General features: G+C 60.4%; 60 protein-coding genes (1 of these 60 cut by a window edge). 32 read left to right on the top strand and 28 right to left on the bottom strand.

What is annotated here, in order from left to right; translation table 11 throughout:
- The first annotated feature begins 194 nt into the window (after window positions 1-194).
- Window positions 195-545: a hypothetical protein gene (locus tag ACVIGB_RS00005; protein WP_456717702.1), complete on the top strand. Its 351-nt coding sequence runs from the start codon at window positions 195-197 to the stop codon at window positions 543-545.
- 5 nt (window positions 546-550) lie between these two features.
- Here the strand turns inward: ACVIGB_RS00005 and ACVIGB_RS00010 are convergent, their stop codons facing one another.
- The gene (locus ACVIGB_RS00010) at window positions 551-1,048 is read right to left on the bottom strand and encodes a hypothetical protein (protein WP_456717701.1); all 498 of its coding nucleotides are present in this window, start codon (window positions 1,046-1,048) and stop codon (window positions 551-553) included.
- Between the two features lie 42 nt (window positions 1,049-1,090).
- Window positions 1,091-1,918: a hypothetical protein gene (locus ACVIGB_RS00015; RefSeq protein ID WP_456717700.1), complete on the bottom strand. Its 828-nt coding sequence runs from the start codon at window positions 1,916-1,918 to the stop codon at window positions 1,091-1,093.
- A 159-nt stretch (window positions 1,919-2,077) separates the two neighbouring features.
- On the opposite strand from ACVIGB_RS00015, the gene ACVIGB_RS00020 reads away from it, so the two are divergent.
- Window positions 2,078-3,157: a hypothetical protein gene (locus ACVIGB_RS00020; RefSeq protein WP_456749058.1), complete on the top strand. Its 1,080-nt coding sequence runs from the start codon at window positions 2,078-2,080 to the stop codon at window positions 3,155-3,157.
- A gap of 103 nt (window positions 3,158-3,260) precedes the next feature.
- Window positions 3,261-3,857, top strand: coding sequence for a hypothetical protein (locus tag ACVIGB_RS00025; protein WP_456717698.1), 597 nt, complete (start codon window positions 3,261-3,263; stop codon window positions 3,855-3,857).
- 29 nt (window positions 3,858-3,886) lie between these two features.
- On the opposite strand, the gene ACVIGB_RS00030 is transcribed toward ACVIGB_RS00025, so the two are convergent.
- The 7 genes from ACVIGB_RS00030 to ACVIGB_RS00060 all read right to left on the bottom strand — a co-directional run bounded on the left by ACVIGB_RS00030 (window position 3,887) and on the right by ACVIGB_RS00060 (window position 9,219).
- Complete coding sequence (locus ACVIGB_RS00030) at window positions 3,887-4,393, bottom strand: hypothetical protein (RefSeq protein ID WP_456717697.1); 507 nt, start codon at window positions 4,391-4,393, stop codon at window positions 3,887-3,889.
- 57 nt (window positions 4,394-4,450) lie between these two features.
- Entirely contained in the window at window positions 4,451-5,008 is a 558-nt protein-coding gene (locus tag ACVIGB_RS00035) for a tyrosine phosphatase family protein (protein ID WP_456717696.1), read from the bottom strand.
- Window positions 5,005-5,847: a metallophosphoesterase gene (locus tag ACVIGB_RS00040; protein WP_456717695.1), complete on the bottom strand. Its 843-nt coding sequence runs from the start codon at window positions 5,845-5,847 to the stop codon at window positions 5,005-5,007. Before ACVIGB_RS00040 ends, ACVIGB_RS00035 begins: the two co-directional genes overlap by 4 nt.
- Window positions 5,848-6,119: 272 nt before the next feature.
- Window positions 6,120-7,481, bottom strand: coding sequence for a hypothetical protein (locus ACVIGB_RS00045; protein ID WP_456717694.1), 1,362 nt, complete (start codon window positions 7,479-7,481; stop codon window positions 6,120-6,122).
- Window positions 7,474-7,872, bottom strand: coding sequence for a hypothetical protein (locus ACVIGB_RS00050; RefSeq protein WP_456717693.1), 399 nt, complete (start codon window positions 7,870-7,872; stop codon window positions 7,474-7,476). Before ACVIGB_RS00050 ends, ACVIGB_RS00045 begins: the two co-directional genes overlap by 8 nt.
- 115 nt (window positions 7,873-7,987) lie before the next feature.
- Complete coding sequence (locus ACVIGB_RS00055) at window positions 7,988-8,518, bottom strand: hypothetical protein (RefSeq protein ID WP_456717692.1); 531 nt, start codon at window positions 8,516-8,518, stop codon at window positions 7,988-7,990.
- A 209-nt stretch (window positions 8,519-8,727) separates the two neighbouring features.
- A complete protein-coding gene (locus tag ACVIGB_RS00060; protein WP_456717691.1) occupies window positions 8,728-9,219 on the bottom strand; it encodes a DUF488 domain-containing protein in 492 nt (163 codons plus the stop codon).
- A gap of 294 nt (window positions 9,220-9,513) precedes the next feature.
- Here ACVIGB_RS00060 and ACVIGB_RS00065 point away from each other — a divergent pair, with 294 nt between their 5' ends.
- Window positions 9,514-9,957, top strand: a complete 444-nt coding sequence (locus ACVIGB_RS00065; protein WP_456717690.1) for a hypothetical protein — start codon at window positions 9,514-9,516, stop codon at window positions 9,955-9,957.
- Window positions 9,954-10,223 (top strand): hypothetical protein, encoded by a 270-nt coding sequence (locus ACVIGB_RS00070; protein ID WP_456717689.1) that lies wholly within the window; start codon window positions 9,954-9,956, stop codon window positions 10,221-10,223. Before ACVIGB_RS00065 ends, ACVIGB_RS00070 begins: the two co-directional genes overlap by 4 nt.
- Window positions 10,224-10,235: 12 nt before the next feature.
- Here ACVIGB_RS00070 and ACVIGB_RS00075 read toward each other — a convergent pair whose 3' ends face one another.
- Window positions 10,236-10,622, bottom strand: coding sequence for a hypothetical protein (locus ACVIGB_RS00075; RefSeq protein WP_456749059.1), 387 nt, complete (start codon window positions 10,620-10,622; stop codon window positions 10,236-10,238).
- A 77-nt stretch (window positions 10,623-10,699) separates the two neighbouring features.
- On the opposite strand from ACVIGB_RS00075, the gene ACVIGB_RS00080 reads away from it, so the two are divergent.
- From ACVIGB_RS00080 to ACVIGB_RS00110, 7 genes are all read left to right on the top strand, one after another.
- Window positions 10,700-11,323: a hypothetical protein gene (locus ACVIGB_RS00080; protein ID WP_456717687.1), complete on the top strand. Its 624-nt coding sequence runs from the start codon at window positions 10,700-10,702 to the stop codon at window positions 11,321-11,323.
- A gap of 221 nt (window positions 11,324-11,544) precedes the next feature.
- The gene (locus ACVIGB_RS00085) at window positions 11,545-11,988 is read left to right on the top strand and encodes a nucleotidyltransferase domain-containing protein (RefSeq protein WP_456717686.1); all 444 of its coding nucleotides are present in this window, start codon (window positions 11,545-11,547) and stop codon (window positions 11,986-11,988) included.
- Between the two features lie 285 nt (window positions 11,989-12,273).
- Complete coding sequence (locus ACVIGB_RS00090) at window positions 12,274-12,519, top strand: hypothetical protein (RefSeq protein WP_456717685.1); 246 nt, start codon at window positions 12,274-12,276, stop codon at window positions 12,517-12,519.
- On the top strand, window positions 12,516-13,073 hold the full coding sequence (locus ACVIGB_RS00095) for a hypothetical protein (protein WP_456717684.1): 558 nt from the start codon (window positions 12,516-12,518) through the stop codon (window positions 13,071-13,073). Before ACVIGB_RS00090 ends, ACVIGB_RS00095 begins: the two co-directional genes overlap by 4 nt.
- Before the next feature lie 143 nt (window positions 13,074-13,216).
- Window positions 13,217-13,588, top strand: a complete 372-nt coding sequence (locus ACVIGB_RS00100) for a hypothetical protein (RefSeq protein WP_456717683.1) — start codon at window positions 13,217-13,219, stop codon at window positions 13,586-13,588.
- 43 nt (window positions 13,589-13,631) lie between these two features.
- Window positions 13,632-14,300: a hypothetical protein gene (locus tag ACVIGB_RS00105; protein WP_456717682.1), complete on the top strand. Its 669-nt coding sequence runs from the start codon at window positions 13,632-13,634 to the stop codon at window positions 14,298-14,300.
- The gene (locus ACVIGB_RS00110) at window positions 14,297-14,911 is read left to right on the top strand and encodes an exonuclease domain-containing protein (RefSeq protein WP_456717681.1); all 615 of its coding nucleotides are present in this window, start codon (window positions 14,297-14,299) and stop codon (window positions 14,909-14,911) included. Before ACVIGB_RS00105 ends, ACVIGB_RS00110 begins: the two co-directional genes overlap by 4 nt.
- A gap of 19 nt (window positions 14,912-14,930) precedes the next feature.
- Here the strand turns inward: ACVIGB_RS00110 and ACVIGB_RS00115 are convergent, their stop codons facing one another.
- From ACVIGB_RS00115 to ACVIGB_RS00125, 3 genes are all read right to left on the bottom strand, one after another.
- Window positions 14,931-15,266: a hypothetical protein gene (locus ACVIGB_RS00115; protein WP_456717680.1), complete on the bottom strand. Its 336-nt coding sequence runs from the start codon at window positions 15,264-15,266 to the stop codon at window positions 14,931-14,933.
- A 10-nt stretch (window positions 15,267-15,276) separates the two neighbouring features.
- Window positions 15,277-15,717 (bottom strand): hypothetical protein, encoded by a 441-nt coding sequence (locus ACVIGB_RS00120; protein WP_456717679.1) that lies wholly within the window; start codon window positions 15,715-15,717, stop codon window positions 15,277-15,279.
- Window positions 15,718-15,861: 144 nt separating this feature from the next.
- Entirely contained in the window at window positions 15,862-16,191 is a 330-nt protein-coding gene (locus ACVIGB_RS00125; RefSeq protein ID WP_456717678.1) for a hypothetical protein, read from the bottom strand.
- A gap of 186 nt (window positions 16,192-16,377) precedes the next feature.
- Between ACVIGB_RS00125 and ACVIGB_RS00130 the strand changes: the two genes are divergently transcribed.
- Entirely contained in the window at window positions 16,378-16,959 is a 582-nt protein-coding gene (locus tag ACVIGB_RS00130) for a Spy/CpxP family protein refolding chaperone (RefSeq protein ID WP_456717677.1), read from the top strand.
- Window position 16,960: 1 nt separating this feature from the next.
- Here ACVIGB_RS00130 and ACVIGB_RS00135 read toward each other — a convergent pair whose 3' ends face one another.
- Both ACVIGB_RS00135 and ACVIGB_RS00140 read right to left on the bottom strand, forming a co-directional pair.
- Entirely contained in the window at window positions 16,961-17,809 is an 849-nt protein-coding gene (locus tag ACVIGB_RS00135; protein WP_456717676.1) for a metallophosphoesterase, read from the bottom strand.
- 3 nt (window positions 17,810-17,812) lie between these two features.
- Window positions 17,813-18,067 (bottom strand): helix-turn-helix domain-containing protein, encoded by a 255-nt coding sequence (locus ACVIGB_RS00140; protein WP_456717675.1) that lies wholly within the window; start codon window positions 18,065-18,067, stop codon window positions 17,813-17,815.
- Window positions 18,068-18,606: 539 nt separating this feature from the next.
- Here ACVIGB_RS00140 and ACVIGB_RS00145 point away from each other — a divergent pair.
- Both ACVIGB_RS00145 and ACVIGB_RS00150 read left to right on the top strand, forming a co-directional pair.
- The gene (locus ACVIGB_RS00145) at window positions 18,607-18,837 is read left to right on the top strand and encodes a hypothetical protein (protein ID WP_456717674.1); all 231 of its coding nucleotides are present in this window, start codon (window positions 18,607-18,609) and stop codon (window positions 18,835-18,837) included.
- A gap of 199 nt (window positions 18,838-19,036) precedes the next feature.
- Window positions 19,037-20,089 (top strand): hypothetical protein, encoded by a 1,053-nt coding sequence (locus ACVIGB_RS00150; RefSeq protein WP_456717673.1) that lies wholly within the window; start codon window positions 19,037-19,039, stop codon window positions 20,087-20,089.
- Window positions 20,090-20,122: 33 nt separating this feature from the next.
- On the opposite strand, the gene ACVIGB_RS00155 is transcribed toward ACVIGB_RS00150, so the two are convergent.
- Window positions 20,123-20,899, bottom strand: a complete 777-nt coding sequence (locus ACVIGB_RS00155; protein ID WP_456717672.1) for a TPM domain-containing protein — start codon at window positions 20,897-20,899, stop codon at window positions 20,123-20,125.
- 121 nt (window positions 20,900-21,020) lie between these two features.
- On the opposite strand from ACVIGB_RS00155, the gene ACVIGB_RS00160 reads away from it, so the two are divergent.
- From ACVIGB_RS00160 to ACVIGB_RS00180, 5 genes are all read left to right on the top strand, one after another.
- A complete protein-coding gene (locus ACVIGB_RS00160; RefSeq protein ID WP_456717671.1) occupies window positions 21,021-21,542 on the top strand; it encodes a hypothetical protein in 522 nt (173 codons plus the stop codon).
- A gap of 2 nt (window positions 21,543-21,544) precedes the next feature.
- Window positions 21,545-21,817: a hypothetical protein gene (locus ACVIGB_RS00165; protein ID WP_456717670.1), complete on the top strand. Its 273-nt coding sequence runs from the start codon at window positions 21,545-21,547 to the stop codon at window positions 21,815-21,817.
- 231 nt (window positions 21,818-22,048) lie between these two features.
- A complete protein-coding gene (locus ACVIGB_RS00170) occupies window positions 22,049-22,537 on the top strand; it encodes a hypothetical protein (RefSeq protein ID WP_456749060.1) in 489 nt (162 codons plus the stop codon).
- A gap of 67 nt (window positions 22,538-22,604) precedes the next feature.
- Complete coding sequence (locus ACVIGB_RS00175) at window positions 22,605-23,621, top strand: Fic family protein (protein ID WP_456749061.1); 1,017 nt, start codon at window positions 22,605-22,607, stop codon at window positions 23,619-23,621.
- A gap of 231 nt (window positions 23,622-23,852) precedes the next feature.
- Entirely contained in the window at window positions 23,853-26,864 is a 3,012-nt protein-coding gene (locus ACVIGB_RS00180) for a hypothetical protein (RefSeq protein WP_456717668.1), read from the top strand.
- Window positions 26,865-27,072: 208 nt separating this feature from the next.
- Here the strand turns inward: ACVIGB_RS00180 and ACVIGB_RS00185 are convergent, their stop codons facing one another.
- From ACVIGB_RS00185 to thyA, 3 genes are all read right to left on the bottom strand, one after another.
- Window positions 27,073-28,575, bottom strand: coding sequence for a hypothetical protein (locus ACVIGB_RS00185; protein WP_456717667.1), 1,503 nt, complete (start codon window positions 28,573-28,575; stop codon window positions 27,073-27,075).
- A 417-nt stretch (window positions 28,576-28,992) separates the two neighbouring features.
- The gene (locus tag ACVIGB_RS00190; RefSeq protein ID WP_456717666.1) at window positions 28,993-30,528 is read right to left on the bottom strand and encodes a ribonuclease J; all 1,536 of its coding nucleotides are present in this window, start codon (window positions 30,526-30,528) and stop codon (window positions 28,993-28,995) included.
- 103 nt (window positions 30,529-30,631) lie between these two features.
- Window positions 30,632-31,504 carry a thymidylate synthase gene (gene thyA, locus ACVIGB_RS00195; protein WP_456717665.1) on the bottom strand — a complete coding sequence of 291 codons (873 nt, stop codon included), beginning with the start codon at window positions 31,502-31,504 and terminating at the stop codon, window positions 30,632-30,634.
- Window positions 31,505-31,769: 265 nt separating this feature from the next.
- Here thyA and ACVIGB_RS00200 point away from each other — a divergent pair, with 265 nt between their 5' ends.
- Window positions 31,770-32,783 carry a helix-turn-helix domain-containing protein gene (locus tag ACVIGB_RS00200; RefSeq protein ID WP_456717664.1) on the top strand — a complete coding sequence of 338 codons (1,014 nt, stop codon included), beginning with the start codon at window positions 31,770-31,772 and terminating at the stop codon, window positions 32,781-32,783.
- Window positions 32,784-32,789: 6 nt separating this feature from the next.
- Here ACVIGB_RS00200 and ACVIGB_RS00205 read toward each other — a convergent pair whose 3' ends face one another.
- Window positions 32,790-34,925, bottom strand: coding sequence for a PcfJ domain-containing protein (locus tag ACVIGB_RS00205; RefSeq protein ID WP_456749062.1), 2,136 nt, complete (start codon window positions 34,923-34,925; stop codon window positions 32,790-32,792).
- A 271-nt stretch (window positions 34,926-35,196) separates the two neighbouring features.
- Between ACVIGB_RS00205 and ACVIGB_RS00210 the strand changes: the two genes are divergently transcribed.
- A complete protein-coding gene (locus ACVIGB_RS00210; protein ID WP_456718249.1) occupies window positions 35,197-35,586 on the top strand; it encodes an NUDIX hydrolase in 390 nt (129 codons plus the stop codon).
- A gap of 249 nt (window positions 35,587-35,835) precedes the next feature.
- Window positions 35,836-36,042, top strand: a complete 207-nt coding sequence (locus tag ACVIGB_RS00215) for a cold-shock protein (protein WP_456717662.1) — start codon at window positions 35,836-35,838, stop codon at window positions 36,040-36,042.
- Window positions 36,043-36,103: 61 nt separating this feature from the next.
- Here ACVIGB_RS00215 and ACVIGB_RS00220 read toward each other — a convergent pair whose 3' ends face one another.
- From ACVIGB_RS00220 to ACVIGB_RS00245, 6 genes are all read right to left on the bottom strand, one after another.
- Complete coding sequence (locus ACVIGB_RS00220; protein ID WP_456717661.1) at window positions 36,104-36,763, bottom strand: hypothetical protein; 660 nt, start codon at window positions 36,761-36,763, stop codon at window positions 36,104-36,106.
- A gap of 6 nt (window positions 36,764-36,769) precedes the next feature.
- Window positions 36,770-39,781 (bottom strand): ATP-binding protein, encoded by a 3,012-nt coding sequence (locus tag ACVIGB_RS00225; protein ID WP_456717660.1) that lies wholly within the window; start codon window positions 39,779-39,781, stop codon window positions 36,770-36,772.
- Window positions 39,782-39,872: 91 nt separating this feature from the next.
- Window positions 39,873-42,383 carry an SF1B family DNA helicase RecD2 gene (gene recD2, locus ACVIGB_RS00230; protein WP_456717659.1) on the bottom strand — a complete coding sequence of 837 codons (2,511 nt, stop codon included), beginning with the start codon at window positions 42,381-42,383 and terminating at the stop codon, window positions 39,873-39,875.
- Between the two features lie 134 nt (window positions 42,384-42,517).
- Window positions 42,518-43,345 carry a prepilin peptidase gene (locus tag ACVIGB_RS00235; protein ID WP_456717658.1) on the bottom strand — a complete coding sequence of 276 codons (828 nt, stop codon included), beginning with the start codon at window positions 43,343-43,345 and terminating at the stop codon, window positions 42,518-42,520.
- The gene (locus ACVIGB_RS00240) at window positions 43,342-44,244 is read right to left on the bottom strand and encodes a hypothetical protein (protein ID WP_456717657.1); all 903 of its coding nucleotides are present in this window, start codon (window positions 44,242-44,244) and stop codon (window positions 43,342-43,344) included. The genes ACVIGB_RS00235 and ACVIGB_RS00240 overlap by 4 nt, the downstream gene beginning before the upstream one ends.
- Entirely contained in the window at window positions 44,244-45,278 is a 1,035-nt protein-coding gene (locus tag ACVIGB_RS00245; RefSeq protein WP_456717656.1) for a hypothetical protein, read from the bottom strand. The genes ACVIGB_RS00240 and ACVIGB_RS00245 overlap by 1 nt, the downstream gene beginning before the upstream one ends.
- Before the next feature lie 124 nt (window positions 45,279-45,402).
- On the opposite strand from ACVIGB_RS00245, the gene ACVIGB_RS00250 reads away from it, so the two are divergent.
- Window positions 45,403-45,933: a hypothetical protein gene (locus tag ACVIGB_RS00250; protein WP_456717655.1), complete on the top strand. Its 531-nt coding sequence runs from the start codon at window positions 45,403-45,405 to the stop codon at window positions 45,931-45,933.
- 65 nt (window positions 45,934-45,998) lie between these two features.
- On the opposite strand, the gene ACVIGB_RS00255 is transcribed toward ACVIGB_RS00250, so the two are convergent.
- Together ACVIGB_RS00255 and ACVIGB_RS00260 are read right to left on the bottom strand one after the other, a co-directional pair.
- Window positions 45,999-46,298, bottom strand: a complete 300-nt coding sequence (locus tag ACVIGB_RS00255) for a DUF2312 domain-containing protein (protein WP_456718248.1) — start codon at window positions 46,296-46,298, stop codon at window positions 45,999-46,001.
- 127 nt (window positions 46,299-46,425) lie between these two features.
- Entirely contained in the window at window positions 46,426-46,650 is a 225-nt protein-coding gene (locus tag ACVIGB_RS00260; protein WP_456717654.1) for a hypothetical protein, read from the bottom strand.
- Between the two features lie 115 nt (window positions 46,651-46,765).
- Between ACVIGB_RS00260 and ACVIGB_RS00265 the strand changes: the two genes are divergently transcribed.
- The 8 genes from ACVIGB_RS00265 to ACVIGB_RS00300 form a co-directional block, all read left to right on the top strand.
- Window positions 46,766-47,248, top strand: a complete 483-nt coding sequence (locus ACVIGB_RS00265; protein ID WP_456717653.1) for a hypothetical protein — start codon at window positions 46,766-46,768, stop codon at window positions 47,246-47,248.
- On the top strand, window positions 47,245-47,871 hold the full coding sequence (locus ACVIGB_RS00270) for a hypothetical protein (protein WP_456717652.1): 627 nt from the start codon (window positions 47,245-47,247) through the stop codon (window positions 47,869-47,871). The genes ACVIGB_RS00265 and ACVIGB_RS00270 overlap by 4 nt, the downstream gene beginning before the upstream one ends.
- 104 nt (window positions 47,872-47,975) lie before the next feature.
- Window positions 47,976-48,767 carry a hypothetical protein gene (locus tag ACVIGB_RS00275; protein WP_456717651.1) on the top strand — a complete coding sequence of 264 codons (792 nt, stop codon included), beginning with the start codon at window positions 47,976-47,978 and terminating at the stop codon, window positions 48,765-48,767.
- Window positions 48,764-49,798: a hypothetical protein gene (locus tag ACVIGB_RS00280; protein WP_456717650.1), complete on the top strand. Its 1,035-nt coding sequence runs from the start codon at window positions 48,764-48,766 to the stop codon at window positions 49,796-49,798. Before ACVIGB_RS00275 ends, ACVIGB_RS00280 begins: the two co-directional genes overlap by 4 nt.
- Window positions 49,798-50,982 carry a hypothetical protein gene (locus tag ACVIGB_RS00285; protein WP_456717649.1) on the top strand — a complete coding sequence of 395 codons (1,185 nt, stop codon included), beginning with the start codon at window positions 49,798-49,800 and terminating at the stop codon, window positions 50,980-50,982. Before ACVIGB_RS00280 ends, ACVIGB_RS00285 begins: the two co-directional genes overlap by 1 nt.
- Window positions 50,983-51,007: 25 nt before the next feature.
- Window positions 51,008-52,534: a hypothetical protein gene (locus ACVIGB_RS00290; RefSeq protein ID WP_456717648.1), complete on the top strand. Its 1,527-nt coding sequence runs from the start codon at window positions 51,008-51,010 to the stop codon at window positions 52,532-52,534.
- An 8-nt stretch (window positions 52,535-52,542) separates the two neighbouring features.
- Window positions 52,543-54,192: a DNA topoisomerase gene (locus tag ACVIGB_RS00295; protein WP_456717647.1), complete on the top strand. Its 1,650-nt coding sequence runs from the start codon at window positions 52,543-52,545 to the stop codon at window positions 54,190-54,192.
- Between the two features lie 13 nt (window positions 54,193-54,205).
- A protein-coding gene (locus tag ACVIGB_RS00300; protein WP_456717646.1) for a hypothetical protein crosses the window boundary here: on the top strand, window positions 54,206-55,141 show its 5' portion. 528 nt of this gene lie beyond the right edge of the window; the window shows 936 of its 1,464 coding nt (coding positions 1-936); it begins with the start codon at window positions 54,206-54,208; the stop codon falls past the right edge of the window.

The raw sequence follows: 55,141 nt of genomic DNA on the forward strand, positions 1-55,141 counted from the left end.
GCTGTGTCAGACCACCATCCGGGAGGTGCTGCTCGGAGGCAATGGCTCATGCGTGGTGGCCTAACGGGAGTTCAGCGATTTCCACAATCCTGATGTAAGGGCACGTGGCGCCTGGAACTGAAAGAGGGCAACATCTTCGATGCACACTCGTCTGCATGAGGCGGTGGAGCAGTCAGTTTCTTGGAGTTCGGCAGATGCATTTTCCGGCTTTGCTACCCAGCGATGGCGTGATTGCCGCCCTTCTCGGCATTGCCCCGTACTGGGACCAGATCGTCCCTTACCTGGACTTGCTCGGCTATATTGCCTGGTACGGTGTCGGGGCGACGTGCATGCTGCTCGCAATGGTGGTCCGACGCGGCCCGTTCATCACACCGTTGATTGCGGCCTTTGCGACTGGGGTTCTTGTGAAGCTTTCGGACGTCTATGCTTGGGGTCGGATTTCCTACTTTGAGCAGATTCTGGCCTTTATCGTCATCGTAGCGGCTGTCGGCTCCTTGCGGGCTGTTATGCATCGGCGCCGCCACGGCATCGTCTTCTCGAAGTAACGAGGCTACTGGTGCTGCCCGGCCGCCCCGGCGTTTTGCAGCTGTTGCTGAAGGATCTGTTCCTGTGGCTCGCGAGCTGTGGCATCCGGCGCTACGGTGGCCGCTGAAATGCAGTTCTTCACCCAAGCGGCTGAGCGAATCTTTCCGGTCGCGTCGGGGGCTTCGCAGAACGCGTTTGTGTCGAATTCGATTGGCTGGTCCGCATCAGCTGGCACATCGGCAGCGCCGGTGCCATACCCGCCAGGCGTCTGCCCTGGCGCGCCGTACTGATTGTAGCTGGGGGCTTGCCCGGGCCGGTAGTTGCTCTGGGGGTTCGCGACCGGATGCTGCGAAATGCCAGGAACCGCGGCCGCGGGCTGCGTTTCGGGGAAATAGTAGATGGCCGGCACGTCGCTGTCCTTGGAAGTCTGCTGTGCGGATGCCCCAAGCGGATACAAGCAAAGGATGGCCGCCGCCGCGATGCGGGTCGAGCCGACAAGCCTCTTGGCAGACGAATCCTTCACAGCAGCTCCATAGGTTCTGACGAGCTTTTCTGGGCGACTATCTCATCTCGGAAGCCGTTTTGCGAGGCCGCAGGTGAGGCCCCCGTCGTCCAGTACCGTGTTTTCTGAGGTGGCGGGGCAAGCAGAGTCCTGTCCGCGATCAAGTTTTGCCGGTTCGCTAAGCCAGGCGTCGATCGCAATGGATGCTCCCGTCACTGCCTCTCGGCGCCTGGGATCGAACCCGACTTCCTGAAAAGTTCTTGCGGAAGCATCCCTGTCGAGCTTCGAAAAGCGATTGATGAAGGCGCCGAACGCATCACCGTGTTCGAAGTAACGCCAGGAGCACTTGCCGTCGGCATCAACGCAGCGCGCGGCCGGCTGGTATTGATCTCGCCAGTCGACCCCTTCGATCCTTGCAAAACCTTGTTGCGTAGGGGGCCTGCCACGTTCCGCCCTGCCGCTTGTCCAGAACACGAGGGCACGTTGATTGTGCGCGTTCGAATAACCGAACGAAACGGTGTAGCGGAACCCTGCCTGTTTCAGTTGATCCAGGAATACACCGGGAACGACTGGTGCATCCAGGATGCGGCAGACCCGATATTCGTGGATCTCCGGAAGATCGGATTTGGCGGTTTCGGCGCGCGTCAGCACGTAGGGTGTCAGGCAATCGATCCGGTACTGGGAGGGCTTGAAAAAGGGGCTGATGAACCATGGATGCGTGCCTGGCGCCACAAGCTGCAGGACTCGTCCATCGTCAGACGCCTTGCCGTCGAAGCTCCCCGAAAAATCGACCGGGCCAGGTTCCAATGAAATGAGGCCGCCTGCGGTCGCCGTGAACGGAAGTGCGAGCGCAAGAGCCAAGGAAGCAATAATTGTCTTCAATTTCGTCATGGGACAAATGCCTCGCACAGGATTGCGGTGGTCACTCGGCGATCGTTCGCCTTTCCACAGTTCCGTAAAGGGCTAGTCGCCGGAGGCCGCCGTTTCCGACTTTCGGCCGTGGCGCATAGAGTGCGAACGAATCCTTCAAGCTGCGTTGGAGAAGCATTAATGGGCGTCGGGGTCTATCAGTCGGATTTTAATGGTACGGGACATACGTTCTTGGTGTCGGGACCGCTTCCGACGGAAGCGGAATACGACGAACACGTGAAGGAGGTCGGCCCTGAGGACGAGGAAGTTGCCGGCGCCGACTTTCCGACTTGGGCACAGGATCAATACGATCAAGCAAACGAAGAGCTGGTCGTCGCTGTTGAACAGGCTTGCAGGGAGCTTGGCTTTGGCATCGAGCCCCGGAAGGGCTTTCGAGCCTCTCGGGCCGCCTTCGACAGCGAGTTCGTTGCGATCGCCCACGGTGGGGTCGTGAGTGTCGGCTGGCGTTCCTGGGAAACCGACTTTGTCGTGGCCGTCGGTCCGTCGCGGTCAGCCGAGGAGAGACTGGGCTATGAGATCGATCATGCGTTGCGTGAACTTGGCCGTGATCCGGAGTCCTATCGCCAGGACTACGATGCGCACAGCTCGGCGATCGAGGAGTTTATCCGGCTTTCTTTGATGAGCAACGCGGGCCTGGAGTGCCGGTTCAAGACCTCTGGATACACCAGCGCGCTTTACGTGATGCCTGAGGGTGTAGCCAATCGGCTTGCCGTCCTGAAGGAGCAGATCCGTGCCGGTGCGGACAAGCTCTTGGCCGATCCATCGGATGCTCTCGGCCAGATCGACGCCAAAGAACGGGCCAAGATCATCTCAACGGCCGTCGATGAACGGATGATTGTGGTGTTTCCGGTCGCAGAGGTTAAGGGTGACGAACGCCGGCTGCATCTGTATGCGGTCTCGGACGACTTCGAGGATGGATTTGGGGTCGTGGCGTCGATGGCTGTTCCGAACGAGCTTCACACTCACGTCCGGCTGCTTGACGACGGTGTGACTTCGATCCCGCGGTCGTCGCTGACGGAAGGCTGGTTCAACGCCTATCAGCAGTCGATCCGGCGAGCGGATCTGGTCGCCTCGGCCGATGAGATATCCAGGGCTCTCGGTGAGGAGGTGGCGATCCGGTTCTATGATCCGATCGACAACTCTGTTGAGACGATCGTGGTGGCGACGGCGCCGGAAAGCGCAACCCCGCCCGCGGCGTAGGCTTTTCAGCCGGCAGGCCTTTGATCGGACCGCTCGTCGGCGACGCTGGGTGCGACATTTTGTCCAACTTCACCCCACATTGTGGGGTTGCCGGCGAACCCCTTTGTACTATATCGGCCTTTACCCGCACACCCCACATTGCGGGATGAAGGAGCCTGTCATGACGTTTGATAATTTCGCCGCAAGCCAGGTCGGCCGAGCCCTGGTCGCCATCATCGAGTCCCCGCTGCTGATTGCGGAATACCGGACTTTGAGCGACGAGGGTCGCCCTGCCCTGGAGGCCGCAGCCCAGAAGGTTGCGGCGCTGATCGAAGCGCTTCCGACGAAGGAAGAACAGGACTACGCGCGTCGTTTTTGCGGTTATTGGGTTGGACAGGTGATGCGCGGGCTGGGTTATCGCATCGTCCGGGAACGCCGGCGTATTCGCAATTCGGTGATAGGCGAGGGAGCGGTCTGGGGGGTCGATCCCGCGGCCATTCGCGTGCTGGAAGAGCTGCCGGCTGATTGCGTGAATCGGATCGAACTGCGCGTCTTCTCCGGTCCGAACGGCGAGTCCCTGGCGGATTGGGATTCCGTGCAGTCGGTCGGGAAAGCGGTGCCGTTTGCCGCAGCGCTTGCGAGCGCCAAGGAATATGCGGCCAAATGCGGGTTCGATACCGTCGTGATCTCCGGACGTCAGGCAAACAGCCTGCAACTTTAGATCACCAGCGCGATAGACATGCGCGCGCCTCACTCGACGCCGGCCGTGTCCTCAAAGGTCTCGGTCGGTGCCTTGTTGCAAGGGAGGGCCGCGATCGCCTTGCCGATGCCCGTCAGATCGAAGTCGTAAAATAGCTCCGGGCCACCGCGAGGGCTAAGTTGGATCCGAAAGCGTTTGCGCCCCCAGAGGTCGTAGGATGGAGCCGTGATGATCGGGATTCGATGGGGATCGCCGTAGGTCCCCAACGAAAGCAGCGTTCGCACCTTGTTTTCGTCGATACGCAGTCTCGCCGGGATCGTCCTTGGGCTGAATGTCGAGCTGAGTTGGACGGAAAACAATCGCGTCCCGTCCAGGCCATCGCAGGTCAGCAACAAACTTGCGGTAACGCCGTTGTCCGCGGCTTTCGCATTCAGCGTTGCCCGCTTGATCGCTTTGTCGGAAATCCGGTCGGATTGCGTGTCAATCTTCCAATCGGCCTGCGCCGCCGAGCAACTGGCGAAACTCGCAAGCAAGCTCCAAGTGATCAATGTTTTCATGATGTCTTCAACTGTCAAAGACGACGGCAATTCGAATCCGGTTGCCAGTCATCACCGTCACGGATGGGCGATAGGCGAAGTGGCATAGTAGCTTTTCCGTAGAAAGCGCAAGCGCAGCAGCTTGCTGTCTGCGTTCTCGTGATTCATCCAGGCACCCTGAAGCGCGCCGTTGCGTCCGAGCTCTCGATCGACGTGCTCGAGCACCAACAGGTTTGGCGCGGCGATTGGGCGGATCCTGAGAATGGTCGCGATCGCGTCCGCCTCCCGTCCAGGCCCGAATCGCTCCGCAATTGCCCCCAATGCGATCGCCGTCGACCGGCATTGGCCGGAGTGGCAATGGACCAGCAGCCTTTGATCGTGGTGCTCGCGCGCAAACGCGAGGGCTTGGCGGACCTGTTCGGTATTCGGGCCGACGTAGCCTTCGGCAGCCTCATCGATATCGTCGAATACGAGGCGCAAATGAGCGGGCCGCGCTCGCTGAAGCTGGTCCGGGAAGCGGAACGAGCGCCCCTCTTCTGCTCCGACGTCCTCGATCGAGATGATCGCATCGAAATTGGTCCAGGATGCCCTGGCTTCGGCAAGACCGAGTACTGTCGGCAAATTGGTCACGCTCATGGCACCAGTTTTGGAGAAGGGATCTCAACGACCATTAAGGGATCAAACAAGGGATTCTCCGCCGGGCCGATCGGGAGATGCGCTTGATCTTTAGGCATCGGCTGGGGGCCGTAGCCCTTTGGATTACAAATCACGCGCGTCGCGCCGATCTCATAATCGAAACCCGAATGTGTGTGCCCGTGAATCCAAAGTTCCGGCTGGAGCTTCAGGATCGCTGGCGTGAGGTCGCTTGCGAAGGCCGGTGTGACCTGGTCGCGCAGAAACCGCGGAGGGACCGACCCCCAGCCGATGCAATGATGCGTGACGACGACTGTCGGTCCCTCGTGGGGTTCACGCAATTTGGCTTCTAACCAGGCGCGTTCGCACTCGTGCCGTAGCAAGGCATCCCGAGGCAGGAATTTCGTGGTCTGGCCATCCCATTTCTTTTTGATCAGACGGTGATCGTTCATCATGAACTCGGCCGCCTGCATAGCTCGTTCTTGGTTTCCCATGATCGAATAATCGGTCCAGAGGGTACAGCCAAGGAAACGGACGCCATCGATGATCGGAACAGCAGACGCGTTCAGGAAATGGATGCGCGTCGCCGCGGCGACTTCCACGGCCGCGGTCTCTTCTTCCTGGATGTTGTGACCGTAGTATTCGTGATTTCCGGCAACAAAGATGATCTCGGCGTATTCAAATCCTTCCTGCTGCCGGATCCAGCGCATACCCTCGGACGGTGAGCCGTTGATGTCGCCGGCGAAGACGGCAACGTCGAAGTCCGGCAATTCGTCCAGTCGCGGCATTTTCCAGGCCGGCCGGTGGTCCATATGAAGGTCGCTAATCACAAGGATACGCATCTCGGGTCCCCAATTGCTCGAAGGCCTTGCCTCCGGAGGCGAGCCAAGCTCGCGGGATCCTTTTAGCGATTGAATGTGGAAAAAGCTCGGAGACAGGCTGCAATTCCACGCTTTGGTTAAAACAGCGTGGGCGGATTTTGCCTCGATTACGAATCCTTGGCTTGCGACGGCGCCTATAATGCTGCTTCACGGTGATCAACATTGTCCGTCTCGGATGCGAGGTGCTCGGTCTCCAGTCGGCCGGGATCTCCGCCTTTCAGGGCGGAGAGGCATCACAGCGGTATGGTTTGAAGCGTAGCCGGCAGGGCGAGCGGCGACTTATCTGTCGGCTCGGTGAACTGGAGCCACTCGCAGGCAAGCAGCCCGGCCATCGGCTTCCAGATGGTCCGGTCGATTTCGGCCGCCAGCTTCCGCCTGACCTCGGGGAGGAATTCCTCCGGAGATCGCCGATCCGGAACAGAGTTCTTCTGCGCCATCGCGGGCATGATTTGGCGAGGGCGCTCGATGCTCTCGCGTATCTGCCGGAATTCGCGGTTCTCAGCAGCTGCCTGGGTCGAGCGGATGATGTTGGCCCGGCGGACGATCTCGTCCTCGTTTCCCGATGTGACATTCAGGATCAGTGCCGCCATCTGGTCGAGGGCCGGCGTCTGATCGATGTAGACACAGAGGGCGGCGAGCTCCACGGCGTCCTTGTCGGTGACGAATACCTCCACTGCGCCGTGCGCGGTGGAGCGGAGGTTCGCAACTCGTAAGCGGAAGTCGAACTTCTTGCCGTCGACCACGATAGTGTCACCGTCGATGCAAGCGCGGGCAGTTTGTCGGCCCGCGATCGATGATAGCAGAGCGTATGAGCGATTGATCGCCTTTCGCAGTCGCTTCTCTTTGCGCTTTTGCTCGATCGTCCGGATCGGTGCGCCGCCGGCAGCCAGCCTCTTCGCTTGAGGCACGCTGTATTCGGTGTATTGGCGCAGCATGGCGTTGATCCGCCGGCTCCGGTCCCGAATTCGCGGTCCGTTCTGGGCGTATAGGTTATCCAGGCGATCACGGCCAGCGAGGTAGACGCTTATGCCGGCAATCTCAATATCCTCTGCCGCGCGACGCACGATTGGCGCTGCACAATCGGTGAACCTACCAAGGCAAGGATGGAGGCTGACGTCCATCCTCGCGACAACAGCAGATAAGTTGCCGTCAGGCAGCGCGCCTACGCCCTGTTGGTAAATGGCATCGTAAGCAAAGTCGCTGACGACATCGTCAAAGAGCCATCGCAGACCCTTCATGCCTCCCCAGTTCAGCGCAATGCGGTCCTCGATTGAGGCCGTCTGCCGCCATTCCTGGTGTCGCTTTTTGACGATGTCAGGGAAGGCCCGGCCATTGCGACGCGTGAGAGGCAGGAACCAGGAGAAGGTGTTTTGGTCGAACAAATCGATGAAAGCGCGATCGTCTCCGCCCAGGGCTCCGGCTTCGACTTCCGAGTCTAAACTATAGTCGAGATCTGGTGGTAGGCGGTCTATCAGTTCAAGCGTCGAGCCTGCGCCGCCCGGTAGCGCTGTTGGGGGTCGCAGCTCGGCAATGGTTTCCAAGAGCGCGAGGTGCCCGTCGGGCGAGTTCAGGTCGATGTCCGGCTCGTCAGCCACCACTCATGTTCCTGACGCCGATCGCATTCGACACGGCGATGTCTGCAGGGTCCTTCGATTGCACGGCATCGTCGGTCCAGCCTTCCGCCCGCTCAGGGGTCGAGACGAGTTGCACCCCGCCTTCGGTGATCAGCTTGATGAAATCGTCGTCGTCCATGCTCAGCGAACGGGATTCCATGGCCTGTTCGAGGGTGCGTACCTTGATCTTGCGATCGGGCAGGAAGCCGGCAAGGCGCGGCTTGAGGATCCAGAAGGCCCAACCCTCCTGGAGCTTACGCTCGATGATTTGCCGCATCACAGCGTCAGTTTTGGGCGACCAGGTGAGAGTCGAATCGCCCGACATGTTGAGGATTGTGAGCGAACGCGAGTGCGGGGGATCGAGATCGATCAATTGGGCGGCCGAAGCCTGCATTGTGCCTCCAACGAGTTGTGTTTCGGGGCAGACCATCGCCCCCGGTCGGGGATTGATCAAGGGGGCGGAGGGTTGCTGGTTAATGGTGGGCCGCTCAAGTGAGCTTTGTGGATGCCCTTTCGGCCGACGCTGCATTCATTTGTGCAGCGTCGGTGACCGCGCGATCCATGTCCTCCAGGAGCAACGGCTTGGCGTCCATCGCGTAAACGTAGCGGCCATCCTCTCGCAGATCGAAGCCGACGAACGCCATCTTCTGGCTTTGCAAAAAGGCGGACAGCTTTTTCCGCCACTCATCTCGGTCCTTCGGGTCATTGAGAAGGCACCAGAGGGCGGCGCAGGCGACGCCGGCGGCAGCGGGCGTGAAATCCTTGAGTTCCTGCTCGCGGACCGTCGTGGCGATGGACTGTTGCATCTTGGTGTGGGCGACGCGTGCATAGCGGTCAGCGCGAACAATCTTCAGGTTGCCTTCAATGACCTGCAGCGTCTCGACGAGCTTCTCGGCATGGAGCGTGCAACTCACCGCCGGCTTGCCAGGCGCCTTCACTGCAACTGTAATCAGAGCTCCGGGGATAGTAACGGTCGAAAGCGGGGTTTCAATGCGGAACTGGGGTACTGATGGGGTCACGGTGGATGCCTCTTGGTCCGGTTTGCGGAGACCAAAGACGATCGATAGGGCGGCTGCGTCAATGCTGCGTCCCGGTTTTGCCCGGAATTCGTCACGGAGCGAAAGCGGGCGCTTTGGGCTGAGACACTACCGGAAAATGCGTTCACGTCAGTCGTTCTCGATATGTAGCGGGTGACTTTGCAGTCGAGAAACCATGCGTGATTCCTTGCTCAAAGCAGTATGCCTTGTCGCTCCCGCGGCGTCTCGGGAACGGTGCGCACCGGAAGCAAGTGGGCGATCTCAATGCCGCGTGCGGCGAGGCGGCCGGCGACGAGGTCTCGATGGCAATTGGCATGGTCGCGCTCGAAGCACATCAAACACAGCCGGCGTGATTTTGAGCGATCGGCCAGCAAGTCGAGAGCCAGCTGTCCCGTGGTGCCCGATAGAACACCCTCATAGAGAGCATGGAACAGCTGTCGGTTACCTGACTTGGCGGCGACCCGGCCCGGCTTTGGATTTCCCAGGTCCTTGAGGTGCCAATACGCGATCGAGGCCTGCTCCATCGCGTTTCGCAGGGGCGCGGTCGAGAAGCCCGGCTTGTGTGAGAAGCCCACGTCCCGGATATCCACCAGAGTGTCGATCTCAGCTCGCCGGAGAGCGTTCAGGAACTCTTCGGGGTTCGTTTTTTCGTAGCCTATTGTGGCGATTGAATTCGTCGTCATGGCTCAATCTCAGGCGTGCGTTGTGGCGTCTGATCAGCTCCGCGTCCATATGGTCGACCGTATCGAAGGGCCGGCTCGCGAGCTCGATGATATTTTTGTGGCCGTAGTGTTGATCGCTCGTGAATAGTGGTTCTGGCTTCATGGATCCAAGTTTAACCGCTTCCACTGCGAATTTCTGCTCCTTTCGAAATGTCATCGTTAACGGACGTGTGGACGCCGGGGCCGAGAGGGTTCCCCAATTCCCCAGATTCGGTACCCTGCGCAGCAAGGATTAGATGAAAGTTCAGGTGGCCGATGAAACAGTCGTACCAGGATATTTTGAGCCGGATTGCGGAGGCCCCGACGTGGTTCGATGAGCACGGTGTCCCACGGTATGAGGCGTTTGCGCCCGAGATGCTGCCCGACATTTATGCTCGGGAAGCCGTGTTGTTTAAGGTGAATTGCCAAGTCTGCGCCCAATCGTTCATTGTCGCGAAAGGCGGCCGGTTGCCAGATGACCCCGCGAAATCGCTCCGAGTGGCGGTGGACCAGTGCAAATTGCATTACGGCGACCCGCCGGCGACCGGCTGCTGCCCGAGCGGGACGACCATGAATTCGGTGCCGGTGAAGGTGATCCAGCTCTGGCGTCGGCCGTCCGGACTCGGGTGGGAGCGCGATGTTTCCCGCGATGGAGCGTCGATCGTGCCTGACTGGGCTCGGGATAGAGCGGACGATCTCGATCGTGGAGCGACAAAATGAGCCATTCAGATGACACGGGCGCCATCGCATTGGCCATCGAGCAGGGGTTTGCGCCGGACCGCTTTCGTCGGGGACGGCTCACCATCGAGGCCAGAGGCGCGGGGCTCTGGGCCGTGCTCGAGGACGGCAGTTTTTGCCTAAATCGAGCGGGCGAATTCGAGTATGAGCCACCACCGAGCTCGCGTGACGCAGCCTTCCTCGCGCGTTGCCGTTTCACTTTGCTGGAGGGAATAGCGGCCGCAACTGCCGCGGCGGGTATTAGCTAAAGCTAGCGCTCGTTATGGGCCGAAGCCGCGGCGGTCGTTGGTCACGTCCTGTTCGTTTGTGTCCCATCTGTACTGTTCGGGGATATCGCTATGGACGATCGTGTCCGGTTCGGGCCGCGTCAATAGCGCATCGATCATGGTCATGTATTTGGCTCCGGCCGGCGCAGCGCAGAGCTCGATCTGCCCGTCAGCGTCGCGGACGGTGGCGTATTCCGCGTCGACGAGTTCGGCTGCGGACAGGATGTCGGCGGCTGTTATCCGCTGGCCGGAGCCGGTTTCCAAATTCGCTACCGCTTTCCTCAGCATCAGGAAGGCGTCATTGGTCAGTTGGATGGGCTTAGGCATGAGAATGCGGTCCCCTGTTGAACTTGCCTCGCCAATCCTTGGATAGTAGCCCATCTGGCGGATTGCCACTAATCCTTGACAGATCCGTAGTCCGCGTCCATGTTTTGTTCTATTCACGGATACGGGTGCCCATGTCGACGAACGATGTCGTGCTATTCGGGGTTCTTGCTGCGGACGCGGAGATCCGAAGTAGCGGGCCTGCCGGCACGCGGTGGGCGCTGCTAAAGGTTGAGACCTACCAGTTCGTCCGCGATCCGCAGACCAAGAAGCCAACAGTTCAGGCGATTTTGCACGAGGTGCATTGCTTCGATGAGCTTTCGGTGGATCCGCTCGCGAGTCTGGGGAAAAAGGGCTTCTGGATACGCATCCGTGGCAATCTCTCGTACGGCGAGAACCGGCAGGCCATCGTGCGAGTGCCGGTCAGAGGCGGCCAGGCGACCGTCTCGGCCTATTTTGGCAACAAGATCCGGCCGGACGTGCCTTTCCATATGCTGGTTGCAGAAATGGAGAGTGAACTTGGCGACCGCAGTGGGGTCGATGCGTTGCACGGCCAAGCTGCGCTTCGCACTCCACCGGATGCGTCGGTTTCCAGCCCGGTCACGCCCGCGAAAGCGTCTTCGGCGGTTCGCCCGACAAGTCGACCGATTGCGCCGCAATCGCCTCCCTCAGTGCCACGAAAGCCGTCTCTCTCCGGCATTTTGGGACGTACTGTCGCGCGGCCGCCTGCGCCCAGGGCGGTCGAGGTTCCGTTCTAAGGGTATCCCTAGGTTCCGCACCGCAGGGTATAATCTTCGGCTCGCCGGCGCCATATGACGCGAAACCGAGTCTACGCCTGTAATGAACGCGATGAGTTCGTGAATTACCTCGGTCTCGGGCGATCGGCGGCCAATCGAAGTCGCCTTCTGCTCGCAGGTGAGCGGATTTCTCGCTGGAATCGGACCCTATTCGAGTTTCTGACGGGGTCCGGGAGCGCTATATGTTGGTCATGGCCGGCGCAAAGCACCATTCCGTAGATCGGACCGAGGCCCTGACGCCTGTTGCTCGGCGGGCCCTGGATCTGTTTGGAAGTGCCACCCGCGCCGCCTACGGCGACGGGCTGGTGCAGCTTGTGCTGTTCGGCAGTCACTCACGGGCAGAGGGCCGATCAGACAGTGACATCGATGTCGCCGTCGTCTTGCGCGACCTTCCCGACCGCCGGGCGGACCGGGATCGGTTGGCCGACCTCGCGTATGACGTGATCGTCGAGACCAGCTTGGATATCCAAACGGTTCCCGTCTCTCTGGATGAATGGGAGCACCCGGAACACCACACCAACCCGGCACTGATCCGCGCCATCAAGCGCGACGGCGTCGTCGTCGAGGCCGGCAATGCCGCCAGGGCCCTGGTGGAGGGCGACGCGCCCGCGGATGCGGTCAGCTGAGCATATTACTCGGCCTTCGCCGATCGCTTCCAGGGGAGCGGATGCCGCCGCCAACACGCATGGACCGACGGTGAGCGCGTTCGAGGACCTGAAGATCAGGGAAAAGGCGAGCGTGTCTGGCGTCGTCGAGTAGCTGCTCCAGAGATGGCTTGATTGGATTAACTCCTGAAGGAGCAGTAACCATCGGCCTCGGCCCTCTGATACCGCCCTTTCTTGTTGCCGGTCAGGTGTTTACATTTCTCAACAATCAAGGTCGGGACGGAAGGACCTACGATGCCTTATCCCATGGGTGTGCACGAAGCGCTTGAAGCTTGGCAGCAAGGAGAGATTACCTACCGGCGCGCCCTCAGGCTTGTCGGAGTGGATACAATTGCGGACCTTTATGCTGCGGCACGCAGCAGCGGGGTTGATATCCGCATTGAGCCTACCGCGCAGGAAATCCATCTCTCCGACCGAGCGATCCATCTGATTGACCGAGAGATCGAACGTGCCGTCTCGGAAGCGGCGGATGCACCGCGAATTGGCGCATGAACACTTTCAAACGAATCCCTGTCGACCTGGTCGTCGTCGATTCCGGCCCTTTGATCAGTCTTGCCCTCGCGGGCGAGATTGATCTGCTGAAGAGTTTTCGCCGACCCATCCGAATCCTGGATGTTGTCAAAGAGGAGTGCTCCCGTTTCCGCGACAAGCCGGGAGCGAACGAGCTCGCGTCATGGTTCGCCGCCAATGAGAATTCGCAGTATCGGACGGTGCAGACCCCCGGCCACCTACAGCGTTATCGTGACGCTGAGGCCATGGAAGATACCGGGTCTACGGATCGTCCGTCGGAAGGCATCGGCGATGAGGCTATCACCTGGTACATCACGAAGGTTGCTAAAATCGAGAAAGGTAACGGCGTGGTCCTCGTTTTGCTTGAGGCCGCCGCTTTCGGCGATGGGGTGTTGCTCCCGCAGGCTCCGGAAGTCACGGCACTGTCGACGCGCGCGTTTCTACGAACGCTGCAGAACTACGGCTTGATCGCGTCTGCCGACGAGATCATCAAGCGCGTCAGCGACAATTCAGCCGGTACGGCTCGCGTGCGCTGATCCCTCCAAGGAGCCGGATGCCGCCACGCACCCTCGATTTCGTACTGCAGAGCGTCCATCGTTTCGGCTTTTTTGGTGGGATCGCTCCAAGCTTGCGGCCGTTGTCTCTTGGGTGGAATCCCGACAAAAAAAGGAGACAAACGATGAATCGCAAGGTGACACTCGCCCTGGCGTTGGCGGCCGCGCTCGGGGCGACGGCGCTTCCGGCCGAAGCCCGACCGTTCGGTTACTTTCACGGAGGTGGCGGGGTTTGGGCCGGAGGCTATCACGGCTACCGGCCTTACGGTTGGAGCGCCAGTACGGTGGGCTTCGGATATGAGGGCGGTCCAATCTACGGCAATTACGTCTACCCGCTCGGATACGGTTCTTATTATTCGCCGGCTCAGAGTTTCTACAGCAGCGACGTCTATGATCGATATTACGACACGGATCTCTACGTGCCGAGTTGCTTCCGTCGTCAGGTGCTCTCCTGGCCTGATGGATTCGCCGAAACAATTATAAATACTTGCTACTAGCGGTATAGCGTTTTGCTGGCGTGCGGGTAAACATCTCCAGACGATGACCCGCACGCCGCTTTCCGAAGAACTATCGTTGTCGCTCGAACAAGTTCTCGAGCATCGGCTTTCGCTTGCAGCCAAATACCTTAAATGGAGCCCTTCTCGGATATCGGCCTTCAGAGCAGGCTACGCTGCTAGCTGTGCCGGCCGCGTTGATAGCAAGCGACGCGATCGCCATGACAACGATAGCCATGGCTTCCTCGAGACGGCTCTGGAACCGGCTCTACTGGACTCGCTTGGCTATCGTGATGGTGTGCGGACAGCGGAGTCGCGCTCAGTCAGCGTGGAAGATTATCGAGGTGACCAAGGCGTGCTTCGGCAGATCGCCGGCTATTGGGCTGCCAATGGCAACAACGACTTCGACCTGAATACGGCGACCTGGAGCGATTCGACGGAGGATCTCGCTGCTTTCCTGAAAATCAAGGACAGGCAGCAATGGATCGACTGGTTTGTCGCCGAGCATGAAAACGCCATCGAATGTGGTCGAGCTGGCTACGGCGATCTCTTGCTTCAAGATATCCAAGAGCACGTGGTTTACGTGGAATATGTGGACGACAGTCTGGATGTTTGGGACGGCTGGCATCGTATCGGAGCCAGCATGTTGAAGGGTGCGGGGCACATCCCGGCGATCCGCGGCGTGCCTGAGGCTGTACCGGTCTATTTGCCATGAACTTGCGGTTGAGAACCGATGTCGCCCTTGTCCTTGACGTGGAGGAGACATGCTGGGATGGGCCGCCTCCGCCGGGCATGTCGCCGGAGATCATCGAGATTGGCGTGGCGGAGCTCGATGTGCGTGAGCTTGTTATCCTGCGGGAAGCAAGCTTCCTGGTTCGGCCGATGCGATCGGAGGTCTCGGCTTACTGCACGGCCCTGACAGGTCACACGGCGGAGAGCCTTCGCCTTGTGGGGCGACCGATCGCAGAAGTCCTCAGGACGTTCTCCAAGAACTTCGGGCCCTCAAAGAAGGTCCTGATGTCGTGGGGTGACGATTGGAAGGAGCTTGCCCGTGACGCTGAGCTCGCCGGCGTCGCCAATCCTTTTCCACGCGAGGCATTCCAGAATATCGGCCAGATGTTGACCCTGATGTCCGGTTCGCGGACGCGACTGGGACTGGCGGCCGCGCTCGAGGCCGCAGGCCTTTCTTTCGACGGCGTCCGTCATCGCGGTGTCGATGACGCGCGAAATACAGCGAAGCTCTACGCGCATTACGCTCGCGGCTTCCGAGAGCTGTTTCCGGTGCCGGAGATAGAAAGGGACTTGTCCATTCCAGGCGGGCTCTAACGGGTACAAAGGCAGCGCACTATGAAGGATCGAGCACCTGCGCGTCGTGGTGCGGTCCAGTGGCAGGTGTGTCCCAGGAGTCGATGAAGCTGAAGCGCAGGTCCGGATGCTTATGCAAGATCAGCGCTGCGGCAATGCGGCCTTTCTCCGTAATGCGGTAGCGGCCGACACCAGTTCGCTCCATGGCTCCTTGGTCCGCGAGCCGTTTGGCCATTCTGCGTCCAATCTCCGCGTAGCCGTGCGGTCGCGCATGTTCGGCGAGCCCGGCGCCCAGAACCTTGAGCGAGATCTCCCCGTTTGGAGAGGTCAAGGTCGCGAGTAGCGCAAGCATCTCGTCGAAGGGCATAGCGGCCATTGGTTCATCTCTAGCGGTCTTGCGCCCTGTACGTATACATCAGGCCATCGCTGACATAGAGCTCGCCGGAGGCGAGCTTGGCGCGCAGCTTCTCAAGCTTTGCCTCCGCCGCGGCGTCAAGGGCCTCGGGGGAAATGTCCGCGATGTGGCGGATGTATTGCACGAGCGCGGCCATGTCGCCGAGTTCTCCGGTCAGGGAGTCCTGGTCTGCTCGCGCGCCATCGATCGCAGACGGGTAGGAGGCGCGCTTTCGACATTCGTTGTGGATGGCGTCCATGACGTGGGTGAGGACGCCTGAGGCGGATAGTCCGCAATCCAGAGCCGTTTCCACAGCCTCCTCAAGAAGGCGGCCGCCGGTCCTCGCAAGCAGGTGATCGGAAATTACGGTCGACGGGCCCGAGTCAGCCGCCCTCAGCACGTCGTGGAGATCCTTGCCAATGTCTGGTCGCACGCCTGTCGCCCCGGTTCGATGTCTCTCTTCAACGTTAGCACCAGGTGGGGTTCGCCGGCCACTCGAGTGGCTGAGCCATGGTTAATCCGATGCCGGCTATCAAATCCTTGCCAGGGTCGACATCTGCCGTTCATCAGGACAGTTTCAGGGAGAAGGAGAAGTGTCGTTCTCCTGTGAAAAGGCGTTTCTGACGTCCTTCGCGATTTCGGCAGGAGCATCGAGCAAAACCCGATATACTGCACATGCATGGGAGGGGTTGGCCGCATCGGTTTCCATGTAAGAAGCCGATACGGGCGTGACGCGCCGAGCGGTCGTCGCGTCCAATTCATGGAACAAATGCTCTCGGGCCGCATTGAGAGCGCCGTCTTCGTCTGTCGACGCTCTTCGAAATGCTGCGTCTGGGCCGGAACTGTCCAGGTAATCGGCTACGGCCAGCGAAATCTCGACCTCAATCCGTTTACGCTCTTCGCTCATCGACCTCTCCATGCGCGTCGGCAGCTTGCCCGCCGCGGCGGCAACAGGCAACTCGGTTCGGCCGGTTGTCGTGACGCTGGTGGAGAGCGGGGGATGTCGCGAGTGGGCGCTTGCGCTGGTAGTCGAATCCTTGCGACATTCCGCCGCCCTGCTGATTGGGGCAAGTCCAGATCGGAGTTCCCTTTTATGAAGCTCATCGCATTCTTGCTCGCCGGAGCGGCGGCGCTCGCCTCGGCCCCGGCACTCGCGCAGACATCGTCGACGAAGTCGGCTCCGCCCATCTCCACGGAACACAGCATGCAGCCCAATCCGGCCATACGGGCGCAATCGGCGATGCAACTCCCCGATCCGATGAAGATCGCCGATGAGCGCTTGGCCGATGCAAAGGCCCAGCTCAAGCTGACTGCAGATCAGGAGAAGTCCTGGCCGGCGATCGATGCGGCAGTCCGGTCGCTTTACCAGATCCAGGCAAATCAGATGAATGCGATGCTGGAGCGAGCGCACTCGGGCCGCGGACCCATCGATCCCTTCGAGGCGATCGGTTTGCGTGCCGACAGCATGGCGGCGACCGCCGTGGCAATGAAGGCCGTTGTGGCTGCATCCAAGCCGCTCGCTGACACCATGAGCAACGAACAGCGCATCCGGCTTGCCGACCTCGGCAACTTGCGGATGGCCCGCCCGCGGCCGCCGGGTCCGGCGGTTGCCCCGGCGACAGCTGGTCAGGCGCCACAGCCGCCTGCGCCGGTCGCGGTGCCTCCGAAGCCGTGATTTAGGTGCCCGGGCCAGTGGGGGTGGGCACCGGAATAGGGCGGTCGAGATCAATCACGAATCCCTCCCGGTATTGCGGATTGGGTTCGTGGTTGTACCCCGTGGGATTGCAGACAACCCGGGTCGAGCCGATCCTGTAGTCGAAGCTATCGTGCACATGGCCATGGAGCCAAAGCGTCGGCTGGTAGGTGTTCACCAAGCTCGTGAGATCGCTGGAGAAGGCGGGCGATAGCGGGTCACTCTTGAACCGTGTGGGTACACTCAGCGGGCTGATGCCGTGGTGGGTGACCACAACCGTCGGGCCATCAAAGCTTTCCTGGAGTTTCTTCTCCAGGTAGCGGCGCTCTCGCTCATGGCGTCGCATGGCGTGCTCCGGAGTGAAACGGCGCGCGCGACGGAAGCGTGTTCCAGACGGCAGTTTTCCGTTCCTGTTCTCGTAGGTCCGGATCTTGCGGGAATCATTTAAACCTACTTCTGCCTCGGCCATCGCCTGGGGCAACGTCCCCAATCCGAACAGCCTAAAGTCTGTCCAGAGGGTGGCCCCGACGAACCGGACGCCGTCTATGACAACTGTCCCCGGGTTCAATACGTGGATGTTCGTGCCAAAGGCCTGGAATCGCATCTTTGTATCGGCGTCCTCCATCGCGACGCCTCGATAGTAATCATGGTTGCCAGGGACGTAGATGCGTGGCCGGGACGGGTCGCCATAGAAATCCTGGCGAAGGGTGGCGACAACGTCTCTGAAGTAATTCAGATCGCCAGGGCACACCAGCACGTCATAGTCATCCGGTGGCTTGGGCACCGTGTTTGACTGCTCAAAATGACGGTCGCTTTCGACCCAGATGCGCATTGCTCACCTTCCGCTGCTTTCTTCTGTCCTTCTATGCCGCCAGGCGTCGGGGACGCTATCAAAATACGAGGGCGTGAGCGTAGCCGAGCCGAACACGAGACAGATCGAGGTTAGCGTGCGCGGGGATGGGGTGCCGCGGCCGGTCTCTATCCTTGCTAACTGTCCCGGTGACACAGAGCGATCCGCAGTTCGGGCGCAGAGTTCACGGAACCTTAATAAGCCTGCGGCATCGCGGAGTTGTCGAGCAATCCTCGCCATGGCGTCTGACGTCTCAGAAGGCCGACGAGGTTGCCTAAACGAATAAGCCCCGGGTGATCTCCGGGGCCTATCGGTAGGTGTTCTAGAACGCCTGCTGAACCTCCCCGGGGCACTAATCCCGGGTATCAGGGCGGCATCGTCCCTACCGAATCCTTGGACTTCGTTCCTAATGCGGGTCTGGCTCTTGTGCTTTTCGATGTTGGTGTGTTCATTGTGTTGCGTTTTTCTGTTTGTCGCCAGTAGCGAAGGCCGGCGTTTATAGCGAGAGTGGTAGTCATGACTGACCGGGAGCGAGTGCAGCTGTACGAAGTGTGGAAGCTGACGAAAGGCGAGTCTTGGGAGCCGCCGAATCCGAGAACCCCGGTTATCGATCGGTTAGTCGGCGCCGGATATTTGAGGCGGACAGACGGTCGCATCGGGTTCGAGCGAATACGTGACGGGATGTTGGCATGGACGGATGCGGGTCGCCAGGCGATGCTCGCGATCGAGTCGCGGCTGAATGAAGCGTCCGAGACTCAGCCCGCGCCGAGGATCGGCGTATGAGCGACTATCCAGCCAAGGCCATCAACCCGGCGACCCGGCAAGTCGAGGGCTGCCTGTTCCTCGATGACCACTTCTCAAAGAACGAGTATGGCGTCCGTTTCGCTGACGGGACCGTCTATCGCCCGTGGGAGGTCCATGGCGTCGACACGAAGCTTACCGAAGAGGAGGCGATCGATCTGATGCGACGATTAGGCATTCCTGGCGACTATCCGGCCCTTGGGATCTGATTTCGGCGTCCCCACGGTCAGGCGGATTGATTCATTGCCGTTAAGGTTGCCACCCGCTCCGTCTTGCCGAGTTCCAGTTCCAAGTGTTATCGAATCCTTGCAAGTTGGCGAAGAGCTCCAGGAGAAAGTTGCTCTCCTCTGGAGGTATCAGGCTGACCAAATTCGATTTGGATGAGCACTTGGTTCGGGGAATGATCTGATGTGGGGGTGGCTGTCTCGGTTTGGTCGCCGTTTGGCGGCCGGCTGGCCTTTTTGTGGTGCTATCGGGTTCTCAGTGTTCGGGACCAGCGAAGCGAACGCCCATGTGAAGTGGTTTTGTGCGTATGACGTTGCGGGCCAGCCGCGTGGGCTGGAGAACGTGCTTTGCCAGGATTTCGAGCTCCTGCTCGGCGTTGCTATCTGCTGGTTCTTTGCCGGCTGTGTGATCGAGCGAACGGCCGTGGGTGAGGCGATGATCCGCTCCGTCGATCGGATCACGACCTGGCTCAGGCTGAATACCGAGCAGATGATCCGCGCGGTTTGCGGGTTCTTTTTCGTGTCGATTTGGGCCGTCGGAGGTATTTTGTTGACGCCCGAACTGAAGACGACCTCGCCTCTGGTGGGTGCTCTTCAGCTTGGTATTGCCGCTGGGATGTTGTCTCGGCGGACGATGCCAGTATCGGCGGCCGGTATCGTTATCCTGTTTGTCCTGGGCGTGCGCGAGTACGGGGCCTTTCACCTGGCTGATTACCCGATTTTTCTCGGCGTTGCGGCCTACCTTGCTCTGGCCGGCCTTCAGAAGGATCTCTTTGGGGTTCGCCCGGTCGATGTCGTTCGGTTCGCCGCTGCCGTGACCCTGATGTGGGCTTCGGTCGAAAAGTGGGCCTATCCAGAGTGGAGCTTTCCGCTCGCGGTTACGCATCCAGGCCTGACGCTCGGGTTCGATCGGGAATTCTATATGCGGGCGGCTGGCATGGTGGAGTTCGGCCTTGCCTTCGCCTTGGCCTGGACGCCGCTCGTCCGGCGGTTTGCCGCGATTGTGTTGACCGGGATGTTCGTCGCCGCCTGCTTTGAGTTTGGAAAGGTCGACACGATCGGACATTCGGCGATCATTGCCGTCCTGCTTGCGACCGCAGCGGATAATCGGACTCTCGGTGCTCACGATCGCCGGGTCCCCTTGCTGGCGCCGGTGAGTCTCTGTGGAGCGCTGGCGGTGACGATCTTCGCCTATTACGGCTGGCATGCCGCGAGCTTTGGGACCTCGGTCCTCTGAGATCGAGGCCGTCTTGCGTTGCTTCGCGAAACGCTATGCGGCAGCCTCTGGCAAAAGCTGGCCAGCTACGCCGAGATCCAGGCGGCGAGGAAGTGGGCGTGACTGAAGGTCTGGCGCGCGCATCCTTGACCGGATGATGTGAAGACATTCGGAGGCGGCGAGCGTCAATCCATCGTCGAAGTCGCCTTCCCGGAAGGTCCGACACATTTCCCGGGCGAGAGCGGCGAACCGTTCTGTGTCATGACCGCCGGCGAGTGTGCGGTCGGCAACGATTTCCACGGAGCAAGAGGCGACCGTCACCAGGATGAGGATGCCGGTTCGGTCCTCCGTGTTCCAAATCCCGCGTTCGGTGAAGCAGCGAATTGCACGAGCGCGGGCGGTGGTCCCGGTAAGCGCGTCGCCGAGACTGGCCGCTCGCTGGATCACGATCTCGAGTCGACCACCTTCAGCATCGACCTTGTCGACAAATTGGATGCCTCTTGTCAGGGCTGATGCGCCGATCCTTCTTGCCAGGATGTGGCCGCCGAAAAGGCTGCGCAATAAGCCATCGAGCTTGGTCGCCTCTGGCGCCGGCTCACCGCCGGATGCGCCTCCAAGCAGATAGCAGTCGAGCTCGTTCTGACCGCGAGAGTATCGCATGAGAGCAAGGGCTGACAACGCGAGAAGCCCCGCGATAACGGCGAGGCTCATCGAGGTCGTGAAGGCGGCAAGCGCGCCATGGGAGGTAGTGACGTCCATCTCGATCTCCAGCATGCGATGGCTGGAAGATACGGATGGCCCTGCAGGTTGATAGAGCTGACCGGGCGCCATCAACGATAATCTCCGTCATAGAAAAATGCGGCGTCGAAACCGGTGGGCATGGGTGGTGCATGCTGTTGACTTGCAGATTGATCGCGTAAGGATTCGTTTACCGTCACGCAAGGAGGCTTTGATGAGCCGCTCTACCGAAGAACGCTGGTATCTGTCGTTCGGCGCCAACCCCGGGAATATGCCTGGGAAGAAGGATTTCGCGCGGGTCGAGACCCAATCTGGCGCGCTGATCTTGCGGATGGAGCCGCCCAAGGCGCTCGTTGCAAGGCGAGCGATTGAGGAGCGGAAACTGGCCGAAGAATTCGTCGGCAATGCCCGGCTCGCAGCGTCTGGAAAGGATAGTTTCAACGCGCTCAAGAAGCTGTTGGACGCTGCCTTGGCAGCCGGGATCAATCCGAATGCTCCGGCAGTCAGAGAAGCGCTTGATGTAATCGCCAAGGCAGATCCGCCACGGTTTCAAGTGCGTCACGAGAGCTCGGATCGGGTGCTGTATGAAGGCACGAACGAAGAGTGCCACTACTTCCTGAGGATCTCTCAGGGTGTGACGGCGGAGTTCGCGACTGTCTTCGGTGGCTTCCGGATTCAGCGCGAAGCTTCGGTGCTCGAGCAAGACCTGGAGCCCGGGCGCGCGCCCGGGATGTGAACATGCAGGTTCTTCGCCCGTATTCCGAGAATGACCTGTTTGCGATCTGGCGGTTTTCCGTGCTGAACCGCGGGGAATTCGACGTCTGCCTACACAAGGAAAGCGGCCGCTGGACGGTTGCCGGCAAAGGTTGCACGGCACTCATGCCCACGGCATTCGAGAGCGATGAGGAACGTCAGCAGCGCATCGTGGACTTCGTCCGCGAAAGCGGTCTCGAGTTTACCGATGGCGGCCTGGCGGTCGAACCGGAACCGGCCATGGACATGGGAATGTGACTTTTTTCCCGACGTTTCGGCATTCGTATAACCAATTGTATATAAACGATAATTCATAGTGTCGCCAACGTTATGGCGTGCGTAATTTGAAACCCGATCGCCTATTTGTGTGTTATTTGATACTTCGGTGTGTATTTTGAAACCTGATGGTGCCTTGCTGATGGCGTGCGTAATTTAGATCGGAAATGGCACTTCGTGTGCGATCTGAAACGCCCGTGAGGAATTCGAAACATGGATGATCGCCAGGTCCAGAACCACATCCTGCCGGGCAAGTGGAGGCCGACTGGGTATGCCGCACTTGTGGAACGCCACAATCTTCAAGCCCCGCTCCGGCGGGTATCGGCGGTTTCAACGGGCGCCATCAAGGGCAATTGGCGTGAAGAAGGGCTAATCACGGGATACGGCGAGCGTTACTGGCCCGGGGACTCCGATGCCGCCCATCTTGAATTCGCAATGGCGCGGGAAAAACTCGACCTCCTTCTCATGAAGAAGGCCTTTGATGTGGTTGATCCAAAGGAGCTTGCGCAGCAGATTGAAAAGAAGCCTCAGTCCGTGGCATGTCGTCGGCTTTGGTTTCTCTACGAGTGGATGACGGGACGCGAGTTGCCGTTGAAGAATGATCTCGTGACGACTGGTTACGCCGACATGCTCGATCCCGAGCAGTATTATACGATTGACGGCGAGGGAGCGGCTGTCGCGGCGGCATCGTATTCGGAATAATCTGCCCGGTACGAGGGAGTTTTGCGCAATCGCGCGCCGAGGTGATTTGCCTGATGCAGCTTCGAAGATGGCTGCGAGGGCACATAGCGTCGTCGATGCAGCGGATCGCAGCACGGTCGCCAGGGCTGCGGCCTATCTCCTGTTGGCTGACAGCCGGTCGACGTTCGAGATCGAAGGGGAACATCCGGCTCGCGATCGTCTTGAGCGGTGGGGCCGTACGCTGGGTCTTGCAGGAAAGCGCGAACTGAGCGTGGAATTCCTGACCGAACTGCAGCGCCAGGTAATCGGCAATGATCGCTTCGTTGAGACCGGATTGCGCAAGAGCGGCGTCTTTATCGGGACTCGTGATAATTATGGCGATCCGAGACCTGAGTTCATCGGCGCCCGGCCGGAAGACGTTCCGTCGCTGGTTAACGGTATGGTCGAATACGATAAGCTCCTGAGGAAGGACGCAGGCTTCAATCCAATGGCGCACGCCGCCGGCCTTTCCTTCGGGTTTGTGTATGCTCACCCGTTTGAGGACGGCAACGGACGCCTGCATCGCTTCTTGATGAGCCACGTGCTTGGAGAGCGCAGGTTCTCGCCTGATGGGGTCGTTCTTCCGGTTTCGACGGTAATCCTGGATCGGATCGAGGATTATGTAAGCCTGCTGCAGAACCGCTCCGGCCCCTTGATGCCTTTCATTCCCTGGAAGAAGGCCGCGCAAGGCAATGTCGAGGTGACTGCTGACACGGCGGATCTCTATCGCTACATTGACGTGACTGATGAAACGCAGTTCTTCAGTGAAGTGGTCGATTCAACCGTCACACACAAACTGCCCAAGGAGCTGCGCTATCTTGAAGCTCACGATCGCGCCGAGCGCCGGATCGCTGGTCTTGTTGAGATGCCATCCAACATGGTCTCCGACATCATCGTTCAGATCGTGCAAAATAGCGGCAATCTCTCGAAGAAGCGGCGCAAGCGGGAATATGCCAAGCTGACCGACGAAGAGACCTCCTTGATCGAAAACCTGGTCCGAGAGGAGTTTGGGATCGAGCCGCCGGCGCCGGCGGTAGAAGCATCTCCGGCCGGACCACATCCCTAAGGATCGAAGTTTTCCCGGAACTCGCGCCGGTTGAGAAAATAGCGCTTGGAGCTCCGCGGAGCGGTAGAAAATGGGCCGGGAGGATTAAATCCCGCGGAAATGGCAGCTAGAACCTGTTGTGCCGGGTGGCGTAGGTCACCCGGTTCCAGGTGTTGGCTGCCCGCTTCCTTGGATTTCGAAAGAGAACTTCCCGTCCGGAGAGTTGAGCAGTGATGGTCGAACGGAGCGCAGGTGAATAATCAGATTTCCAACAGCCCAATCCGTCGGCCTGAGGATCTGCCCGCACTGATCAGATTGCTCCAGGGGCTTGGCATGTGTCGCGGGGTTGTTCCCGGTGACGCTCGCCCGGAAATCTTCGAGGAGGTGGAGAAGGCGGTCCGCGACGTCCTGGCGAGTACGATCTTGCGGTCGGACATCTGTGATCGGCTCGGTTGCTCCGACGAGATCCTTGCAGCCTTCATTGCCACAAAACAGGTCATTCCGGTGCTGGCCGACGACGAGCTCGGACTGGGAGAGCGTTTCGGTGCGGGGACGGCCAAACGCGTCTTGGACCGGTTTGGCTCGAAGCTCGATCCCGACTGGCAGGGGCCGCACCAGCCAATGACGATCGCAACCGCCGCCCATCTTCTAGGCTTCGCTGAAAGCGACGTCGCGGTTCATGTGCTGCAGCACCCATACCTGGTGACCCGGCTTGCGGACCCTCCCCAGTATTCCACCCTTTGGGTCAACCTTGATCGGCTGGCGGGTTCACTCGGTCGTTGGGAACGCTCAATCTTGCGGGTGGGTCCGGACCTGAGGAAAGAACTTCGGGAGAAAAAGCGGAAGGAAGAAAGAGAGAAAGCACCGAAGGCGGTCCGCGAACCCAAGGTCCAACCGGGGCCGGCGACACGCCAACTTGCGTCGAACGCCGCAGTTCAGCCGCACGAACTCCTGCCGCTGCTCCACGAAATCGGACTCTGTCGCGACATAGCCCTCGATCCCGACGGATTGCTGGATTGGCGCAATGAGACAACCAAGGCGACGATCGAGAAGGCAGCCAAGCAGGTACTCTCTGGGAAAATTCCAGAGATCGCGACGCGCGATGGGGCGTGCAAACAACTCGGCTGTAGCAACGATGTCTTGAACAAGTTCATCGAGGAGGGACACCTTTTCCCATTCAGCATCAGCAATGCCTTGGTGCTTGGTGATCTGTTCAGGATCTCCGACGTCCAGAGGGTGCTGGAAAGGTTTGCCACAGCGATCCCGCGCCAGGGTTCAAAACGCGAGGTAGTCACTTTTGCAACGGCTGCAACGCGCCTCGGGTATTCCGAGGCGGATATTGCAGCTCAAGTTCTGAATGATCTCTCGTTAATTACGCGCCTTCCCAAACGGCTCGCATGCGATGGGATTTGGGTGGATCTAGAAGAGCTCGACGGCTCAATGAGCCGGTCTGGCCGCCCGCTGACCGAAGCAGGGCAACTGATTGCGCAAGAGAGGCGGCAAAAAGCTGAGGAGGAGAGACGCGTACAACATGAGCGTGCGTTGTTAGATCAGCAGGAAAAGCAGATCCAACAAGAGCGGCGCGAGCAGGCCGCGCGCGAGAAGGCCGCTCTGAAAGACCAGAAGCTTCAGGAGCGGTTGGCTGAGCGCGCGCGGTTGAAAGAGGAACGGCAAGCGCAACGAGATCGGGCTGCGCGCGAGAAGCAGTCTCTGCGAGAGCAGCAGGAACAGGAAAAGCAGGCCAGGCGAGCCCAAAAGGAACAGGAGAAGCTGGCGCGCCGCGGGCAGGAAGCGCAGATCGAAATGTTCGATCTGGAAGAACATGCCAGACGCGAGCGGCTTGAGCAGACGGCGCGTGAGAAGCGGGCGCTGCAAGCCCAGCGAGCCCAGGAAAGGGCGGCGAAACAGGAGCAACGAGAACGGGAAGCTCAAGCCAAGCGAGAGCAAAAGGCCCAAGAAAGATTGGCCCTGAAGGAACAGAAAGCTCAGGCTGCACGGCAGGCTTTGCGAGAGCAAAGAGCAGAGAAGAAGCGGGCTAAGCGAGATAAGCTGAAAGCAGCAGCTCGGGAGAAGAAGGCAGCCGCGCAGAAGGCAAAAGCAGCGCTCGATACAAAACGGAAGGAAGCCGCCCGGAAGCTTCAACAAGAAGAGCATGTTCAAGAGAGGTTGGAGCGCCGGCGTTTACTCTTGAGCGGACAGTCAGCCCGCCGTCTCGTTGCTGAAGCGGGTATCGAACCGGTCGCACTCATTCCGTCTTTGCAGGAAATCGGCTTATGTCTCGACGTTCATGTCGGGCCGGATGGGCTGCCTGATTGGCAGAATGCCAGCGTAAGAAACGCGGTCGAACATGCCGCCAGGAGCGTCCTGGACTTTTCCGGTAGGATAGGTGGTCTGCTCTCGAGCGAAATGGTCCGGGAGCTCATCGGGTGCGGTGAGGAGGTTTTCGATCGGTTTGTCGAGAAGGGGCTTCTCCAGCCGAGGGGGATTAACAATCCGCTTGGGCTAGGTCCGCTATTCAACAGAGACGCCGCGACCGGATTGATCAAGCAGTTCGAAACCGGCTTTCGTCGAGGTGTTTTTCGAGACCCGCGTCGAATGACCTTTGCAATGGCCGCAAAGCATCTAGGCCTCTCGGAGGCGGACGTGGCGATTCATGTCCTCGAAACTCCCCGGCTGATCACCTACGTCCCCAAGCCGTTCTCATGTGACGGCATCTGGGTGCATCTTGATCTGCTTGCTGAATCGATCTCTCAACCCCGGCCGTCCAAGACCAAAGGCAAGGGATCGCCGAAAAAGCATCTGGCGCCACCGGTGGCCGCCGCCCGAACAGTGCGGGTGGGCCGCGTTGTGCAGTCGCGGTCAAAGCCCACCGGCAAAGGCAAAGGCGCCCGTGAGCCGACCGTGCGAACAGATCGAAAGAGCATGCCGCTCCCGGTCCCGCTCACGAGATTCGCTTCCCAAGCTGTGCTGTCGAAGTCCGCGGTCAGCCATTTGGTAAGGGATGGGGAGATCATCACCACACCTGGTGATCGAAAGAGCCTCAGCCGGCCTCATGCCGAACGCTTTCTGCGGCGCTTCGTATCGTTGCCGGAGGTGCAGGCCCACTGGGATGGTGGTGACCAGATCGCGGCTGCTTTGGCTCTGGCTCAAATCGCACCGTCGTTCCCGCTCGAAAGCGTTGGAGTAGCGATCTATACGCGCAAGTATGTCACCACGATTGCCAAGGCTTTCGGGGAGCAGGGGCGTCAGGCACCTGAGTTGTGATGTCGCTCCGCTCTGAAGGGCGGGCGTCCCGGTCTGCTGGAGACCGATCTCCTCGCATCCGAGGCAGGCAATGTTGATGGCGGCGTTGCCGTCACGGCCGTTGAACCGTGCCGCAGTCGCGCTCGAGCCGGGACGAACCTTCTAGATTTTCTGCTCTTGGAGCTGCGGCCGTATCTCGGCGAACGAATGCGTTGGAACGAGCAGAAATCTAGCGCAGTTGACGACCTCGCCGATATTCATAGATTGCGAAAATGCTGAAAGCTGCCACGGACAATCCTCCAATGACCGATACAATCAGCAGCGCAAATGCTGCGGCTTCAACTCTGTTCCTAGGCCAGAATGTTGAACAGGAGTCTGGGATATTCTCAGCAGCAACGCCCGCAACTTCGCCAATTTGCGATGCTCCGTGAGTGCCATAGTCGTAAGAGATCGATGGGCGATCGTTGCATCTGCGGCTGTATTCCATGATCGCGACCGCCGTCATTCTTGCGGGCGTCACGCGAGTCGTGAGGATGTTGAGGCCGAAATGATTTCGGTCCTTGTCGGGGGATTTGACGATCGAGCAGTTCGCTTTGAACAACATCGGTCGGCTACGATCAGAATTTAGGGGTTTCTCGTAAGAGTTGGAGTGTATGCCTCGCAGTAGGGGTGAGGGATAGCCACCGTATTTCACGAACAAGTTCGGTGTCAGTAACTCGCCGCAAAGCATGAGGGACGTCCCTTGGACGACGAGAAGGGCGCCGACGAGGCAATAGAAGATGGTTCGAATTCTGATCCATCGCGGCCTGGAGCTGAGAACGAGGTCAAGGAAATATGCCCGTGTGGAAAGGGCGCCGATGACGGAGAGCAGGACGCCACATATCAGGCTGCCGCAAGCAGCGTTGCCGAAATTACTGCTAAAACTGTGGTCCATCATCGCCATGCCGAACAAGAAAGTGGCGAGCGCGATCAGGACATAGCCCGTGAACGTCAAGAAGAAGCCGACCACGTTGAGTCGTTGGAGCCCAAAGTAGAATGCGAGCGCCGCGAGAATGAGAAGGGATATTTCGGCAAGCCAAAAAACTGGATCTCCCTTCTGACCTTTTTTGCTGTAGCCATATACACCGCTATCACTACCCTTATGTTCTGGACTCAGCGGGATACTGAACAACGACAGTTGCGGGCGTACCTCAATATCGATTCCCCTGAGGACGCGCTCGCAATCTTCAAAGCCAACGAGTGCTTGGACAGGCTGTTCTGGTATGGCCATGTCGATTGCACGGACATTTTCGACCGATGCTGGACGACCTATTTTGCGTTCGAAGTAGTCGTTAAGGCTCCTCACGTTATCGATAGTGGTGGCCTCCCGAGCTTCCATGATCATAATGGTGTAGGCAGATGTGCTGACCATTGGCTCATCGGCGAGCCGAGCGGACCGGAACGAGAGACCAGCAGCGTATCTGACTTGTCCATCGCTGGACCAGGAACGCTCTTCGTTCCGGACATTAAGTACACTTACTGGCGCTGAAGATGCGGGCACGTTTGGCGTCGCAAGTCCCGCGATGGCCGTCTCTGAGACTATGCTGATGACCGGCCGAGCATCGGGCGTTAGCTGAAGATCTGAAACTTTGCTAATGGCAGGCACCTCTTGAGCAAGCCCGCCGGCACCAGGCCAACCGATTTGCAGGACGGTGCTGAGAAGAATTGCGTTCGCTAGACGGCGAAATATCATTTTAGGACTCGTGTACACTCGGCTACGGGAGGCGTTTGGACAGTGGAAGCGCTCAATAGGTGAACGCCCGGCGACACGGCTGAGGGACGTCGTGCCGCATGCGGGGAACCAACATGTCCTTGAAGACCTTCTCAATGCCTTCTAGGACTGGTACGCGCTTCCCCGCCTTCTAATGGGGATGCGGTCGCTTCTTCTTCCAAGCCCTCTGCTTCTTCATGACCTTCGTCCGGCAGCCCGCCGCGAAACCAGAGACAAGCGTTACAGGGAAACGGTCGGCTTTGCTGCGGGGCCGCGCGTTCCCAGCTCGGTTTTCCCCGAGATCCTCGGCCAGCCTCCGACGCACTCTTAGACCGCCATCGATCCGGTCCTAAAGTGTTGGCACAGCCCCCGCCGCCGGCGGTCGGCCGCCGCCGGCGGTTACACGGCGACCAGCCGGCTACGTTCGTAACCGGCCCGGCGCGTACGGTCGACGACTGGCACCAGGTCGTCTTCGTTGACCGGAAAGAGATCGTAGCGATTGCTCTGGGTCCTTCGACCGCCAATCAGCTCGACGGGGAGGCACCCTAGGCGCTTGGCGCCGTCGCGGCTCACGGAGATCATCTCGCCCTCACGAAGGATTGGTGCCTCGGCCGCCCCGGCTGAAAGAGCGATCTCAGCGTGAGCCTTGAGATGGTCCGGCTCGCCATGGACCGGGATCACAAACCGCGGCTTGACCAGGCGATGAAGCATCTCGATGTCGCTTCGGATGGCGTGACCGGAAGCGTGCAGGGGATTGCCTTCCTCGTCGGCCGCCATGAGGATCTCGGCGCCCTTGTTCTCGAGCGCGGTCATCATTTCACGAACTTCCAGCTCGCGGCCGGGGATGGTACGAGCCGAGTGAATGATCGTGTCTCCTGGTTGGATTTTCGGCAGGTGGCGAGCGCCACCGGCGGACATGCGATCGAGAGCCGAGTTCGGCTCGGCCTGGGTCCCCGTGCAGATCAGTGTCATCCGGTGTCGATCGAAGCCGGCAAGATGCCGGGGGTCTGACAGGATCTTCAGATCTGGCCCCAGGAGCCCAATCTTCCGGGCTGCCTCCTCGTTCTTCAGCATTGAACGTCCGGCCAGGGCGACAACGCGGCCCGACGCCCTGGCCGCGCGGATCATGCCTGCGACGCGATCCACGTTGGTGGCAAAGCAAGAGGCCACGATCAAGCCGCGCTTTCGGTGGAACACCCGCTGAAGATTGCGCGCCACCTGTTTTTCCGACGGGATGACGGCCGATCGCTCGGCGTTGGTGGAATCAGCAAGCAATGCGAGCACGCCGCGTTCACCAAGCTTCTCGAAGGCCCGCAAACTGGTTCGATGACCGATGACCGGATCGGGATCGATTTTCCAGTCGCCAGTGTGGAGTACGATGCCGGCGCGCGTGCCGATGGCAAAGGCGACGGCTTCAGGAACGGAATGGGCGACGGGAATGGAGACGATCTTGAACGGGCCGACCTGGAAGCCCTCACCCGGGCGGAAGGTGTTGATGATGTGACGCAGCCCGGCCTCGTTCATTCGTCCTTTTATGATTTCGGATGCGAAGGGCGTCGCGTGGATCGGCAACCGCCGGCCGAGCTGCCCGAATATCGGTACAATCGCACCGATATGATCTTCGTGTGCATGCGTGACCAAAAGGGCCTTCAAATTCGGGATAATGGGTTTCAGCATCTCAATTGAAGGATTGATAAACTCGACCCCCGGCACGTCCTTGATCATGGCGAAGCCCATGTCCACCAAGACCCAGGATCCGGCGTGGCCACAGAGCGTCCAGTTCATGCCGATGCGGCCGACGCCTCCGAGTGGGCAAATGACGATCTCGTCGGGCCCTGGCACGGGAAGCCGCGGGCGGGAGGGGTCAAGATTGAGGGAAGCCGGATTAACGGTCCGGAGGCCGAGGACGGGACGTCCCTTCTGTTCAATGTTCATTGGACGCTATCGGAACAATGCGAGGCGGCAAGAGTCAAGCAAGGATTAGATAGCCGGGTGCGGACGGGTCGTGAGGTCATGTTGTTCAAGTGATCCAAGATATCTACACTGCGACCGGCGCAGAAATATGAGGGTGAGGGTTGTACCCCTCGAGAGTGAAGTCCTCGTAGCGGAACGCGAAGATGTCCGTTACGTCGGGGTTGAGCTTTATTGTCGGGAGCGGTCGCGGTTCGCGCGTGAGCTGCAGGCGAGCCTGATCGAGATGGTTGATATAAAGATGAGCGTCGCCGATCGAGTGGATGAACTCACCGGGCCGCAGGCCCGTGACTTGGGCAACCATCATCGTGAGTAGGGCATACGAACTTTGGTTGAAGGGCAGCCCCAAAAAAACGTCGCACGATCTCTGGAATAGCAAGCACGATAGTGCTCCATCTGCGACGTAGAACTGAAACAAGCAGTGGCACGGCGCCAAGGCCATCCTGTCGATATCCGCTGGGTTCCAGGCGCTGACGATGAGACGTCGGGAATTCGGATTGTTCTTGATCGCCTCGATGACGTTCGAGATCTGATCGATCGGCTTGTTGAAAGCGTAGTATTGTTCGCCATGGTAGTTCGCCAAATGGATGGCGCCGGCGGGCGGAGGGGCGGGACTACCGAGCTCCAGCAGGCCGGGCCAGGATCGCCACTGATGACCGTAGACCGGTCCCAGATCGCCCTTTTCGTTCGCCCATTCGTCCCAGATCGTGACGCCGTGATCCTGCAGGTACTTGATGTTGGTGTCGCCCCTTAGAAACCACAATAGCTCATGCACGATGGCCTTGAGCGGCAGGCGCTTTGTGGTCAGGAGCGGGAATCCTTGTGCCAGGTCAAAGCGCATTTGATGGCCGAAAATGGAGACCGTTCCGGTACCGGTTCGATCGTCTTTTTTGACGCCTTCATTGAGAATGCGCGAAAGAAGATCCTGGTATTGCTTCATTTGGCGACCTGCGAAGCCGGGACGGTTGGGATTGCCATCCAGTTATTGAATCCTTGATCGTGGCTTGAGGACCATGACGATGGTGGCGGCGAGCCACAAGCATTCCGACAGAGCTTTCCCCAATTGCCACAGATCGCGGGGAATGGCGGAAATGCACGGAGCCGGCCCCGGTCCTGCCGTGCACAGACGCCGGACTTGAAACTCAGCAAAGGTCCGGCTAGAGTTACCTAAATCGACAGCAGAATTTACTAAATGGGTGGGTGCAATGTCCGGTTCAGCTGATCTGATCGAGTTGGCTCTCACCATGCTCGGTTGCACACAGAAGGAGTTGGCCTTTCGGCTAAAGGTATCTGCACCTCAAATCACGAAGTGGAAGAACGACGAGCATATGTCGAATGAGATGAGCGATCGCATCAGAAAGCTCATCAAGATCGGCCAACTTGACCCCAGCGTAATCCTCTGGGCGGGCTCGGTCGACAGCGCTAACCATTGGATGGCGGTGTTTCGTGATCTTGCAAAGCTTGCCGATGACGATTCTACAACGGGCTATCGAACCGAGGCTTTCGACGACCTTGATTGGCTGAGCCTGTTTACGGTCTCTGTGCTGAATGAAATGGGAGTCGCGCCGCCGAAGACGTTTTCGGAGAGTGATGCAAAAGACCCTGATCGCAGGAACAAGAATGGGAAAATCGATGGATATGCTCCACTCATTCTCGAGATCTACAGGTCGTTCACAGATGTCTATGGCTTTTATCAAGCGTACGTCTATGAGCTGATCTTCGGCGATGATGACCGAAACGCCTATTTGTTTCAAACGAGTGCCATAAATATTGAGCCGAACTTACTCCGGCTCGCGGCTTCGAAAGTCCAAGACATCGACGAGAAATTTGCTCCCGCACTTCTTCAGTTCGGCAAGGACGTCCGCTCTGGCTACATAAGCTGGTTAACCGAGCTCAAGGGGGACATCGTTAGAATGGGGGTGCCCCTCCGGGCCGAGCTGATGGATATGGTCGATGAGGGGCATGATGCGCTCGGTCGAGCAGCGGATGCTGAGGTTCATGGTTTCAACGATCATCGGGTTCATCCTGACATCTACATGAACGAGCTGCTCATGGGGGTGCGCTTTATCAGGCGAGCGCTTCCCGAAATCATGGAGAAGATCGGTATGGACTGGTCCGAGATCGCAGCGCTCACGTATGGGACGCGGATAACTGGCGGCTCTGACGCCAAGAATGTCGATGAAGATGGCGACCAGGGTCGGACTCCTCGATGCGGATGATTGTACTCAGAACGGGACCGGGAGTTCTTCAGGCTCACAACGATCTGATGCCTGGAATGGATAGAGGGCTTGCCAGGCCTGTCTTGAGAGCCGTTTGGTCCGGTTCGGCAGATACCGCTTTATGTCCGCGAAAGCGTGATCCTGCAGCAGTTCGATATCTTCCTTTGGCAGTGCGTTGTAAACATCTCCGCGGTGACGGTCGGCGACGAGCGAGGCAGCTTGGATGCGCTGGTCGAGCTCCAGCAAGAATTCCCGGGTGAACGACTTCAGAAGCTTGGCCATCGCGGAGTGGTGCGTGGGTGGCGGTTCGGTGTTGTTGCGCGCCTGATTTTGGGAGACAGAGAGCTTCCGCCGCATGATGCCGTTCACGTTTTCGCTTTCCAGGTAGACCTCGACCGTGGACCGTCCTTCCTTGGAGATCTGGGACACCAGCATGGATCTGCCGGCCGCGGCAAAGCCGGTGTATCTGCCGACGCAGTGCTCGAGGTCTTTTCCTTCCTGGATGATGTCGGACTCGTCGACGAGGGGACGCATCTTGACGCCGGCGATTTCCGTTTCCGACGTCATGAAGTGCGGATAGAGTCCGGAGCTCTGCTTCAGAATCTCGATGCGCGACGTCAGCAACGACAATTTCAATCGTTGAAACGTCTCATCAAGGTGTCGCTGTTCCTCGTGCCAGGTACGATTTAGCGCGGTCAGGCCTGCCAGGGTTCGCCCTTCGGGGAAGAGGATGTCATAGGCGGCCCGAACGATCCGACCGTGCTGGTCTCCCGATGGACTGTCGGTCCCCGTGATGACGAGGGCCGCGCGCTGATAGATCCAGGAATAGGTGTCGAGCAGATTAGGGCAATCACGGATACGCCCCTTGGCGTTACGGTGCGCAAGTGCGACTCGCATCCTCAGGTCAATCGAACTCCTATCGAACTTCACGAGAGCGCGTATCTCACTCAGTTCTGTGCCGTCCAGCACCACATGGTGTGGATTAGCCTTGAAGATCGCATCCACAACCGGAACGACATCTCCAAAGTTGGATGCGAGTGCAGGAGCGCCGACCACGGTGAGGCGATAGCTCTTGCTAAGCGATTGGACGGTCTTTGCGTGCAGCGGCGTTCGCATCTCGTCAGCGGGGCGCTCAGCATTCACAATCGCGCGGATCGCCCGCTCGATTGGCTGGCCGGTGAGAATGATCTGCGAGACCTCCGGTTCCAGGATTGCCGCACGAAGGATAGGAACCGCTCGAAGGGCCTGATTGGCGCGCTTGTAATCCTCGAGCGACCATCCGGGCCGACCAGCGAAGAATTCCGCTGTCGTCTGAGGGTCGGCAAACTTGCGTCCAGCCATGGCGGCATGGTCCTGGATCTCTTGCGGCAGCCGGCGGCGAAAATGAGCCAGACCATTTGCCTGGGTACGGTCCCAGCAATATTGGATTCGGCGCCAGAAGCCGTATTCCGCCGAGCGCGGCCAGGATTGCAAGGGCGCGATCTCCTTGACGGCTGAAAGGCTTCCGTGACCGTCTGCGGCCCTCCAAATCTGCTCGGGCTTGAGGCGTTGGGGTCCCGCGATGGCTTGCGTGATCGCGGTCCTTATGCGGGCAATCCGACCCTCATCTAGGTCGAAGGGGCGGCAATCCCGATCGATGTGAACGCAATCGAGGACAGGCGTGTCGGCGCCGCTGACAGCGAGAACGTCCGCGCCGTAGGAGCCTTCGAACATATTGGGCGGATGCGGAATGACGAGTGCGTAGCGCCAGATGACGTCATTTTCGCTGTCGACCACGAACGGTCTGAAGGTGTCGAAGAAGCGATCGACGAGGGCCTCAAGTTTGGCCGCAATAGCTGGGTCGCGGTGCCATGGCCTCGGTCGGGCATCGCGAAGTCCCGCCCGTTTGGCAGCCTTTCCCAGTCCCTTCCGTACGAGCCCGGCCATCGTGCGGCGGGCCGCTACCCCATGGGCGATCCGGATTGCCGATTCACGGTCGCAGATCCTGTGGGCGACGATGCGGTGGCGTTGTCGAATGGCCTCGAGCAGCACGGGGCCGGCCGGACAGTCGTATGCCGCAGCTATCCGGTGGCAGGCATCCCGCAGTGGGATGTGGCCGCCAGGCTCGGGACCGCCCGTTAGTTCTGCGATTGCCTCGGTCAATCCTTGGATCCGCAGGAGCTTCGACGGTGAAGCGCTGAGCTTCGCTTCAAAGACAGAGCGACGCGGGCGCTTGGCCGGCGCGGGCGGTTTCGCGACTGGAGCATGCATGGGTCTGACGATAGCAACAGCGTGTGGAGGCAGAAACGCGTTGCATGCACAGCCCTGTGCAAAAGGATTGGATATCTTTAACCCTGCTTGGCAAAGCCAGTTGATGCGGTGTGCGCGAACCTTAAGGTCGCGCTAGACGAATCCTTGAATGGCACGGCTCGAAATGACGAAATCATCCAAACTTGTGGCAGTGCGAAGAGGGCGCGTGCTGTTGGTGCGGCGGCGTTGCGATGGCATGTGGATGTTCCCAGGCGGACGGCGGCGGCCGAAGGAAACCGAGAAGGACTGCCTGCGCCGCGAGATCAGCGAGGAACTTCCGAAGCTGAAGGTCGGCCGGGTTCGCCTGTGGAAGGAGCTCAAAGGGAAGAACCGGCGCTCCGGCCGGCGGATGAGCGACGCGATCTTCATTGCCGACAAGGCCCGAGGGAAGCTCAAGATCGGAGCCCCCGAGGAGATCGATCGGGCAACCTGGCGCAAACCCTATGGGGTGCGGCTGACTGCGACCTCTCGCAGCGTCCGGGACGAACTGTTCCCGAAGCGCCGCCGGCGGTGATAGCCCCTCACCCATCGTTGGAGGCTGGCCGATCGGAGCGAACCAGCTGGTCCTCAATCGAGTCCTTGAAAGCTGAATACCGAATCTAGTGGTGCGGACCTCGGAATGTCCATTTTCCGTTAACCCACAAGCTCCGTCTTGACTTGTCAGAACGCTATTTCTGAGGTTTTGTTGCGGCGTCCGGTTGAACTGACCGGGCTCCACTACCGGAGTCGGGGTGGGAGAACGCAATATCTTACGGAGCAGAAAGTGGCTTTAGGCACGGTCAAGTGGTTCAACCCGGTCAAGGGTTTCGGATTCATTCAGCCCGATGGCGACAAGAGCGGCAAGGATGTATTCGTGCACATTTCGGCGGTCGAACGCGCCGGGTTCAAGACCCTCAATGAAGGGCAGCGGATTTCCTATGAGCTCGTCGAGCACCGCGGCAAGGTGTCGGCCGACAACCTGCGGGTCTGATAATCCGGGCCGGCGCACCGAGCGCCGGGCCGGTCCACCCTACCCACGTTTTTTCAGATGATCACGGTGCGAGACCTTCGGGCGTCTCGGCTGGCTCGGTCGGTGTCCTGAGTGTGGTCAGGGCCTTCCTGTTTTCGGCGATCTGGTCCTCGATTTCATGATCCGCCCGCTTCTCGAGCAACATGGCTGCCAGTAGCGAGTTCGAGTTCTCCAGTGCTTCGGGCACGAGGCTTGGGGTTTCCGGCGAGCCGAAGAGTGGAAGCACAGCCGAGCCGGCTTCAATCATCTGGTCGACCTCTTTGGGGTCCGTTGTCACATCGTGCTGGCCGTTGAGGCACAGCCACGCCGTCGGTTGTCGGCTGGAACCGGCCATATAGGCTGAGAATTCTCGCAGGGCGATCTCGATGACTTTGGAAGCACCACCGCCGGAGCCTGCAAGGCCGGGAATTCCTCCAGCCTTGAGAAATGCTGCCTCAAGCCGCTGTTGGAGATCCTGCGGCGGATGGCTCTCAGCAGCGCTCTTTTTGCGCGCGGCAGCAAGGTCGGCATAGGCCCGGTCGAACGCCCTCAGTTCGTGATCCCAATAGGCGCGCTCGTCCATGTCCTCGGTACGAGACGGGGCGGCATCGCGCATGGCTACGATCGCACTCCGCCAGGCGTCCCGGTGGGTGAAGAAATCGTGGGGCAGCGAGGTTTGGGGTCGCTTATTTCGATTGGACATGGCCGCTCACTCCATGGGCATGGCAATGATCTCGTTAACGATCTGCTGGATCACGCCGTCCTGGGCTTTTTCTTCGTTCATGCTGCCGCGCTCGATTTCGATCGTGACACGGCGTTCGATGTCGGATTTCGCCGATCCTCTCGGATAGCGCCGTCCGAGCCGCCGGCGCGCCTGCACGGCGCCCATATGGTCGTACAGGCGGTTGCGCAACTGAGCGTCCTCGGCAGTGGTCGAAAACGCCCAGGCCTCGATCGGCGACAGCGTGTTGTAGAGCAGGTGCTCGTGCTTGCCGTCCTTGAGCCCGAGAACCGTCAGGAAGGGAGCTCCCTTCGGGCCGGGGCCGCGCAGTTCACGTTTGACGATGTGGGTTGCGGTCTTCGACAAACCGAAGGTTTCGGCCGCCTCGTCAGCGACGCGATCGTTGCCGACGCCCATGATCCAGATGCCGCTGGCCATGTCGACCATGTCCTTGTTGAAGTCGACGAGCAATTGGCTGGCGAGCACGATGTGCACGCCCCATTTGCGGCCTTCGCGCATGTCGACAAGGACCTGCTCGCGGACCATCCGGGAGGCCGACGTCCGGTGGAATTCGTCGTAGACGAGACGCTTGGGCGTTTCACGGATACGTCGGATACGCGGCCGGTGATGTTTGCGGTAGTCCTCAGGGATGTAATCGAGGACTTCCTCGTTCAGGTAGAAATCCTTGGCCAGGACGTAGCGGGCCAGCATGTACATGAGCGCAGTGGTCTTGTCGGCCGGACCGCCGCCGCGCGGCGCCACTTCGTCGAGGTCGAGCGAGACGATGCGAGCGTTGCCGATATCGAACCGCGTAGGGTCGGTCAGCACCGGGTATTCGCGGATGGCCGTCGAAATCATGCGCGCGAACACGTCAATGACGCGCTCGCCGGTCTGGACCTTGGCGGTGCCCTGGACGTCCTCGATGTGCTTTTCGCGGATTGCAGTGAGCACGTCCTCGAGTTTCGGCACAGCGTGGCGCTGGGCCAGAACGGCGGCATGGATGGCCTGGGGGTCTCCCTTCTCGAACAGCCGGTCGACGACGCTCCACCAGGTCATCCGCTCGGTGATGCGGATGTTGTACTTCTCGATGGCGCGATCGACGTGACGATCCACCTCCGGCACATACTGCTTCGGTTGTCCCTTGCTGAAACGATCGTCGAAGATCTCGTAGAGGGTATCGACGGCCGCGCCGGCGACGTCGCTGAGACCCTCCGGCGGAGCAGTTTCGCCCACCGGCGTGCCAAGCACGGACAGGAAGTTGACCAGGAAGGCGCGCTCGAGCGGGAACGGCCGCCGGCAACCGAGCTGGGTATCAAACGGGTTGATGGCGAATTCGCGCTTCATCTGGAGTCGATGATAGGCGACCTCCGAGCGGCGATCCGGCGGCAAAGCTTCCTTGAGGAGGGAGATCAGGCCCGACGATGACGGGCCGATGTCCAGGATCGCAATCCGCGGCAGCTTCACGCCGCCGGTGCCGGTGGTCGCAATCGGCGAGAGACACATCGCGAGGTTTGTGGTGTTCATCCATACCGATTTACCCTTGCCGGGCGGCGCAAAGACCAAGTCGATGAACGTGTCTTGCTGCGATGAGCCGGGCTGGTAAGGCCATGGACGTCCGTCCGGGGTGCGGAACAGCACGGCGCCGGTTTCCCATGGAGATGCATCCCGGTTCCAGGGAAGCATCAGGATCGAGTCCTGTAGCGGCGGAATTCCGGCGGGCGCGGTCGAGGCCGCGTCCAGACCGAGGGCGCTCGAGAAGGCGCCGGCAAGCGGATCGCCTGCAAGCGGTGTCGCCGAACAATATCCCCAGCTCTCCACCGCACGCTGCAGGCGGCTGACGCGCTCTTCGATCAGGCGCAGCTGGTCGGCCGGCCCCCAGGTCGCGAAAGAGGTGCGGAAACGGATGATGACGTCGCCTTGCTCGGCCCTGCGCTGCTCGAGCATCTTGATCGCTTCGCGGATCTGACGGTTGTCTGAATTGGTCAGCGTGAAGATCGCCGCGATGAACTTTTTCACCGCCAGGAACGACATGCCCTCGCTTTCAAGCAGGAACGACACTCGCCACGGGAACTCATCGTCGTCGATCATCTTGCGCAACAGGCGCGAGAACGGAGTGATTTCCTGCGGTCCGATCTGCATGTCGACGCCGCCAAACAGCCGGTTGCCTATCCTCACGATCCGAGGGTTGATCCGTTCGGACTCACGGTCGAAGATCTGGTCGTCCAGCCGCGGCCAGAAAACGTGGCTTGCATCCCGATCCCCGACTTCGGGCCGGCGGATAGGGATCTTGTCCCCCACCATGTACGGGCGCCAATCAGCGCCCAACTGGTCCGGATAGACAGAGCCTCGGATGGCGCTGAGCGCCTTGTGGACCTCAAGCGCCTCTGCGCGCAAGCCGACGTCACGCAAGTCGGAGAGCAGCGCGACAGAGAAGGAGCGGTGGCGGTCGCGCAGGGCCTGGATTGTCCGATGGATGTTCTGGGCATTGGCCATGATCGGCCAGCCCTTGGGAGCCTGACTTTCGATCTTGGCGCTCTTCATTTCGCGCTTAGTCAGAATCGACAGGCGCGTCCAGAGCACCATGTAAAAGCCTTCCCAGGTGATCCACTGGGGCAGATAACGCTCACGTTCTGAGAACAGGTCGTCCAGGTCGAGATTGAGACGGCTGCCGATCTTGCGCGGGGTCTGCATCAAGTTCTTGACGAGCGTCGGTGAATAATCCGGGTCGCGGGCAAACCAGACCTGGATCGCGTGGCCTGGCCGGCCGAGATAGGCGCTCATCTTGAGTGTCATCGCATGGACCAGCGATTCCATCTCTTCGGGGCCGAGAATCATTCTGGTGCCGTCGACCCGAATGACTGTCGCCAGCGACCCGTCCTTGCCAACCAGGACGTTTTCGCCGGAAACGCCACTCTCGAGAAAGGAGAACGAGCTCATCGGTTTCTTGGTGACCTCGGCGATCGCGCTCGCCGCGGTGCTCATGAACGTCGTCAAACCCATTGAATCATATGCCCCAATAGCCGCCCCATCAGGGATGGACCATCCCCCATCGTGGATCGGTCTTCAAGGATTCGTTAGCGGATTTCCAATCCTATCGCACCGGGGTCGCAACAGCGCGCTGGAGCGACGGCAATCCTGGAGGCCGGCGCAACGGCGGCCGCGGCGGCACGGCGGTCCCGGCAGAGGCTTGGGCCGGCGCTGGAGCATGTACCGGAGCCGCCCTTGGGGGTTGCGGAACCAGCGGCGGAGACGGCCGGACGGCAGGGCGCGCGGATGAAGGCGCCGGCGCCGGCCTGGGACGGCCGGTTGGCTTCAGTTCAGTCTCGAGCGCAAGGCGTTCGACGAATTCCTTCAGGCGGGTGCCGCGATCGACCGCCTTGACTGTTTCGGCGGCGTATTCGACGGCTTCCCGCTCTCCGATGACCATCAGAACGTCCTCGGCCCGGGTCCAGCCGGTATAGAGCAAGGTACGGTCGAGCATGTTCACGTGCGCCATGGTCATCGGCAGGATCACGCAGGGCCATTGAGAACCCTGAGCTTTGTGCACGGTGCAGGCATAGGCCAGGATCAGGCTCCGCCAACGAGAGACTGGATATTCCGTGATGCGACTGTCTGCCGCATGACAGTCGAAGGCGATCCGCAGCACGCGTTGCTTCCGGCCGGCCAGCTCCTTTTCGACGGCGTCGACAATCGTGCCGACATCGCCGTTCATGATGTCGTTTTCATCGTCATTTTCCGTCATCATGATCCGGTCGCCGATACGCGGTAGCGGCATGCGTCGGTCATCGTCAGGCCCATGCTGAACCCCATCGATTTCACGCCCTTCCGGATTGAGTTCGGCGCTCAGCCTTCGGTTGATTTCCCAGGTGCCGGCAGTTCCCGGAGCCTGGGGACAAAGGATCGCAACGTCCTTCCGTGGATCCAGCCCCAGCTTGTCACGGACGAATCCGCCGACACGCATCAAATGCGAAATGCGGTCGACGATCCTGGCGCCTTCGTTTTCCAGCATGGTCAGGCCGCCGCGCACGACATTGTCCATCGAAGGCACCTGGCCGTCCCGGATCTTGGCAGCACCGGTGGCGATCGCCGAATTGCCCTTCTGCCGGTAGACGTTGATCAGCTCGACGGCCGGAACGACCGCGTGGTCGCCTTTGCTCGCCTGGAGCAGATCGGCAAGGACATTGCCGGCGCCGACCGATGGCAACTGGTTGCGGTCGCCGACCAGCAGAAGCCGACCATCGTCGGGAAGAGCGTCGAAGATGGCCGCCATGGTCTCGACGTCCAGCATCGAAGCCTCGTCGACCACGACAAAGCAACCGCGCGGCAACGGGTTCTCCCGGTTGACGCGGAACACCGAGCCGCCGGTACGGCGGTCCTCCTGGGCGAGCAACATACGGTGGATGGTCGTTGCCTCGCGGCCAGTCGCCTCCTGCATGCGTTTTGCGGCCTTGCCGGTCGGGGCTGCGAGGATAATCGGTCCCTCGCCAATCGCCGCGGCAACGTCTGCGATTGCCCTGGTCACGGTGGTTTTTCCGGTGCCGGGACCGCCGGTCAGTATCGAGATCGGTTCGGAGACCGATGACGCGATCGCTTCAACCTGAATTTGATCAAAGCGCGCGAATTCCGGCTTTCGCATCACGTCGCTGACGGCGTCCTCGATCCGGCGCCGGTCGTTTCGCCGTCCCTGAGACATCATCCGCAGTGCGGCGCGCGCGATATATGCTTCGGCGCGGAAAAGTTCGGGCAGCTGAGCCACGAAGCCACCGGTCGATCGGTCGACCACGACCGACCCGTTCGCGTCGGTCGCGACATGTTTGATCCATGCAGTCGACAGTTCCTGCGGAAATTTGAACTTGACCTCAGCCATGCGGATGAGATCTGACGCCGACAGGGCGGTCGATCCGCGGAAGCGAGATTCGTCAAGGAGGCTGGTGAAGGCCGCATCCAGCCTGCGCCGGTCATCCTTGGGAATATTCATAACCGCCCCGATCTTGTCGGCATTGTCGAAGCCGACGGCCGGCACGCGCGAAACCCGGTAAGGATTCGCGCGCAGGACCTCCCAGGTGGTGTCGCGGAAGGCATCAAGGATTCGGCCAATGGCATGGCGCCCAACGCCCGCGCCTTCCATCAGGACAACCGCGCGACGATTGGAGATGCGACGGTTCCAGTCTGTCAGCATCCGGTTGCGATAGCGGGTCGGATCGGAGGTCAGCTCGAGCAGAATCTCGGCGTCCTGCTCGGCCTTCCGGCAGCATTGTGGTCCATGCTTGCGGACAAAGCCGGCGATACGGGTGAAATCCACGCCATGCCGGGCGCCATCAAAGATCTTGCCGAGGAACGCTCGCGCGCCCTCTTCAGACGATGGCAATTCCGGCCGGAAGCTCTTGGCCTGGAAGATGTGAGCTTGCTGACCGCGGTAGTTCTCGACGCGCCAAAGACCGTGGGCGGAGAACCAGTCGCCTTCGCTGACGTCGCGTGCATCAACCGCCATCCGTCCATCGACCAGTCCGGTCGGGCTTTCGTAACGGACGAGCAGGATCTTGCGATCTGAATCCTCAGATCGCCAGACCACGCGAGATACGATCCCAGTCTGGACTTCCATCCTGCTCTAGACTTTCTGGAATTAACCCTCTTCGGGTGAATATTTGCCCGCTCGTCCAGCAAGCCGGAAGAGCTTCGTTGGCAAAGTCTTGCAGAATGATCCTCGCGTATGGATTGGGTCGAGTTGCAGGGCTGTCAGCCGATGGGGTTGAGGCCCAAGCCGGCCCAACAGGCTGCGACGAGCAACGCTGCAGCAATCGCCGGACCGAATGGCACCATGACGACGCCCTTCCGGCGCAGCGGTGCTGCCTCAAGAATGAAGATGATGCTCGCCGCGCCAATGAAGAGCGGAAGATGCTGGATGCCGACCCAGGCTCCGCCGGCAGCCGCGAGCGCCAGATCGCCGCCCGAGAACAGGCGCTCTCCACGTGCGAGCGAGGCGGCCTTGAACGCGAACCACATAACGATGAAGCCGGTGAATGCGCCGACGATTCGCGCATAGGGATCTGCCTCGAAGGGCGAGAGCAACAAGCCCGCCCAGGTCAGCGGAATTGTGATCACCTCCGGCAATACCTGGTGAAGGTAATCCGTCCAGGCGAGGGCAAGGCCGGCCCAGGTCAGAACGAGGAGCGACAGTCCGACAGGACCGAGACCAAACTTCCATGCGATCAGGCCGGAGATCGCTGCCGTGACACCCTCGATTAACGGGTAGACGGGGGATACGCGAACCGAAGCGCACGGACAGCGGCCTCGACGGACCAGAAATCCGATCACCGGAACGATACTGAGCGTGTCTAGCGGCCGGCGGCATGCGTCGCATCGCGATGGCGGGTAGGCGATGGAAAGCCCTGGCTCCGGTTCTTCAGCGATGCCGAGCTGGTGGGGGAGGCGTTCTGCGGCAACGCCACAAAGGCTTGCAATCACTGCGCCAAACAAGACTGCGGAGGTGACTGCTAGCCAGGACGGCATGCCCTCCAGGGCAAGCAGCACTGACGACGGGCCTGAGATGATGGTTTCGATCACGGCGTCTCGGGGGCGGGCTGGGCGGCGGCTGCAAACGCCGCGGGATTGGTTTCGAATAGCTCCCGGATCATTACGGACGCATCAAACGCCGAGGCGACCTCATTGAAGCGCTGGATGGCCGATCCGACTGGGTCGTTCTCGGCATACCACGTGAGGCGCTGTGCTCCGTTTAGTGGACGAAGAGCAGCCAGGGTCTCTGCGGATACCCGGGCAAGAGCATTTTCGAGGACCGGCGCGTAGTGCTTTAGGAAGGACTGCGTCAGTGCAATCCGGGTTCGCTCGTCGGCATCCGGAGCGACCTGGGTGACGATCGATACGACCCGCCCGGTCAGCGCGTCCTTCAGGCGAGCGAGGGTTGCGGGCAGGTCGCTTGAGCGGAAGTCGTGCCAGGCTAGCTGACCGAGGAGGCCTGCGACTGCGCCGGCTACGGTCATCTTCACAGTTGCATCACGAGCGACGTACGTACCCTCGAACGGGTTGACGTCGAACCGTGAATCCGAAACGTCGAGGGCAGAGAGGATGGTTGCCGTATCGCGGATGAGATCGATCGGAATGTCCGCGAGGATCCGCTCCGCGACAAAATCGGCGATCGAAGGGGCAACATTGCGCACCATGACCGGATCGACATTGTCCGGGGTTGTGCCCTGGACTCCGCAGGCGACCGCGATGGAAAGTCGCCTGACTTTCTCGGCGTAGTCGCGCAGCGCCGAGCCCTCGACGAGCTCGGAGACAGGGAGCTTCCCGGCGGCGTAGACCCGGAAGATCGGACCATTCTGGTTCAAGAACTGCTGGATACGAATGCGCTTCCCGAAGCCCTGTTCGTCGCGCTCGATCTCGTCGGTCTTGGCCTTGTCCACCTTCGCAACGGCAGCCGTAAGGTTTGCCAGCGCATCTATCATCATCGCGATCCTTCTTCGCTCGTGGCGATCCTGACCTCGATGTCCTCGTCATCGACACCTTCGAGCCCGTTCTTGACGAGCCAACTGCGGAACGTGGACACGACTCCATCGAGCACGCACTGCTCGGTGTCGCAGGACCGGCGCAAGAGATTCACAATTGGCAGAAAAAGTAAAAGGGGAGCCGAGGGAACGATTTCCGTCACCCGGTAGTAGAGCAACGAGCCCGGATCTGACCGCAGCCGAACATGAAAGCCGCCACGCCCCTTGCGGGATGCGACGATCGGCGCCCAGTTCTCGGCGGCTGCGACAATCAGCGAACCAAGGAGATGCCTCGGAGAAGAGATCTCGCTTTCGCGGACCATGAGCCCGTGCAGCCACGGTTGCTTTCCCTGCAGCGTTTCGGCGACGATCGCGTCGATCATCTTGACGAACGCCCGGTCCGGTTCTTCTGCGGGGCGAGCGAAGGCCTTGGCGGCTACACGATCCTCCATATCAGCACGCTCGGCCCGCCAGGCGCGCTGCGAGTCGGTGATCTCATCGGGAACGTAGGGACTGGTCCCGGGCGCCAGCGTCTGGAGCAGCCTTTCAATCCCCTGGATGCCTGGCGGAGACGTGGTGGCCAGTGCGCGGGTGGCGACGAGGACGCTTTCGCTGACGGGCAGCGGCCGCATTCCTGATACCAGGGGCGGCTTGGCGAATGCCATCGGAACGCCAGGCGCGAACACAATGCCCGTGCAGCCGGCCGCAGCCGGACCTGCCAGCTCCTCGAACGCCGCTGCAGCGGCGTCGGCAAGCATCTGCGGCTCGATCTCCCGGCCGTCCTTGTCCTTCCAGCCTGATCCGGCCGGCGAAAGGCCCGGGACGCAGACGAAGACGAAGATACCCTCTTCAGGGTGCGCAAGGACGGGGCCGCGGGCAGCGGTCGGCTGGAACAGCACGTAGTGATCCTCGAGCTGGTCTTCGATCGCGAGCACGAGAGCGCGTTCGGCCTCCCCCAAATTCTGCCTTGGCAGAGCCGGTACCATCCGGGCCATCGGTTATCGAATCCTTCTGTGGACGTTCGAGAGAGACTTTGACAGCGAGCCCGATTGCGGCGCAACCTCACTTTGGCTCCGCGGGGAATCCTTTCCCCACAAAATCCGATCAAATGGGGACATTATGGAAGAGCAAATCGCCGAAGCGCCGGGAGTGAGGGGGCGCAAGCCATTGCCGCCAGCCGGAGAAAGCCACCCTTTCATGCGGTGGTTCGGCAGCATCAAAGCCGACGGCTGCGCGCGCCGGGAGCGGAGCCGGGAAAACGAAGATCTGCTCCTTGAAGACGAGGCTATGAAGCAATTCGCGGTCGGCGCCGAAAAAGGAGGCGTTGTGGTGCTCGGCTGCATTGCGTCGGATTTTGCGGCGATCAGTTCGGTGCCATGGACGTCCGCGGCTTTACTCCGTGGTCATGCGAGCAAGGACTGGATCGCGCTGGCGACCAAGGATGCCCGCATGAAGGGGGCAAAAAGCATGAATGAGCTGCCTATGCGGTTGTGGCTGCCGGTTGCCGGCATCAAGATGGATGTGTTCGGTGAAACCAGGGCCGCCACGCTGCGCTTGCGCGAGATCCAGGTGAGCAATGGAAAGGCAGAGGTGAAATCGGGAGGTATTCCGCCGCTCGACCTGCCGCTGTTGATGCGCGGGCGCTGGTAGCCGAAAATGACAATGGCCGCCAATTGGCGGCCATTTAGATAATCGTAGTCGATAGCCATCGTCCCCTAGACAAGCATCCCGAGCGCCTGCATGTAAGTCTCGAGGATCGTCTCTTGCTCCTGGCGCTCCTGAGGATCTTGCTTCCTCAATGAGATGATTTTCTTAAGCGCCTTCACGTCGTAGCCGTTGCCCTTAGCTTCGGCGTAGACGTCTTTGATATCGTCCGAAATTGTCTTCTTCTCTTCTTCGAGGCGCTCGATGCGCTCGATGATCGACTTGAGCTGATCCTTTGCGAACCTGGTCGCCGGCTCATCCTGTACTTCAGCTACTGACACTGATCGTCCCCCGTATGGTGATGGTGTGATATCTCTTGATCCAGTCGACGTGACACGCGCTTTTGAAAGCGGTCAAGCAATCGCATCGTGGAAGCAAGGATTAATGTGGATGACGTGGGAAAGAAGCGGGGGAGGCCGATGACCTCCCCCTTTTCTCCTACATGCGCGGGGCCGGCGGCGCCCAGCTCGGTTCGTTACTGAACGGCCGGTTGTTTTCGAGACCCGGCGCCGGCGCTTCCGGCGCGCCGACTTCGAATGCCGACATCAAATGCTCCATGTCGGCGAGCGCGCTATGGATGCGCTCGGGAGCCTGGGGGCGACGGCGCGGCGAGACCGACGTCCCGCAGGCTGGGGTCATAATGGCGTGCTCAAGTCCGATCATCTGTGTTGTTCCTGTTCAAACCGGGCCGGCTCGCTTGCGCCATGCACGGTCGCGTGGCACGTTCCGGCTCTCGGAGAGCAATCTAATCCTTGAGCCTGCAAGGGGGAAGTCGAAAATGCCAGATCTCGGCACGCCGGCCATGCGCCGGTGGTTCCGTAATCTTCCTCCGGACGTGAGCGCGGTGCTTACGGACGATCTGGGGGTTTGTCCGGAAGAGGCCGTTCGTTCGCTGGTCGATCGATTGACTGCAGCGCCGATCGAGCAGGCAGCCGAGATCATTCGACAGCACGATCGAGTGGTTGCGGATATGGGGCGGGCACGTCGGGTGCGACTTCTGGCTTGGCTGAGCAAGCGGATTACGGATCCTTCGCATATTCTCGCCTATGAAGCGATTTTCGATGAAGAGGGAGGCCAGGGCGATGGTTCGTCCCGACCGGTGAGTGCTCGCCTCCTATACGAGGATGTGGCGCTACTGGTTGAGCACTGCGTTGCGCCGCGGATGTCACGCCACGCGCTCGATCCTGCAGCGCTTGAGGTCGTAACCAGGTCGGCTCAATTGGCCGTGATGAAGAGTGGGTTCTCGGGAGGTCTGTCGTGATGAGGTTGCCATTCCGCACGGTGTTTTTGAGGGCAGCCATCGCTTTCGCGATGGCTGTGGCCCCTGCGGTCGCGCTTGCACAGCAGGTTGGCTGTGACAGTTCGATCGCCAGCGCCCAGGACACGTCCCGGCTGAACTTCATCAGCGGTCGTTCGATTCTTGCGGGACAATCCTTCTCGCAGAAGCCTTCGTCGTTCAAGGACATGACCTGCCTCGAGAAGCTGTTCTCGTTCGGCAATCAGTCGATGGACATTCTGTTTCAGCCGCCCAGCATGTCGAGCTTGCTCAGCCTGATCCAGAATTTCGCCTGCCAGGCGATGTCGCAATACATCGGTCAGGCCGGCGGCGGGTTCCAGAACCTGCTCAATCAGAGCTTTGGTGGCCTTGCCGGCGGCATCAATGGCGGCAGCTCGCTCGGCGGCGGAGGGGCAGGGCAGATCATCCCCGGGGTCAACATCGGAAGCATCATGACCGGGACCATCAATGGCCTCGTCATGCAGGGCAACAACAACTTCAACAACGTCAGTCTCAATCCGATGGCGCTGTTCTCGCAGCAGAGCGGCGCCAATCTAGTCCCGCAGCAGACGCAAACCATGGGGCAGCTCTATGGGGGGCTTCACTGATGACCGGAGATGGGTTGCGAGCGCTGGTGCGTTTCACCTTGGCTGCCGGCATGGGGCTTTTGGCGATGTCGGCCAGCATGCACCGGGCTTTGGCGGAGACGAAAGTGTCAGAGCCGCGCGAGGCGGTCGTCCCGAAGGACGATCCCAAGGCGCGGGAGAGGGTCATTGCGCTGGCTCAGTTCGGATACTGGCTGTCCGGTAACAAAGATGGCCGGATGGAGACTGCGGTCACTGACCTCAACGGGGACGGAACCGCCGAGATCTTCATTCGCCTCGTTGATGCGACGACCTGCGATGCGGATCGCAAGGTTTGCAAGACGATGGGCCTGAAGCATGACGGCAAAGAGTGGAAGGTCGTCTTTGATCGTCCGACCTCGAGCATCGAGCTCGGCAAGCCCGGAAAGGACGGCATGCGCGGGATCCTTGTGAATGGGTACGAGGCTCGCAGCTGGAACGGCCGTTTTTATCAGATTGACGTCAGCAGCATGAAGACGATCCAGGTGAAGCTGCAGACCGAGAACGGCGGAGCTCGTGCGGTCGAATTGGCGCGGGGGTTTGGCAATGCTGCCGAGAAGCTGGTCGCGACCAAAAAGGCCGTCATCTCATCGGGAACAATCGATCTTGGTATCGGCAAGGCCGTGATTGTTCGGCTCGAGGGCGAGGCGGCTTGCGGGGCCTATATCGGTTGTCCGTTCCGGGTGCTGGTGAAGGACACCGGTGGTCGCGATGTTCCTGTGCTTGAGAGCGCTGCGCGCACGGTGGACGGCAAGGCCGACATCAAGACGCTGGCTGTGATGCGTGGCGGCTGGAACACCCTCATGGTCACTCCACCCAATGGCACGCCGCTGCTTGCGGAATGGGATGGTCAGAAATACTCGATGGAGACCCGCCGATGAAAAAGGCTTCCCTCCTCGTTTCGGTTGCAGCGCTTGCGTGTCTTGCGCCCGCTGCGGCACTCGCGTCGGCGGACGATTTCATCGGCCGCTTCTGCGCCAACGGCAATTGTGTCAATCCGACCATCACCCGACAGCAGATGCGACCGACATGGGACGCATTGACCGCGACGGGCACGGCGCAGTTTGTCGGCGGCAGCATCGACGGCATTCGGCTTACGCCGGCGACGATGGTTGCGGGCGCCATGACCGTGGGCGTGCCGGCCTTCGATACCTTGTTGAGGACGGGGCAGGTCCCGTTTGCCGGTTCGGATGCGCGCGCGGCGACAATGAGCGCCATGACCGGCGTTCAAAATGTGGACATTAACTCGACTGTCGGAATGCCGACGACGGGCTCGGCGGCAAGCGGGGCGCGTGATGCGGCCTCCACGATCAACAGCCTTGCTGCCGTGGTCAGCGGCCCCAACGCTGATCTTCCCAACGCGCAGTCCAACAATGGTTGCGACTCCCAGCTTGAGCGTATGCAGATCGCGTCTGCGGCGAACTTCGTCAACAACCGGGCGACGCTTGCCGGGAGCGATGCTGGTTTCACCCGCAAGGACGGTATGGGCGCGAGCCAATCGGCGACCAATGAAATCGGTAACGGCGGTCGGCCGATGTCGGCAGGCTTTACAGGCATGAACTGCCTTGGAAACCTCTTCAATTTCTCGAATCTCGATATTCTGTTCAAGCCGCCATTGATGAACAACATGATGAGCCAGCTCGGCTCCATGCGTTGTGGGCCGGCGATTTCGGGCATCTCGAGCATTTTAAACCCGGTGTCGTCGTCGTTCTTCCAGACGAACGGCATGGGCGGATTTCTGCCCGGCATGAACCTGTCGCAGTTCGCCGGCCAGCTTAACGGGGCTGCGCAAGGCAATTTTACCGGCATCGCAAGTCTCGCGATGTCGCTGGGTGGTGGCAGCTCGACGGTGCAGCCCAACACCAACATACGGACGATGGGATCCCTCTACGGCGGAACTGGAGTGCACTGATGAGAAAGTCGACCACCTACCTCGCAATCGCCGCTCTGGTGTCTGTCGTCGCGATGCCTGGCATGGCATCTGCGCAGCAGGGGTGTTGTTACGACTACAACAATGAGTCGACCAACCGCGACAAGATCATCGATTCCTTCACCAAGCAGATCAACGCGATGCAGCTCGCCATCATCGAGGCGCTGCGTCTCGGGACCGGTCAGACGACCGGCAATATGCGTGAGCAGACGACCGCCCAGCACAATCTGGCGGACGTGCAGGACGATCGTCGCGTGGTCGGCAATGTCGAGAAGGCCCGGTTGGACGCCATTTCTCAGGCCGCTTCTGGTGCTTCGACCTGTAACGTGGCGACATCGGCCTCCGGCGGCTCTTTGACGAAGAACGTCGAAGCGACCCGCGCGGCGCTGACCCAGCAGATGACCAAATGGGCGACAGGCAACGGCGACAGTCCCACGGCACAGGGACCCGACCTTGCCGTGCAGGCGCGCATTCAGCAGCACTGCTCGCTCTACTCCTCGGCCGCGGACCAGATCTCCGGCCTATGTCAGAGCGGCGGCCAGAGCCAGATGGAGAATGCTGACGTCGACATCTCCCAGTCTATGTTCTATGCGGACCAGGGCGGCTACATCGGCTCGCTGCCGCTCGAGCGGTTTACTGCAGCCCAGCATTTCCTCGTGAACGCGCTGGATCCGTCGCCGGATGCCCGCATGGTGGCGGGCTCGGGTGCAACCGCAGCCGGCCGCGAGATTGCGGGCCGGTTCGCTTCCAACACTGCGCGCATGTCAGTTGCAACCGACACGGCAAACTTCGTGCTGGCTGAGCTTGCACCGCGCACAGGAGGGCAGATCGCGACGAACAGTGGCGCCATGGACGTCAGTCAGTGGGCCGATCAGACCAAGAGCTCTGTGATTGGGTACAGCGACCGCAGCTATTCGAACGGTGTGTCCTGGTACGACTGGATGGATCTTCGTTCGCGTGCCTGGTTCCAGAACCCGCAGTGGATGGTCACGATGGACACCCAGTCCGGTGAACAGGCGCAGAAGGATTCGGCGGCGATCCTTTCCTTCATGGCCTATCAGAACTGGGAGAATTATCGGCTTCAGATGCGAGTGGCCATGACACTTGCAACGATGCTCGCTATTCAAGTCGATGAGATCAGGGGAAGGGCCTTCACGCGGAAGTAGGCGGGCAGGCCAAGAGGAGATTAACATGAGTCTCGACGCCTTGCTTAAAGCCGTTGCCGCGCTCCCGCCGCAAGACATCTCGGAGCTGGATGACGTTGGCGTTCCGGCTTCGGCGGCCGTTGGCGATGAAGCTGGGGACCAGGCTCCGTCCATTATTGCCGCTGACGAACCCGGCGTTGATGTGACCGTCGAGGCGGGCGGTGTTGATGTGGATCCTCACGCTGTCCCGACACCAGTTGAGGCTGGTGTGGCGATTGAAGTTCTGCCTCCGGAGCAGTTTTCAGCGGCGCCAATCGTACCGGCGGATGCGGATCAGTCGGCTGATATCTCGACCGCCGCGGAAGCGGTTGCCTCGGTAGAGATGGCGCCGCCGACTGCAGAGGAAACAGTTTCTCCGGTAGATGTGTCGCTTGACGCGGCTCTGGGCGACATTCCGAAGCGGGATATCGCCAACGAGACTGTCGAGCCCGCAATCCAGACGGACGAGCAGAAGGAGTCCGCGAGAAAGGCGGCTGCCGAGGCGCTGGGCGCGGATCCCTCGATGGCTTCGTCTGCAGCGCCGGCGGCGTCATCCTCGTCTGAAACTACGACGTCGGTCGCCGAGGCGACGCAGGAAGCGGCACCGCCCGCGGCTGAACAGTCCGCGGACGAGAAAGCGGCGCCCGCTGTCGAAGAGGCCTTCGTATTCGATGCCAAGGAGGCCGCTGAGATGGGTCTCCCGGCGGACGTGGTCAGGATGATTGCGGCTCTTCCGGCAGCGCAGGCGCGGCAGTTTGTGGAAGGCTTGCGGGCCGAGCGCGGCGCCGCTGGGACGGCGGCTAGGGAAGAAGCCGACCGGCGCCGACCGCGGGCCGGCGGAGGCGGCGGAGGTTTCAGTCTCTTTGGTGGCCTGGGATCGGCTTTGGGCGCCGCGATGCGGCGTCCCAAGGGCAAGGCCGATCCTGCGACGTTGCTCAGTCCGGACAACATCCGTTCTCGCATCGAAGAGCTGCGCCGAACCGAAATCCTCGATCAGGCGGCCCGGGTATCGCGTTCCCATGCAGGAATGACCGATGCGAGCAAGGCCTTCAACGCGGCTCTGCTTGCGACCGACGCGGGGAAGGCCTTCGAGTCGAAGGTCGATGAACTTGCGGCTGCGCATCCTGAGATCGACCGCCGCAAGATCATGCAAATGTCGATGAACGGGACGCTGGGCTCGGCGATTGGCTCCGATCCACTGAGGCCTCTCGTGGGAGAGGCTTTCAAATCCGAACCTGTCCGCAAAGCCTGGAACGATATGGAGCGTCACGCCGACGGCATCGAGAAGCACGGGAAGGTGATGCTCGAGCGGATGAAGGCATTCGAGGAGCATTTCCCGAAAAGCGTGGATACCGAACGCCTCAACAAGGTGGTGGAGAGCGCGATGGAAGGCATCGAGAAGGGGTTCGATGAGGCCATCGCGCAGTCGCCGGAAGCGAAGCGCGCGTGGAAGGATCGACTGGAGGCGCTCGCAAAGCAGGTCCGTGAGTTTGTTGAACGTCTGCTGGCCAAGCTCGGGTTCGGACCTCGGTAATAGATTGGATGGATAGGCTTTTCATCATCGAGGCGCCTGGCAAGGCGAAAACGCTCGAGAACCTGCTTGCCAAGATAGGCATGCCGGCGCGCGTTCAGGCGACCAAGGGGCATCTCATGTCGATGCCTGACAGTCTGCGGCCGCTTGGCATCGACAGTGCCATGCGCGACTTCGCGCGTGTTCCGCGGGATCCAGCGGTGGCGCTGCGGGTCCGCAAGGAGGCTGAGCAGGCAAAGTCTGTCTACGTGGCAACGGACGCCGACCAGGAAGGCGACGTGATTGCGTGGGATGTTGCGGAACTGATCCGGGACATCCATTCGGCACCTTTACGCGTCAAAATGCGCGGCATGGACGAGGCTTCGGTTCGTGAAGCCATCGAGCAGGCTACGCCTGTCTCCAAGGAAGATGCGATCCCTGGGCGAACGCGGGCGATCATTGACCGAATGATCGGGGCGACCTTTTCGACTGGCGATATGGCCGTCGGGCGGGTGTCGACCGCCATTCTAGGCCTTGTGCGTCGGGATCAGCCGACCGTTAACCGCGTACGCCTGGTTGCGCCGGCGAAGGGGGGCGGGCGTCCCTGGATCGCTGAAGCGGATGTGAAGGCGCCACTCGACAAGGCGATTTCCATGCGGCTTGTAAGGCTCGACTTTCCGGCGCTCGACATGAAGGGCGATCGTGGCCCGCAGGTCGCAAAACCCGGCCATATGGGAGACATTCTGGTTGCCGTCGGTGACAAGCTCAATTTGTCGCCAAAGGACGCATCGGAATCGATGCAGCGCGTTTATGAAGCGGGTCGCATGTCCTACCCGCGCGCGGGGTCCAGGGGCTTGTCGGACGCCGCGGCTGCGAAAATCGCGGCTGTTTTCCGGCGCAGTGGCCACATGGTTCAGGCTGCCAATTACGAGAAGAAGGCCGAAACGGAGGTGCACGATGCTCCCTATCCGATCGGCACCGCCGACCCCAATCTTGATCCCAGCAAGCTCAGTCAGGACGAGGGCGTGCGGCAGGTCGTCGTTCGCGGTCTTGTGCGCAGTGGTCTGCGCCCGAGCCTGCAGGTCGCGCAGACCGAATCCCTGGTCGATTTCTTGAAGTCGAAGGGGTTCTCGGAAACGGTTGCCAAGGCGGTCGCTGAGTTCGACTGGCGGCGAGAGCATGGTCCGCGGGTGCCGGGGCAGGACAGCTATCCAGAGTCGGAGGTGATTTCCCGACGGCCGGATACCGTACTCCTCGAGGCCGCTGTGAAGGCCGGCCTTGGCCGGCCCTCGACCTGGCCGAAGCACATCGAGCATTTCATCAATCGCAAGCTCGTCGACAGCAATCTCGTGCTGACGGAGCGTGGGCAGCAATGGATCCAGGCCTCGCCCGCCAAATTGCTCGATCCGCGGCTCTCGGCGGGGATCGAGCGTGCCTGTGAGGCGCGCGGGGCGATGCTGATGAATGATCCTGACCATGAGCCTTGGGAGCTGCTGTCGGCTGCGATTCTGGCGAAGCTCCCGGCGGAGATCCGAGAGCCTCTCCATGCCGGTATTGCGATCGAGCCGCCGCATCCGAAGGTGGATATCGTGCAGATGCTCTCCCTCGGCGAAAGCCTAATCGAGAAGATCTCGGCCGAGCCGGCCAACACGTTGGAATACGCACCGGCCGGCGAGTATTGATCAGGAGCGCGCGGTGTTCCACGACGTCATCGTGTACGACACGGAAGCCAGCGACGACGATGTTCGTCATGCTCAGGTTCTGGAATTCGGAGCGGCGTTCCTCGATCCAAAGTCGATGGAGGAACGCGAGGTCGTCGAATACGATATTCGCTTGCTACCCTATGTTGTGCCGTCCCCTGCAGCGATGGCCGTTACGGGCTTCGATCCGGAATCGCTGACGGCCCGCGGCCGCTTGCCCGAGCATATCGCGGCTCGCCGCATTCAGGACACGCTGCGTCCGCGAGCCGGCCTACGCGGCTTTGTAGGCTGGAATACGCTGAGGTTTGATGACGAACTGATCAGGTGTTCCTTGCTCTTCAAGAACATGCTGGATCCGTGGATCTGTTCGGGGCCAAAAGCTCGTCGGATCGACGGCATGGCATTGTCCCAGTTCGTCCATCTTGTGAAGCCAGAGGCTGTTTTGCCCGGGCGTCGAGAGGACGGAACTCCAACCTGGCGGTTGTCCCACGTTGCTGCTGCCAATGGCTTTCCGTTCGCTGCGCATCGAGCGACCGCCGATGCCCGGGCAACCGGCAAGATATTCGCATTGTGCGTAGCGCGTGCGCCTGAGGCGGTGGAAGCCTGGGTTCGTTGCTGCGACGGCCGCCGGATGGTTGAGCTGACAGACCCGAGCAAAACTCAAGTCTTGTATCAATTTACGCATTTCGGTGTGCCAAGGCTCGAGCCAGTGATGCCCCTGTCGTCCGATCGCGGCAGCGTGCTTGCGGCCAAGCTCGACGAGGATCTCGGCTATCTGCTGGATAAGGATCCCGAAGGGCTCGCCGGCGCGATGTTCAAGCCGGGTGCTCCCGCCTGCACCTTCAATCCCAAGGCCTCGACCCCAATTTTCACGCTGGATGAGGCGCGTGCTCTCGGGCTTGACTGCGGGGATAGCGTGGCGCATCGCCGG

This window comes from Bradyrhizobium sp. USDA 4341, from assembly GCF_054063755.1.

Bases quoted from the DNA above. Each gene is read 5' to 3' on its own strand.
- ACVIGB_RS00140 (WP_456717675.1), bottom strand. From the start codon at position 18,067: ATGGCGAGGATTGCTCGACAACTCCGCGATGCCGCAGGCTTATTAAGG.
- ACVIGB_RS00245 (WP_456717656.1), bottom strand. From the start codon at position 45,278: ATGGCCCGGATGGTACCGGCTCTGCCAAGGCAGAATTTGGGGGAGGCC.
- ACVIGB_RS00150 (WP_456717673.1), top strand. From the start codon at position 19,037: ATGTGGGGGTGGCTGTCTCGGTTTGGTCGCCGTTTGGCGGCCGGCTGG.
- ACVIGB_RS00250 (WP_456717655.1), top strand. From the start codon at position 45,403: ATGGAAGAGCAAATCGCCGAAGCGCCGGGAGTGAGGGGGCGCAAGCCA.
- ACVIGB_RS00145 (WP_456717674.1), top strand. From the start codon at position 18,607: ATGAGCGACTATCCAGCCAAGGCCATCAACCCGGCGACCCGGCAAGTC.
- ACVIGB_RS00020 (WP_456749058.1), top strand. From the start codon at position 2,078: ATGGGCGTCGGGGTCTATCAGTCGGATTTTAATGGTACGGGACATACG.
- ACVIGB_RS00130 (WP_456717677.1), top strand. From the start codon at position 16,378: ATGAAGCTCATCGCATTCTTGCTCGCCGGAGCGGCGGCGCTCGCCTCG.
- ACVIGB_RS00070 (WP_456717689.1), top strand. From the start codon at position 9,954: ATGAGCCATTCAGATGACACGGGCGCCATCGCATTGGCCATCGAGCAG.
- ACVIGB_RS00155 (WP_456717672.1), bottom strand. From the start codon at position 20,899: ATGGCGCCCGGTCAGCTCTATCAACCTGCAGGGCCATCCGTATCTTCC.
- ACVIGB_RS00080 (WP_456717687.1), top strand. From the start codon at position 10,700: ATGTCGACGAACGATGTCGTGCTATTCGGGGTTCTTGCTGCGGACGCG.
- ACVIGB_RS00075 (WP_456749059.1), bottom strand. From the start codon at position 10,622: ATGGGCTACTATCCAAGGATTGGCGAGGCAAGTTCAACAGGGGACCGC.
- ACVIGB_RS00225 (WP_456717660.1), bottom strand. From the start codon at position 39,781: ATGGGTTTGACGACGTTCATGAGCACCGCGGCGAGCGCGATCGCCGAG.
- ACVIGB_RS00185 (WP_456717667.1), bottom strand. From the start codon at position 28,575: ATGATATTTCGCCGTCTAGCGAACGCAATTCTTCTCAGCACCGTCCTG.
- ACVIGB_RS00160 (WP_456717671.1), top strand. From the start codon at position 21,021: ATGAGCCGCTCTACCGAAGAACGCTGGTATCTGTCGTTCGGCGCCAAC.
- ACVIGB_RS00135 (WP_456717676.1), bottom strand. From the start codon at position 17,809: ATGCGCATCTGGGTCGAAAGCGACCGTCATTTTGAGCAGTCAAACACG.
- ACVIGB_RS00115 (WP_456717680.1), bottom strand. From the start codon at position 15,266: ATGGCCGCTATGCCCTTCGACGAGATGCTTGCGCTACTCGCGACCTTG.
- ACVIGB_RS00285 (WP_456717649.1), top strand. From the start codon at position 49,798: ATGAGAAAGTCGACCACCTACCTCGCAATCGCCGCTCTGGTGTCTGTC.
- ACVIGB_RS00030 (WP_456717697.1), bottom strand. From the start codon at position 4,393: ATGAAAACATTGATCACTTGGAGCTTGCTTGCGAGTTTCGCCAGTTGC.
- ACVIGB_RS00260 (WP_456717654.1), bottom strand. From the start codon at position 46,650: ATGATCGGACTTGAGCACGCCATTATGACCCCAGCCTGCGGGACGTCG.
- thyA (WP_456717665.1), bottom strand. From the start codon at position 31,504: ATGAAGCAATACCAGGATCTTCTTTCGCGCATTCTCAATGAAGGCGTC.
- ACVIGB_RS00105 (WP_456717682.1), top strand. From the start codon at position 13,632: ATGACCCGCACGCCGCTTTCCGAAGAACTATCGTTGTCGCTCGAACAA.
- ACVIGB_RS00210 (WP_456718249.1), top strand. From the start codon at position 35,197: ATGACGAAATCATCCAAACTTGTGGCAGTGCGAAGAGGGCGCGTGCTG.
- ACVIGB_RS00035 (WP_456717696.1), bottom strand. From the start codon at position 5,008: ATGAGCGTGACCAATTTGCCGACAGTACTCGGTCTTGCCGAAGCCAGG.
- ACVIGB_RS00165 (WP_456717670.1), top strand. From the start codon at position 21,545: ATGCAGGTTCTTCGCCCGTATTCCGAGAATGACCTGTTTGCGATCTGG.
- ACVIGB_RS00095 (WP_456717684.1), top strand. From the start codon at position 12,516: ATGAACACTTTCAAACGAATCCCTGTCGACCTGGTCGTCGTCGATTCC.
- ACVIGB_RS00060 (WP_456717691.1), bottom strand. From the start codon at position 9,219: ATGACGACGAATTCAATCGCCACAATAGGCTACGAAAAAACGAACCCC.
- ACVIGB_RS00110 (WP_456717681.1), top strand. From the start codon at position 14,297: ATGAACTTGCGGTTGAGAACCGATGTCGCCCTTGTCCTTGACGTGGAG.
- ACVIGB_RS00200 (WP_456717664.1), top strand. From the start codon at position 31,770: ATGTCCGGTTCAGCTGATCTGATCGAGTTGGCTCTCACCATGCTCGGT.
- ACVIGB_RS00265 (WP_456717653.1), top strand. From the start codon at position 46,766: ATGCCAGATCTCGGCACGCCGGCCATGCGCCGGTGGTTCCGTAATCTT.
- ACVIGB_RS00100 (WP_456717683.1), top strand. From the start codon at position 13,217: ATGAATCGCAAGGTGACACTCGCCCTGGCGTTGGCGGCCGCGCTCGGG.
- ACVIGB_RS00280 (WP_456717650.1), top strand. From the start codon at position 48,764: ATGAAAAAGGCTTCCCTCCTCGTTTCGGTTGCAGCGCTTGCGTGTCTT.
- ACVIGB_RS00015 (WP_456717700.1), bottom strand. From the start codon at position 1,918: ATGACGAAATTGAAGACAATTATTGCTTCCTTGGCTCTTGCGCTCGCA.
- ACVIGB_RS00290 (WP_456717648.1), top strand. From the start codon at position 51,008: ATGAGTCTCGACGCCTTGCTTAAAGCCGTTGCCGCGCTCCCGCCGCAA.
- ACVIGB_RS00085 (WP_456717686.1), top strand. From the start codon at position 11,545: ATGTTGGTCATGGCCGGCGCAAAGCACCATTCCGTAGATCGGACCGAG.
- ACVIGB_RS00005 (WP_456717702.1), top strand. From the start codon at position 195: ATGCATTTTCCGGCTTTGCTACCCAGCGATGGCGTGATTGCCGCCCTT.
- ACVIGB_RS00190 (WP_456717666.1), bottom strand. From the start codon at position 30,528: ATGAACATTGAACAGAAGGGACGTCCCGTCCTCGGCCTCCGGACCGTT.
- ACVIGB_RS00090 (WP_456717685.1), top strand. From the start codon at position 12,274: ATGGGTGTGCACGAAGCGCTTGAAGCTTGGCAGCAAGGAGAGATTACC.
- ACVIGB_RS00220 (WP_456717661.1), bottom strand. From the start codon at position 36,763: ATGTCCAATCGAAATAAGCGACCCCAAACCTCGCTGCCCCACGATTTC.
- ACVIGB_RS00170 (WP_456749060.1), top strand. From the start codon at position 22,049: ATGGATGATCGCCAGGTCCAGAACCACATCCTGCCGGGCAAGTGGAGG.
- ACVIGB_RS00175 (WP_456749061.1), top strand. From the start codon at position 22,605: ATGGCTGCGAGGGCACATAGCGTCGTCGATGCAGCGGATCGCAGCACG.
- recD2 (WP_456717659.1), bottom strand. From the start codon at position 42,383: ATGGAAGTCCAGACTGGGATCGTATCTCGCGTGGTCTGGCGATCTGAG.
- ACVIGB_RS00295 (WP_456717647.1), top strand. From the start codon at position 52,543: ATGGATAGGCTTTTCATCATCGAGGCGCCTGGCAAGGCGAAAACGCTC.
- ACVIGB_RS00240 (WP_456717657.1), bottom strand. From the start codon at position 44,244: ATGATAGATGCGCTGGCAAACCTTACGGCTGCCGTTGCGAAGGTGGAC.
- ACVIGB_RS00125 (WP_456717678.1), bottom strand. From the start codon at position 16,191: ATGAGCGAAGAGCGTAAACGGATTGAGGTCGAGATTTCGCTGGCCGTA.
- ACVIGB_RS00040 (WP_456717695.1), bottom strand. From the start codon at position 5,847: ATGCGTATCCTTGTGATTAGCGACCTTCATATGGACCACCGGCCGGCC.
- ACVIGB_RS00065 (WP_456717690.1), top strand. From the start codon at position 9,514: ATGAAACAGTCGTACCAGGATATTTTGAGCCGGATTGCGGAGGCCCCG.